Origin of the sequence: Burkholderia pseudomultivorans (assembly GCF_001718415.1) — a bacterium.
GTDB classification, from domain to species: domain Bacteria; phylum Pseudomonadota; class Gammaproteobacteria; order Burkholderiales; family Burkholderiaceae; genus Burkholderia; species Burkholderia pseudomultivorans_A.
In genome coordinates this window covers 1430962-1488023 of the sequence record NZ_CP013377.1, presented here as the reverse complement: position 1 = coordinate 1488023, position 57062 = coordinate 1430962, and the positions used below count along the sequence as shown (strand labels likewise).

At 68.7% G+C, this 57062-nt stretch carries 49 protein-coding genes and 1 riboswitch (2 of these 50 only partly in view); of the genes, 25 read left to right on the top strand and 24 right to left on the bottom strand.

The genetic code is table 11. From position 1 onward, the window contains the following. On the top strand, positions 1 to 1071 hold the 3' portion of the coding sequence (locus WS57_RS38245; RefSeq protein WP_081337585.1) for an amino acid ABC transporter permease/ATP-binding protein. The gene continues 705 nt to the left of window position 1, outside the view; only the last 1071 of its 1776 coding nucleotides appear in the window; its start codon lies off the left edge, out of view; its stop codon occupies positions 1069 to 1071. Positions 1072 to 1114: 43 nt separating this feature from the next. Continuing rightward, the gene (locus tag WS57_RS06315) at positions 1115 to 2050 is read left to right on the top strand and encodes an ABC transporter substrate-binding protein (protein ID WP_069243905.1); all 936 of its coding nucleotides are present in this window, start codon (positions 1115 to 1117) and stop codon (positions 2048 to 2050) included. Between the two features lie 42 nt (positions 2051 to 2092). Here the strand turns inward: WS57_RS06315 and WS57_RS06310 are convergent, their stop codons facing one another. After that, on the bottom strand, positions 2093 to 3187 hold the full coding sequence (locus tag WS57_RS06310; protein WP_069243904.1) for an LLM class flavin-dependent oxidoreductase: 1095 nt from the start codon (positions 3185 to 3187) through the stop codon (positions 2093 to 2095). Positions 3188 to 3243: 56 nt separating this feature from the next. Beyond that, complete coding sequence (locus WS57_RS06305; protein WP_059517494.1) at positions 3244 to 4212, bottom strand: ABC transporter substrate-binding protein; 969 nt, start codon at positions 4210 to 4212, stop codon at positions 3244 to 3246. 269 nt (positions 4213 to 4481) lie between these two features. Between WS57_RS06305 and WS57_RS06300 the strand changes: the two genes are divergently transcribed. The 3 genes from WS57_RS06300 to WS57_RS06290 all read left to right on the top strand — a co-directional run bounded on the left by WS57_RS06300 (position 4482) and on the right by WS57_RS06290 (position 7778). Next, positions 4482 to 5408, top strand: a complete 927-nt coding sequence (locus WS57_RS06300) for a serine aminopeptidase domain-containing protein (protein ID WP_059517124.1) — start codon at positions 4482 to 4484, stop codon at positions 5406 to 5408. Beyond that, on the top strand, positions 5405 to 5836 hold the full coding sequence (locus WS57_RS06295) for a MarR family winged helix-turn-helix transcriptional regulator (RefSeq protein WP_040129162.1): 432 nt from the start codon (positions 5405 to 5407) through the stop codon (positions 5834 to 5836). The genes WS57_RS06300 and WS57_RS06295 overlap by 4 nt, the downstream gene beginning before the upstream one ends. Positions 5837 to 6332: 496 nt before the next feature. Then, complete coding sequence (locus WS57_RS06290; RefSeq protein WP_059517126.1) at positions 6333 to 7778, top strand: sialidase family protein; 1446 nt, start codon at positions 6333 to 6335, stop codon at positions 7776 to 7778. Positions 7779 to 7848: 70 nt separating this feature from the next. On the opposite strand, the gene adhP is transcribed toward WS57_RS06290, so the two are convergent. Continuing rightward, a complete protein-coding gene (gene adhP / locus WS57_RS06285) occupies positions 7849 to 8877 on the bottom strand; it encodes an alcohol dehydrogenase AdhP (RefSeq protein WP_009695325.1) in 1029 nt (342 codons plus the stop codon). A gap of 348 nt (positions 8878 to 9225) precedes the next feature. Between adhP and WS57_RS06280 the strand changes: the two genes are divergently transcribed. From WS57_RS06280 to otsA, 3 genes are all read left to right on the top strand, one after another. Next, positions 9226 to 11310: a TonB-dependent receptor gene (locus WS57_RS06280; RefSeq protein ID WP_236871908.1), complete on the top strand. Its 2085-nt coding sequence runs from the start codon at positions 9226 to 9228 to the stop codon at positions 11308 to 11310. 379 nt (positions 11311 to 11689) lie between these two features. Further along, the gene (locus WS57_RS06275; RefSeq protein ID WP_196482437.1) at positions 11690 to 13312 is read left to right on the top strand and encodes a methyl-accepting chemotaxis protein; all 1623 of its coding nucleotides are present in this window, start codon (positions 11690 to 11692) and stop codon (positions 13310 to 13312) included. Positions 13313 to 13724: 412 nt separating this feature from the next. Further along, entirely contained in the window at positions 13725 to 15122 is a 1398-nt protein-coding gene (gene otsA / locus WS57_RS06270) for an alpha,alpha-trehalose-phosphate synthase (UDP-forming) (protein WP_040129158.1), read from the top strand. A 24-nt stretch (positions 15123 to 15146) separates the two neighbouring features. Here otsA and ftsH read toward each other — a convergent pair whose 3' ends face one another. Beyond that, positions 15147 to 17114, bottom strand: coding sequence for an ATP-dependent zinc metalloprotease FtsH (gene ftsH / locus WS57_RS06265; protein ID WP_069243902.1), 1968 nt, complete (start codon positions 17112 to 17114; stop codon positions 15147 to 15149). A 452-nt stretch (positions 17115 to 17566) separates the two neighbouring features. On the opposite strand from ftsH, the gene WS57_RS06260 reads away from it, so the two are divergent. Then, on the top strand, positions 17567 to 19222 hold the full coding sequence (locus tag WS57_RS06260; RefSeq protein WP_069243901.1) for an acid phosphatase: 1656 nt from the start codon (positions 17567 to 17569) through the stop codon (positions 19220 to 19222). Between the two features lie 107 nt (positions 19223 to 19329). On the opposite strand, the gene WS57_RS06255 is transcribed toward WS57_RS06260, so the two are convergent. Both WS57_RS06255 and WS57_RS06250 read right to left on the bottom strand, forming a co-directional pair. Continuing rightward, complete coding sequence (locus WS57_RS06255; RefSeq protein WP_069243900.1) at positions 19330 to 20826, bottom strand: FAD-dependent oxidoreductase; 1497 nt, start codon at positions 20824 to 20826, stop codon at positions 19330 to 19332. 246 nt (positions 20827 to 21072) lie between these two features. Beyond that, the gene (locus WS57_RS06250; protein ID WP_040131725.1) at positions 21073 to 21282 is read right to left on the bottom strand and encodes a hypothetical protein; all 210 of its coding nucleotides are present in this window, start codon (positions 21280 to 21282) and stop codon (positions 21073 to 21075) included. Between the two features lie 443 nt (positions 21283 to 21725). Between WS57_RS06250 and WS57_RS06245 the strand changes: the two genes are divergently transcribed. From WS57_RS06245 to WS57_RS06230, 4 genes are read left to right on the top strand one after another with little or no spacing between them, the layout of a single operon-like run. Continuing rightward, complete coding sequence (locus WS57_RS06245) at positions 21726 to 22142, top strand: nuclear transport factor 2 family protein (protein ID WP_040131724.1); 417 nt, start codon at positions 21726 to 21728, stop codon at positions 22140 to 22142. A gap of 3 nt (positions 22143 to 22145) precedes the next feature. Next, complete coding sequence (locus WS57_RS06240) at positions 22146 to 23003, top strand: SDR family NAD(P)-dependent oxidoreductase (protein WP_069243899.1); 858 nt, start codon at positions 22146 to 22148, stop codon at positions 23001 to 23003. 58 nt (positions 23004 to 23061) lie between these two features. Then, positions 23062 to 23898 carry an SDR family NAD(P)-dependent oxidoreductase gene (locus WS57_RS06235; RefSeq protein ID WP_069243898.1) on the top strand — a complete coding sequence of 279 codons (837 nt, stop codon included), beginning with the start codon at positions 23062 to 23064 and terminating at the stop codon, positions 23896 to 23898. A 40-nt stretch (positions 23899 to 23938) separates the two neighbouring features. Then, positions 23939 to 24847, top strand: a complete 909-nt coding sequence (locus tag WS57_RS06230) for an NAD-dependent epimerase/dehydratase family protein (RefSeq protein WP_059517144.1) — start codon at positions 23939 to 23941, stop codon at positions 24845 to 24847. Between the two features lie 102 nt (positions 24848 to 24949). Here WS57_RS06230 and WS57_RS06225 read toward each other — a convergent pair whose 3' ends face one another. From WS57_RS06225 to WS57_RS06205, 5 genes are all read right to left on the bottom strand, one after another. Further along, positions 24950 to 26815 (bottom strand): phosphoenolpyruvate carboxykinase (GTP), encoded by a 1866-nt coding sequence (locus tag WS57_RS06225; protein WP_069244346.1) that lies wholly within the window; start codon positions 26813 to 26815, stop codon positions 24950 to 24952. Between the two features lie 529 nt (positions 26816 to 27344). Further along, positions 27345 to 28121: a glucose 1-dehydrogenase gene (locus WS57_RS06220; protein WP_059517146.1), complete on the bottom strand. Its 777-nt coding sequence runs from the start codon at positions 28119 to 28121 to the stop codon at positions 27345 to 27347. An 88-nt stretch (positions 28122 to 28209) separates the two neighbouring features. Next, positions 28210 to 28965: an SDR family NAD(P)-dependent oxidoreductase gene (locus WS57_RS06215; RefSeq protein ID WP_059480332.1), complete on the bottom strand. Its 756-nt coding sequence runs from the start codon at positions 28963 to 28965 to the stop codon at positions 28210 to 28212. 9 nt (positions 28966 to 28974) lie between these two features. Next, positions 28975 to 29841 (bottom strand): SDR family NAD(P)-dependent oxidoreductase, encoded by an 867-nt coding sequence (locus WS57_RS06210; protein WP_069243897.1) that lies wholly within the window; start codon positions 29839 to 29841, stop codon positions 28975 to 28977. A gap of 41 nt (positions 29842 to 29882) precedes the next feature. Beyond that, positions 29883 to 30383, bottom strand: a complete 501-nt coding sequence (locus WS57_RS06205) for a nuclear transport factor 2 family protein (RefSeq protein ID WP_069243896.1) — start codon at positions 30381 to 30383, stop codon at positions 29883 to 29885. Between the two features lie 184 nt (positions 30384 to 30567). On the opposite strand from WS57_RS06205, the gene WS57_RS06200 reads away from it, so the two are divergent. Continuing rightward, positions 30568 to 31062 (top strand): nuclear transport factor 2 family protein, encoded by a 495-nt coding sequence (locus tag WS57_RS06200; protein ID WP_059517150.1) that lies wholly within the window; start codon positions 30568 to 30570, stop codon positions 31060 to 31062. 53 nt (positions 31063 to 31115) lie between these two features. Next, positions 31116 to 31832, top strand: a complete 717-nt coding sequence (locus tag WS57_RS06195) for an EthD domain-containing protein (RefSeq protein WP_069243895.1) — start codon at positions 31116 to 31118, stop codon at positions 31830 to 31832. Positions 31833 to 31929: 97 nt separating this feature from the next. Here WS57_RS06195 and WS57_RS06190 read toward each other — a convergent pair whose 3' ends face one another. After that, positions 31930 to 33384 (bottom strand): DEAD/DEAH box helicase, encoded by a 1455-nt coding sequence (locus WS57_RS06190; protein ID WP_069243894.1) that lies wholly within the window; start codon positions 33382 to 33384, stop codon positions 31930 to 31932. A 194-nt stretch (positions 33385 to 33578) separates the two neighbouring features. Here WS57_RS06190 and WS57_RS06185 point away from each other — a divergent pair, with 194 nt between their 5' ends. From WS57_RS06185 to WS57_RS06175, 3 genes are all read left to right on the top strand, one after another. Then, positions 33579 to 34217, top strand: a complete 639-nt coding sequence (locus tag WS57_RS06185; RefSeq protein WP_059605693.1) for a helix-turn-helix transcriptional regulator — start codon at positions 33579 to 33581, stop codon at positions 34215 to 34217. A 51-nt stretch (positions 34218 to 34268) separates the two neighbouring features. Continuing rightward, positions 34269 to 35249 carry a threo-3-hydroxy-L-aspartate ammonia-lyase gene (locus WS57_RS06180; RefSeq protein WP_059605692.1) on the top strand — a complete coding sequence of 327 codons (981 nt, stop codon included), beginning with the start codon at positions 34269 to 34271 and terminating at the stop codon, positions 35247 to 35249. 121 nt (positions 35250 to 35370) lie between these two features. Further along, the gene (locus WS57_RS06175; RefSeq protein WP_009692804.1) at positions 35371 to 35619 is read left to right on the top strand and encodes a hypothetical protein; all 249 of its coding nucleotides are present in this window, start codon (positions 35371 to 35373) and stop codon (positions 35617 to 35619) included. A 64-nt stretch (positions 35620 to 35683) separates the two neighbouring features. Here the strand turns inward: WS57_RS06175 and WS57_RS06170 are convergent, their stop codons facing one another. The 5 genes from WS57_RS06170 to WS57_RS06150 all read right to left on the bottom strand — a co-directional run bounded on the left by WS57_RS06170 (position 35684) and on the right by WS57_RS06150 (position 39449). Next, a complete protein-coding gene (locus WS57_RS06170; RefSeq protein ID WP_059517162.1) occupies positions 35684 to 36508 on the bottom strand; it encodes an SDR family NAD(P)-dependent oxidoreductase in 825 nt (274 codons plus the stop codon). A 1-nt stretch (position 36509) separates the two neighbouring features. Beyond that, positions 36510 to 37385 (bottom strand): SDR family NAD(P)-dependent oxidoreductase, encoded by an 876-nt coding sequence (locus tag WS57_RS06165; RefSeq protein ID WP_069244345.1) that lies wholly within the window; start codon positions 37383 to 37385, stop codon positions 36510 to 36512. Between the two features lie 30 nt (positions 37386 to 37415). Beyond that, the gene (locus WS57_RS06160; RefSeq protein ID WP_059605689.1) at positions 37416 to 38408 is read right to left on the bottom strand and encodes an NADP-dependent oxidoreductase; all 993 of its coding nucleotides are present in this window, start codon (positions 38406 to 38408) and stop codon (positions 37416 to 37418) included. 74 nt (positions 38409 to 38482) lie between these two features. Further along, positions 38483 to 39115, bottom strand: coding sequence for a Dabb family protein (locus tag WS57_RS06155; RefSeq protein ID WP_059517171.1), 633 nt, complete (start codon positions 39113 to 39115; stop codon positions 38483 to 38485). Further along, positions 39105 to 39449 carry a hypothetical protein gene (locus WS57_RS06150; RefSeq protein ID WP_069243893.1) on the bottom strand — a complete coding sequence of 115 codons (345 nt, stop codon included), beginning with the start codon at positions 39447 to 39449 and terminating at the stop codon, positions 39105 to 39107. Before WS57_RS06150 ends, WS57_RS06155 begins: the two co-directional genes overlap by 11 nt. Before the next feature lie 172 nt (positions 39450 to 39621). Here WS57_RS06150 and WS57_RS06145 point away from each other — a divergent pair, with 172 nt between their 5' ends. Together WS57_RS06145 and WS57_RS06140 are read left to right on the top strand one after the other, a co-directional pair. Further along, a complete protein-coding gene (locus WS57_RS06145; protein WP_081337584.1) occupies positions 39622 to 40725 on the top strand; it encodes a helix-turn-helix domain-containing protein in 1104 nt (367 codons plus the stop codon). After that, positions 40716 to 41354 carry a class I SAM-dependent methyltransferase gene (locus tag WS57_RS06140; protein WP_009694279.1) on the top strand — a complete coding sequence of 213 codons (639 nt, stop codon included), beginning with the start codon at positions 40716 to 40718 and terminating at the stop codon, positions 41352 to 41354. The genes WS57_RS06145 and WS57_RS06140 overlap by 10 nt, the downstream gene beginning before the upstream one ends. Positions 41355 to 41405: 51 nt before the next feature. On the opposite strand, the gene WS57_RS06135 is transcribed toward WS57_RS06140, so the two are convergent. After that, positions 41406 to 42761: a hypothetical protein gene (locus WS57_RS06135; protein WP_069243892.1), complete on the bottom strand. Its 1356-nt coding sequence runs from the start codon at positions 42759 to 42761 to the stop codon at positions 41406 to 41408. Positions 42762 to 43113: 352 nt separating this feature from the next. On the opposite strand from WS57_RS06135, the gene acnB reads away from it, so the two are divergent. After that, positions 43114 to 45699, top strand: a complete 2586-nt coding sequence (gene acnB / locus WS57_RS06130; RefSeq protein ID WP_009694282.1) for a bifunctional aconitate hydratase 2/2-methylisocitrate dehydratase — start codon at positions 43114 to 43116, stop codon at positions 45697 to 45699. 256 nt (positions 45700 to 45955) lie between these two features. After that, positions 45956 to 46153, top strand: a riboswitch (cobalamin riboswitch). Positions 46154 to 46423: 270 nt separating this feature from the next. Further along, positions 46424 to 48352 carry a TonB-dependent receptor domain-containing protein gene (locus WS57_RS06125; RefSeq protein WP_069243891.1) on the top strand — a complete coding sequence of 643 codons (1929 nt, stop codon included), beginning with the start codon at positions 46424 to 46426 and terminating at the stop codon, positions 48350 to 48352. Between the two features lie 76 nt (positions 48353 to 48428). Here the strand turns inward: WS57_RS06125 and WS57_RS37820 are convergent, their stop codons facing one another. Continuing rightward, positions 48429 to 49820, bottom strand: a complete 1392-nt coding sequence (locus WS57_RS37820) for a collagen-like triple helix repeat-containing protein (protein WP_208610300.1) — start codon at positions 49818 to 49820, stop codon at positions 48429 to 48431. A 193-nt stretch (positions 49821 to 50013) separates the two neighbouring features. On the opposite strand from WS57_RS37820, the gene WS57_RS06115 reads away from it, so the two are divergent. Continuing rightward, positions 50014 to 50550: a hypothetical protein gene (locus WS57_RS06115; RefSeq protein WP_155741211.1), complete on the top strand. Its 537-nt coding sequence runs from the start codon at positions 50014 to 50016 to the stop codon at positions 50548 to 50550. A gap of 45 nt (positions 50551 to 50595) precedes the next feature. Here WS57_RS06115 and WS57_RS06110 read toward each other — a convergent pair whose 3' ends face one another. The 5 genes from WS57_RS06110 to WS57_RS06090 all read right to left on the bottom strand — a co-directional run bounded on the left by WS57_RS06110 (position 50596) and on the right by WS57_RS06090 (position 54701). Continuing rightward, on the bottom strand, positions 50596 to 51123 hold the full coding sequence (locus WS57_RS06110; RefSeq protein WP_059517179.1) for a transferase hexapeptide repeat family protein: 528 nt from the start codon (positions 51121 to 51123) through the stop codon (positions 50596 to 50598). A gap of 45 nt (positions 51124 to 51168) precedes the next feature. After that, entirely contained in the window at positions 51169 to 52140 is a 972-nt protein-coding gene (locus WS57_RS06105) for an electron transfer flavoprotein subunit alpha/FixB family protein (RefSeq protein WP_069243890.1), read from the bottom strand. Positions 52141 to 52237: 97 nt separating this feature from the next. Then, positions 52238 to 52987 (bottom strand): electron transfer flavoprotein subunit beta/FixA family protein, encoded by a 750-nt coding sequence (locus tag WS57_RS06100; protein ID WP_069243889.1) that lies wholly within the window; start codon positions 52985 to 52987, stop codon positions 52238 to 52240. Positions 52988 to 53030: 43 nt separating this feature from the next. Then, positions 53031 to 53819: an SDR family NAD(P)-dependent oxidoreductase gene (locus WS57_RS06095; RefSeq protein ID WP_059517186.1), complete on the bottom strand. Its 789-nt coding sequence runs from the start codon at positions 53817 to 53819 to the stop codon at positions 53031 to 53033. A 45-nt stretch (positions 53820 to 53864) separates the two neighbouring features. Beyond that, positions 53865 to 54701 carry an alpha/beta fold hydrolase gene (locus tag WS57_RS06090; RefSeq protein ID WP_059517188.1) on the bottom strand — a complete coding sequence of 279 codons (837 nt, stop codon included), beginning with the start codon at positions 54699 to 54701 and terminating at the stop codon, positions 53865 to 53867. A gap of 151 nt (positions 54702 to 54852) precedes the next feature. Here WS57_RS06090 and WS57_RS06085 point away from each other — a divergent pair, with 151 nt between their 5' ends. Both WS57_RS06085 and WS57_RS06080 read left to right on the top strand, forming a co-directional pair. Next, positions 54853 to 55626, top strand: coding sequence for an SDR family oxidoreductase (locus WS57_RS06085; protein WP_069243888.1), 774 nt, complete (start codon positions 54853 to 54855; stop codon positions 55624 to 55626). Between the two features lie 119 nt (positions 55627 to 55745). Next, positions 55746 to 57062, top strand: partial view of a DUF1302 domain-containing protein gene (locus WS57_RS06080; protein ID WP_009693015.1) — the 5' portion only. It continues 249 nt past the right edge of the window; the window shows 1317 of its 1566 coding nt (coding positions 1-1317); its start codon is at positions 55746 to 55748; the stop codon falls past the right edge of the window.

The window sequence follows — 57062 nt, the reverse complement described above, 5'->3', positions numbered from 1 at the left end:
AAAGGCACGTCGATGGTGTACGTGCTCGCGATGCCCGAGCTGTTCTATACCGTGCAGGTGATCTATCGCCGCAATCTCGAAGTGATTCCGCTGCTGATGGTCGCGACGGTCTGGTATCTGATCATCCTGACCGCGCTGTCGGCGATCCAGGTGCAGATCGAGCGGCACTATGCACGCGGCGCGCTGCGCAATCCGCCGCCGTCGGCGCTGACCTTCGCGCTTGCGCGCGCCGGCGCGCTGTGGCGCCGCCTGACGGCGCGCAAGCCGGTAGCGGACGCACGCACCGACGGCGATGCCGTTGCACCGCACCTCGGCGGCGAAGTGGTCGTGCATCACGTCTCGAAGCAGTTCGGCATGCAGCGCGTGCTCGACAACGTGTCGTTCGTCGCGCCGCGCGGCAGCGTGACCGCGATCGTCGGGCCGTCGGGTTCCGGCAAGTCGACGCTGCTGCGCACGATCAACCATCTCGAACGCGTCGACGACGGCTTCATCGACATCGACGGCGAGCTGATCGGCTACCGGCGCGACGGCGACGTGCTGCACGAACTGAAGGAGCGCGACGTGCTGAAGCGCCGCACCGCGGTCGGGATGGTGTTCCAGACCTTCAACCTGTTTCCGCACCTGACCGTGCTCGAAAACCTCGTCGAGGCGCCGGTCGCGGCGGGCGGCGCGACACGCGAGGCCGCCGAGCGGACCGCGCGCACGCTGCTCGCGCGTGTCGGTCTTGCCGACAAGGCCGATGCCTATCCGCGCCAGCTGTCCGGCGGCCAGCAACAGCGCGTCGCGATCGCGCGGGCGCTCGCATTGCGACCGAAGGTACTGCTGTTCGACGAGCCGACCTCCGCGCTCGACCCCGAGCTGGTCAACGAAGTGCTCGACGTGATCAAGGAACTCGCGCGCTCCGGCACGACGCTCTTGATCGTCACGCACGAGATTGGCTTCGCGCGCGAAGTGGCTGACCACGTGCTGTTCATGGAGCGCGGGCGCATCGTCGAAGCGGGGCCGCCGGCCGTCGTGCTCGACGCGCCGACCCATCCGCGCACGCGCGCGTTCCTGTCGCGGGTGCTGTGATGCGGCCCGCCTTCCCCCTGCCCGTGATCCAGGACACCACACGATGATCGACCGACGACAGTTCGTGAGCGCCGCGCTGGTCGCGGCATCCGGCGACCTGTGGTCGCGCGCGGCAAGCGCGGCCGCGGCAACGGCGGATCTCGATCCGCGTCAGGCGGGCCGCATCCGCGCGCCGCGCGACGATGCCGCGATCCGTGCGGCAAGCGGCTATCGTTGGGTGCGCGACGGCGCGTTCACGGTCGCGATCTCGCCGCACGCGCCGCCCGTGTCGACCTATGCAACCGACGCCCGCACCGTGGTCGGCGCGGATCCCGACTATGCGCAGCTCGTCGCCGACGCGCTTGGCCGGACGCTCGTGCTGGTGCCGGTCGCCTGGGCCGACTGGCCGCTCGGGCTGACGTCGGCCAAGTACGACGCGGTGATCTCGAACGTCGGCGTCACCGAGCAGCGCAAGCAGAAATACGATTTCACGACCTATCGGCTCGGGCTGCACGGTTTCTATGTGCGCACCGGCAGCCCGATCGCGAGGATCGCGGAACCGAAGGACGTCGCGGGACTGCGCATCATCACGGGCGCGGGAACGAGCCAGGAGCACATCCTGCTCGAATGGAGCCGCCGCAATGTCGCCCAGGGACTCAAGCCCGCCGAGCTGCTGTATTTCGACGACGATGCGGCCGCGCGCGTCGCGCTGCTGTCGGGTCGCGCGGACGCGGAGCTGAACCCGAATGCGTCGCTCGCGTACGAGGCCGCGCGCAGCGGCAAGATCCGGCGCGTCGGCGTCGTCAATGCCGGCTGGCCGGCGAATGCCGATGTCGCGATCGCGACGCGCCGCGGCAGCGGGCTCGCGCCTGCGCTGACGCTCGCGACCAACACGCTGATCGCCAGCGGCCGCTACGGGCAGGCACTCGCGCGCTGGGGATTGCAGAGCGAGGCCGTCGCGCGCGCCGAGACCAATCCGCCGGGCCTGCCGTCGTTCTGACGCGTCTCGTGCGGGGCCGCGTTGCCGTCGCCGCGCGCGGCGCTACGCGATCGTCGCGGCGCGCTGCCGGTCGAGCGCCGCGACATGCGCGTGGATCGCCGGAATCAGCGCGCGCCCGTAATCGAGCGCATCGTCGAGCGGATCGAAGCCGCGGATCAGGAACGTCGTCACGCCGAGCCGGTAGTACTCGCCGAGCGCCCGCGCGACCTGCTCCGGCGTGCCGACCAGCGCCGTCGAATTCCAGCGCGCGCCGGTCAGGTTGGCGACGCCCATCCACAGCCGTTCGTCGAGCACGTCGCCCTGCGCGGCCGCGGCCATCAGCCGCTGCGAGCCGGCATTCTGCGGTGCGTGGCCCGCGATCGGCTGACCGCTCGCGAGCCGCGTCGCACGCACGCGCTCGCGGATCGCCTCGGCCTTCTCCCATGCGGCGGCCTCGGTGTCCGCGACGATCGGGCGGAACGAGACGCTGATGCGCGGCGCGCGTCCGTAAGGCGCGGCCGCGGCCTGCACGCGCGCGATCTGCTCGCGCACCGATGCGAGCGGCTCGCCCCAGGTCATGTAGACATCCGCATGCTGCCCGGCCACCGCGAGCGCGGCCGACGACGAGCCGCCGAAGTAGATCGGCACGTGCGGCCGCTGCACGCCCTTCACGAGCGGCGACGCGCCGCGCAGCCGGTAGAACGGGCCGTCGTGGTCGACCGGCGCATCGGCGAGCCAGATCCGTTTCAGCACGTCGAGGTATTCGCCGGTACGTCGGTAGCGCGCGTCGTGCGGCACGAAATCGCCGTCGCGGCGCAGGTCCGCGTCGTCGCCGCCCGACACCACGTTCAGCGCGAGCCGGCCGCCGCTGAATACGTCGAGCGTCGCGATCTGCCGCGCGGCGGCCGACGGCACGATCACGCCGGGCCGGTGCGCGAGCAGCAGGCGGATGCGTTCGGTCGCGGCCGCCGCAAACGATGCGACGATGAAGCCGTCCGCCGCGTTGCTGAAATGGCCGATCAGGATCTGGTCGAAGCCCGCGGCCTCGTGCGCCCGCGCGAAGCGGCGCACGTAGTCGGGCTGGACGGCGGCGCCGCCGGGCACGTCGACCTCCGCGCCGGGTGTCGCGGTGATCATGCCGATGATGTCGACTGGCATGTCGGTGTCCTCGTGGGTCTGAGTCGGAATCGGGAAAGCGGTGCGCGCCGGCGCGGCTACTGCGCGGCGGCGGCTTTTCGCGCGCTCGGCGCGAACGCGCCCGCATACGAGCGGTCGAGCAGTTTCGACGTATCGTAGGCGGCCGGGATCACGCCGGCCTTGTGCAGGAAGTCGGCCGTGTTCTGCGCGTCCTTCGCGGCCGTCTCGTCGACCGGGCCCACGCGCTGGTGCGCGTTGTCGAGCCAGCGATACGCGACGTCCGGTTCGAGCTTCGCGCGCCTGGCCCACAGGTCCGCGTATTCGCGCGGATGGCTGTCGACCCATTGCCGCGCGGCAACCACACGCCGCAGGAAATCGGTGATCTCCGTTCGCTTGCCGGATGCGGCCTGCTCGTTCGCGGCGACGAAGCTCAGCGCGGGCATCAAGCCCTGCGCGGTCACGACCGGGCGCGCGCCCTGTCGCAGCGCAAGCGTGCTGACGAACGGCTCCCACAGCGACACCGCATCGACCGAGCCGTTCGCGAGCGCGTTGGTCGCGTCGATCGGCATCAGGTACGCGTACTTGACCGAGTCCGCGCGCAGCCCCGCATGTTCGAGCGCGCGCAGCACGAGCTGCTGGCTCCACGCGCCGCGCCATACGGCGATGGTCTTGCCCTGCAGGTCGGCCACGGTCCGCACCGGCGAATTCTTCGGCACGAGGATCGCGACGCCGTCGAGGCTTTGCCGCGACACCGCGACGACCTTCACCGGCGCGCCGCGCGCGGCCAGCGTGAGCAGCGCGGAATCGCCGAGAAAGCCGAGATCGATCGCATTGCCGTTCAGGCTTTCGGCGACGGGCGCGGCGGCCTGGAAATGCTTCCACTCGATCGTGTAAGGCAGGTCCTTGAGCACGCCCGACGCCTCCATCGACGCCTGGATGTTGAAGTAGTTCTGTTCACCGACGCGCAGCGTGACGGTGTCTTTCGCGATGCCCGGCTGCGCGGCGAGCGCCAGCAGGAGCGCCGTGACGATTCGGCTGAGCAAGATGATCTCCCGGAAGGTTGGCGGGCGGCCGCGCGGCGGCGGCACCCGTTGTCCGCCGGGCGCGACGGCCGGCGAACGGAATGGAACCGGTGACGATACGTCGATCCGCTTCATCAGACAAACGCAATATTCTGATATGCAAAGATGCAAAACTTTTATGAAGCCGGCGCCATGGCCGCGCCTGCTTTCGAGCGATTCCTCGACAGATATTTCGCGCACGAAATACATTCGCGACTATATTTCGCATACGAAACAACTGCCTGGAGCGCACGATGTCCGTTACCGCCGAACCCGTCGGCTTTACCGCCGCCGACGGCTATCCGCTGCGCGGCACGCTGTGGTTGCCAGCCGCCGCGCCGCGCGCGCTGGTGCTGATCCATCCGGCCACGGCGGTGCCGGAAAGGCTCTACGCCGGCTTCGCGCGCTTCCTCGGCGAGCGCGGCTTCGCGGCGCTGACCTACAACTATCGCGGCATCGGCGCGTCGCGGCCCGCCCGCCTGCGCACGTTGCGGGCGCGCATGCGCGACTGGGTCGATCTCGACGTCGAAGCCGCGACCGCGTGGGCGCGCCACGCGTTCGACGGGCTGCCGCTGCTCGCGGTCGGGCATAGCGTCGGCGGCCACGCGATCGGCCTGTCCGCCGGCTCCGCGCAGCTGCGCGCGGCCGTGATGGTCGCGTCGCACGCGGGCAGCACGCGGTTGATCGCGCACGCGGCGGAACGCCTGAAGGTGCGGCTGATCCTGCGCGTGCTCGGCCCGCTCGCGTCCGCGCTGCTCGGCTACGTGCCCGGCAAGCGGCTCGGGCTCGGCGAGGATCTGCCGGCCGGCGTGTTCCGCGAATGGAGCGGCTGGACCACGCTGCCGCGCTACTTCTTCGACGATCCGACGCTCGGCGCGGCCGAGCGCTTCGCGCGGCAGCGGCTGCCGATCCTCGCGCTCGGCTTCGACGACGATCCGTGGGCGAACCCCGCCGCGATCGACCTGCTGGTAAGCTACCTGACCCACGCGGCGGTCGAGCACCGCCAGGTCGATCCGCGCGCGGCGGGCAGCGGGCCGATCGGGCACATGGGCTTCTTCCGCAGCCGCCCCGGCGCGGTCCTGTGGCCCGGCGTCGCCGACTGGCTCGCGCAGGCGCTCGAAGCGCCGCCGCGCGACGCGGACCGCCCGTCCCTTTCCATTGCAGCCGGGAACCGAGCTTGAGCGAACATCGACGACTGTTTTTCCTGTTGAACGTCGGCCAGCGCCGCGTGCAGCGCTGGGTCGACCGCAAGGCGGAAGCCGACGCGCAGGCGAGCGCCGCGCAGGCCGGCGTGCTGTTCTACCTCGCGAAGCAGGACGGCGCGCTGACCGGCGAGGTCGGCGCGGCGCTGCAGCTGGCGCCGTCCGCGATGACGGGGCTGGCCGACCGGATGGCGAAAGCCGGCCTGATTGCGCGCCACGCCGATGCCGACGACGGCCGCGCGACGCGCCTGTACCTGACCGACGCAGGCCACGCGGCGCTCAAGCGTGCGCGCGTGGTGCTGCGCGAACTGAACGCGAAGCTGTGCGACGGGTTTTCCGACGCGGAACTCGACGTCGTCGCGCGCTGGCTGCATGCGTTGCAGGAACGCTTTCCGGGCGAACGCTGAAGCGCGTATCGCCAGCGGCATTCGCGCGCGCATCCGCTCGTCGTTCATCGCCGATCGAAAGCGATGGCGATTCTCGTTCTCGCTTCGGCCGCCTTCGTCGCGGCAAATTTTTCCCCGACATGCCCCGCCTCCGGCAACGCTTGCCGGCTACGCTCTGTTACAAAAAATCGCATCGCGCAGCGCATGCGGATCGCCTACATTGCAATCCACTCGACGCACGCGTCGTATGCCGGGCCGGCTTTTCCGTCGGGTCGACAGCGCGGACAGACCCGACAAGCAACGAGAATGAAAAGGAGTCTTGACCGAAGTGCTGGCGGTATCCAGCACACGCGGATCGCGATGGCTGAGGCGGCATGCTGAGCGACTCGCACCGGCGCTTTGCACTGCGGTGATGCGGTACGCCGACGCTCCGACGACCGGGCCCGCAGCATCGCGCACGGGCTCGCGCCGCCTGCCTGCCGCGCCATGCGATCCGCACGTCAACGAGGAGCAGTCCATGCGACGCACTATCGTGTCCCACCCGCTTGTCACCCGCCTGTCAGCCGCCATCGCGATGGCCGCAGCCGCCACCGCGCACGCCGAACCCGTGACGGTGTCCGGACCGAGCCCGTTTGCCGCCTGCACGATCGGCGGACCAGGCACGAACTACGTGAACGCCGAGGTCGAACCGTGGCTCGCGGTCAATCCGGCGAATCCGAACAACATGATCGGCGTATGGCAGCAGGATCGCTGGTCGAACGGTGGCGCGCACGGGCTGGTCGCCGGCTATTCGTTCGATGCGGGCGCAACCTGGGCACGCACGCCGCAGCCGTTCAGCGCATGCGCGCCCGGCGGCCTCGCGTACGAGCGCGCATCCGATCCGTGGGTATCGTTCGGGCCGGACGGCACCGCGTACTCGGTCTCGATTTCGTTCAACCAGTCGAACAACAGCAACGCGGTCGCGGCATCGGTATCGACCGACGGCGGGCAGACCTGGAGCAGCCCCGCGTTGCTGATCGCGAACAACGAGCCGACCACGCAGTTCTTCAACGACAAGGAATCGGTGACGGCCAACCCGGTCAAGGCCGGCACCGCGTATGCGGTCTGGGATCGTCTCGAGCTGCCGAACGGCAATCCGTACGCGAACCTGCATACGAAGGCGTATCGCGGGCCGACGCTGTTCTCGAAGACGGTCGACGGCGGCAAGACCTGGAGCACCGCGAAGGTGATCGTCAACGTGCCGTCGCGTCAGCAGACGATCGGCAACCAGATCGTCGTCGATCCGAAGAGCGGCACGCTCTACGACTTCTTCGACCTGATCCAGCCGCCGTTCAGCAAGGCGGCCGGCAAGGTCGCGTTCATCAAATCGACCGACGACGGCGCGAGCTGGACGAAGCCGCAGGTGATCGCCGGGCTGCAGACCGTCGGCGTGACCGATCCGAACACCGGCGAACCGATACGCACCGGCGACATCATTCCGGAGCCGGCGATCGACCCTGCGTCGGGGCAGCTGTACGTCGTCTGGCAGGACAGCCGCTTCAACGGCGGCCAGTACGACGAGATCGCGGTGTCGACGTCGAAGGACGGCGGCGCAAGCTGGAGCGCACCGATGCAGGTGAACACGCCGACCGGGCGCCCGGCATTCAATCCGTCGGTACGCGTCGACAATACGGGCGCCGTGATGGTCACCTACTACGACTTCCGCGACCTGCTCGCCGGCAATACGACGACGCTGCCGACCGGGTTCTGGCGCAAGATCTCGCATGACGGCGGCGCGACGTTCGCCGACGAACGTCGCGTCGGCGGCCCGTTCGACATGAAGCTCGCGCCGTACGCGGAGGGCTACTTCATCGGCGACTACCAGGGGCTCGACGTGTTGCCGTCGTCGTCGTTCCATCCGTTCTTCGTGCAGACCAACGCGGGCAACCTGACGAACCGCACCGACGTGTTCTTCGCGCCGTGATGCGCGCCTGAGCGCACGGCCGCCGCGACGATCTCGACGGATCGCCCGCGGCGGCCGCGACCGGTGCGCGTCAGTGCATCTCGGTCAGCACGACGCGCCCGTCGACCTTCCCTTCGCGCAGCTTCGCGAATACGTCGTTGATGTTGCCGAGCCGGTCGCGATGGATATGCGCGCGCACGAGGCCGTCGGCCGCGAAGTCGAGCGACTCCTGCAGATCGCGCCGCGTGCCGACGATCGAGCCGCGCACGGTGATGCCGTTCAGCACGGTCGAGAAGATCGGCAGCGGAAAATCGCCGGGCGGCAGGCCGTTGAGCGCCACCGTGCCGCCGCGCCGGACCATCCCGAGCGCCTGCGCGAACGCGCTGCGCGACACGGCCGTGACGAGCACGCCGTGCGCGCCGCCGATCTCCTTTCGGATCACCTGCGCCGGATCGTCGACCGACGCGTCGATCGTCAGCTGCGCGCCGAGCTGCCGTGCGAGCGCGAGCTTGTCCGGCGCGATATCGATCGCCGCGACGTGCAGGCCCATCGCCCGTGCGTACTGCACGGCGACATGCCCGAGCCCGCCGATGCCCGAGATTGCGAGCCACTGGCCGGGCCGCGTATCGGTCACGCGAATGCCCTTGTAGACCGTGACGCCCGCGCAGAGGATCGGCGCGATTTCGTCGAACCCGACCTGCGCCGGCAGATGGCCGACATAGTCGGGATCGGCCAGCACGTATTCCGCGTAGCTGCCATTCACCGAATAGCCGGTGTTCCGCTGCTCGTGGCACAGCGTTTCCCAGCCCGTGTGGCAGTACTCGCAATGGCCGCAGGCCGTATAGAGCCACGGCACGCCGACGCGGTCGCCCTCGCGCACGTGCGTGACGCCCGCGCCGACCGCCGCGACGATGCCGACGCCTTCGTGCCCGGGAATGAACGGCAGCGCCGGCTTGACGGGCCAGTCGCCGTCGGCCGCGTGCAGATCGGTGTGACAGACCCCGGACGCCTTGATGTTGACGAGAATCTGGCCGGGGCCGGGCGTGGGCACCGGCACTTCGTCGATCCGCAACGGCTCGCCGAAGGCATGCACCACGGCCGCTTTCATGGTTTGCGTCATGCGTCGCTCCTGTCTGGTCGATGAGCGAACCAGTATCCGTGCGGCGACGCCGATGACATTGATGAAAGTCAATCGAAGGGAAATGCCGCGCGGCCGCCCTCTGTTTCCGCCGGGATTGTGGTTGCCCGACAGAAACCGTACGGCGCGCCGACATCAAGCTTGGAATTTGTAATGATATAACATATCATTTCGCGTGCTCCGCCGCCTGACCTGCTGCATCCAGGGCGTCCGGACATTGCCGGGCCATGCTTCAACGGGTCGTTGCGCGCACAAGACGCAACAATATATCGTATCCAGACACGATCCGCATGGCCCGTTTCCGATTCGACTCCAACCGATTCACCAACCATGCGCGACCTCCCTCGTCTTTCGCTTCCTCCGCTCTCGCCGCTTTCGCTGATGCTGTGCGCCGCCGTCGCGCACGCCCAGGCCGATGGGGCCGCCGCACCGGCATCGCCGTCGACGCCGCCCGCGCCGCTCGCGCCGATCTTCGTGACCGCGAACCCGCTCGGCGACAACGAACTGATCGCGCCCACCGCGCAGCTGTCCGGCGACGCGCTCACGCGCCGCCAGGCCGATTCACTCGGCGAGACGCTGAACGGGCTGCCGGGCGTCTCGACCACCACGTACGGGCCGATGGTCGGCCGCCCGATCATCCGCGGGATGGACGGCGACCGGATCCGGCTGCTGCAGAACGGCGTCGCGGCCTACGACGCGTCGTCGCTGTCGTACGACCACGCGGTGCCGCAGGATCCGCTGTCGATCGAGCGCGTCGAGATCGTGCGCGGGCCGGCTGCGCTGCTGTATGGCGGCAATGCGGTCGGCGGCGTCGTCAACACGATCGACAACCGGATTCCGCGCGAGGCGATCGAAGGCGTGACGGGCGCGCTCGATGCGCGCTACGGCGGCGCGAACACCGTGCACGCGGGCGCCGCGCAGGTCGAGGGCGGCAACGGCCGCTTCGCGTTCCACGTCGACGCGTTCGACCGCGAAACCGGCAAGCTGCGGATTCCCGGCTACGCGCGCAGCAGCCAGCAGCGCGCGCTCGACGACCCCGATACGCCGCAGCCCTACGGCAGCGTGCCGAACAGTGACGGCCGCGTGCACGGCGGCGCGGTCGGCGCGTCGTACACCTGGGCCGACGGCTTCGCGGGCCTGTCGTACAGCGGCTACGAATCGAACTACGGCTCCGTCGCGGAAGACGACGTGCGGCTGCGGATGCGTCAGGAACGCCTCGCGTTCGCATCCGAGGTGCGCAACCTGAGCGGGCCGTTCACGAAGCTGAAATTCGACTTCGCGTACACCGACTACCGGCACAAGGAAGTCGACAACGGCGAAACCGCGACGACGTTCCGCAACCGCGGCTACGAGGCGCGCATCGAGGCGCGGCATCGCAAGATCGGCCCACTCGAAGGTGCGATCGGTGTCCAGTTCGGCCAGAACACCTTCTCCGCGCTCGGCGACGAAACGCTCGTGCCGTCGACGCGCACCAACAGCGTCGCGCTGTTCGGCCTCGAGGAATGGCAGGTCGCGCCGGCGTTGAAGCTGAGCTTCGGCGGCCGCTTCGAGCACGTGAAGGTCGATCCCGATCCGGCCGGCGTCGAGAAATTCGCGGGTGCGCAGTCGCGCGACTTCAATGCGGGCAGTGTGTCGGCCGGCGCGCTGTTCTCGTTGACGCCGACATGGTCGATCGCCGCGAACGTCGCCTATACCGAGCGTGCGCCGACCTTCTACGAGCTCTACTCGAACGGCCCGCACGATGCGACGGGCCAGTTCCTGATCGGCAACCCGAACGCGTCGAAGGAAAAGGCGGTATCGACGGACCTGTCGCTGCGCTACGCGAGCGGCCCGAATCGCGGCAGCGTCGGCGTGTTCTACAACCGCTTCTCGAACTACCTGACCGAGTACAACACCGGCCGCGTCGTCGACGACGACGGCGAACCCGTCGCGCGCGGCACCGACGGCTCGCTCGACGAGGCCGTCTATCGCGGCGTGCGCGCCGAGTTCTACGGCGTCGAACTGGACGGCAAGTATCGCGTGTTCGCGCAGCGCGGCCATACGGTCGACCTCGAACTGACCGCCGACTACACGCATGCGCGCAACGTCGACACGGGCCAGCCGCTGCCGCGCATCGCGCCGCTGCGCGCGACGCTCGCGGCCGACTACGGCTACGGGCCGTTCGGCGCGCGTGCGCAGCTCACGCACGCGTGGTCGCAGCATCGCGTGCCCGACAACGACTTCCCGACCGACGGCTATACGTCGCTCGGCGTGATGCTGACCTACAAGTTCCGCGTCGGCCCGACGCACTGGCTCGCGTACCTGCGCGGCGACAACCTGACGAACCAGGACATCCGCTATGCGACCTCGGTCGTGCGCGGCTTCGCACCGGAAGGCGGCCGCAGCGTGATGGCCGGACTGCGGACGACGTTCTGACCGAAGGGCGTCCCGCGGCCGCTGCCGCGGGTGCGGGACGCATCCCCGTTGTTTTCAATCGCATCATTCCCTCAATTAACCGAATCAAAATGATCGACCGGTTAATTCATTGCGCGCCGATTCTGATCTTCGGCATAAAACCCGCTGCGCCATTCGAATATGAACACTCGAATCACGGGTGAACGAAAACCGCTTCGAAACAGCGCGAAACCGCGCGTCCGCCGGGGTTTTCGCGTAATAGAAATATAAAAATCAGGGTTTCCGACGAGTCAAGAACGACGGGAAATACCCGTTAAAGACGGCACGAGCGCGCCCGCTCGAACCATAAATTCCCATCGTCCACCACTCGCGCAAGAGGCCCACCGTGAAAATCGCCAGAATGACCATCAAAGCAAAACTGCTTGGCGGCTTCGGCCTGCTCGCCGCGATCGTCATGATCGTGTCGGGCATGGCGCTCAAGGCACTGTCCGATACGAACGACGAGTTTTCCCGGTACATGAACGGCGTCAACGCGCGCGCACGCCTGGCCGCGCAGATCCGCACGGCGGTCGACCGGCGCGCGATCGCCGCGCGCGACCTCGTGCTCGTGACCAAGCCGTCCGACGTCGAACTCGAACTGGCCGAAGTGCAGCAGGCGCACCGCGACGTGCAGGACCATCTCGCGAAACTCAAGGACCTGATCGCGAATGCGAACGATACGACCGAGCGTGCACGCGAACTGGTCGGCGAAATCGCGCGCGTCGAATCGAGCTACGGACCCGTGGCGCTGCATATCGTCGGGCTCGCGCAGGCCGGCAAGAAGGACGAGGCGATCACCGAGATCGACGAGCACTGCCGCCCGCTGCTCACGCAGCTCGTGCGCGCAACCGATGCGTATGCGAGCTATACGCACGAACGCGAGCTCGCGATCGCGCAGTCGTTCGCGGACCGCTACGCGAGCGGGCGCAACCTGCTCGCGGGCATTTGCGCGGCTGCGCTCGCGCTCGCGATGGGCGGCGGCCTGTGGTTGACGCGCCGCATCACGACGCCGATCGTCGCCGCGGTCGAGGTTGCGCGCACGGTCGCGAACGGCGATCTCGGCAGCAATATCCGCGTGACCGGCAACGACGAGACGCGCGACCTGCTCGATGCGCTGCGCACGATGAACGAGCGGCTGATCGACATCGTCGGGCGCGTGCGCGATTCGTCGAACAGCATCGCGCATGCGGTCGGCGAGATCGCATCGGGCAATCTCGACCTGAGCCAGCGCACCGAGGAACAGGCCTCGTCGCTGCAGGAAACGGCCGCGACGATGGAGGAATTCACGTCGACCGTGCGGCTCAATGCGGAGAATGCGCAGCAGGCGAGCACGCTGGCCGCCAACGCGTCGGAGGTCGCACAACGCGGCAGCAGCGTGGTCGGACGCGTCGTCGACACGATGACGGAGATCGGCCAAAGCTCGTCGAAGATCGCGGACATCACCGGCATCATCGAGGGCATCGCGTTCCAGACCAACATCCTCGCGCTGAACGCGGCGGTCGAAGCGGCGCGCGCGGGCGAACAGGGCCGCGGCTTCGCGGTCGTCGCGAGCGAAGTGCGCAGCCTCGCGCAACGCTCGTCGACCGCGGCGAAAGAGATCAAGGAACTGATTTCCGCATCGGTGCAGACGATCCAGGACGGCTCAGCACTCGCCGGCGAAGCCGGCAAGACGATGGCCGACGTCACGCAGGCCGTCGCGCGCGTGACGGACATCATGGGCGAGATCGCGGCCGCATCGGCCGAACAGAGCCGCGGCATCGACCAGGTGAACCTGACCATCACGCAGATGGACCAGACGACGCAGCAGAACGCCGCGCTCGTCGAGCAGGCCGCGGCCGCGTCGAAATCGCTCGAGGCGCAGGGGCAGGAGTTGTCCGGAACCGTGTCGGCGTTCCGGATGCCGGCCGGTACGACCGTGTCGGCACCGTCCGGCGCGCAGGCTCGTGCGGCCGGCACGCCGCACTGGCACGCCGCGACCGCGTAACGCCGGCCGCGACGCAGGCGCGACGCCGGTAACGGCATCGGCGCCCACGATGCCATCACGCATCATGCTGCGCGCGTCGCCGCGCAGCATGCCTCGTCCGGCCGCGGCGCACCGCCGGACGCACGCACCGACGCCCGTGCCGGCGGCGGCCGAAGCGCATGCGCAAGATTCGATCCCGCCCGCGCCGCGCGTGCCGCGCGAAACATCGTCCGCGCCCCGCTCGCCTGCGCGGACTTTTAAAACAGGCGAATGGCGAGTATCCTAAAAAAGCACTCCCCGTTCGGACGGCGAATCGCGTGCCCTGACTCCCGTCCGATCGTATTGCGGCCCATCGCGCGCAGCGCGCCTTTGGCGGCATCTGCTGCGCGCCCGGCCGCACGAACCTTTCCCCCAACCATTGTCAGGAGAGCTGGTGAGCCGTCTCGTCGTCGTATCCAATCGCATCGCAGATCCCCGCAAAGCCGCGGCGGGCGGCCTTGCCGTCGCCGTGAAGGACAGCCTGCAGGAAACCGGCGGCGTCTGGTTCGGCTGGAGCGGCAGGCTACGCGGCGACGACCAGCCCGCGGGCAGCGACGAGGTGCAGATCCAGAACGTCGGCGGCATCCAGCTCGCGACGATCGATCTCGATCCGCAGGATTACGACGCGTACTACCTCGGTTATTCGAACAACGTGCTGTGGCCGGTGTTTCACTATCGGCTCGATCTCGCGCAGTTCGACCGGCGATTCGCGGACGGCTACCGGCGCGTGAACCAGTTGTTCGCGCGCAAGCTGCGCTCGCTGCTGCGGCCCGACGATGTCGTGTGGGTGCACGACTACCAGCTGATTCCGCTGGCCGCCGAACTACGCGCGATGGGCTGCGCGAACCCGATCGGCTTTTTCCTGCACATCCCGATGCCGCCGCCGCCGATCATGGCGGCGATTCCGGAACACGAATGGCTGATGCGCTCGCTGTTCGCGTACGACCTCGTCGGCTTCCAGACCGAATCGGACCTGCTGCACTTCGAGCATTACGTCGAAGCGGAAGCCGGCGCCGCGCGGCTGCCGGACGGCCGCCTGCAGGCATTCGGCCGCACGCTGTCGGCCGGCGCGTTTCCGATCGGCATCAACGTCGACGAATTCGCGGCGCTGGCCGACGATCGCGACGGCATCGACATGTTCGAGCGGATGCGCGACGAGTATTCGCGCCGCCAGCTGCTGGTCGGCGTCGACCGGCTCGACTATACGAAGGGCCTGCCGCAGCGCGTGCATGCGTTCCGTCAGTTGCTCGAACAGTATCCGGAAAACCGCGACCGCGCGACGCTGATCCAGATCGCCGCGCCGAGCCGCGAGGATCTCGGCGCCTACGACGATCTGCGCCGCGAGATGGACAGCCTGTGCGGCGCGATCAACGGCGACTACGGCGAGCTCGAATGGATGCCGATGCGCTACATCCACCGCACCGTCGCGCGCAAGCGCCTGCCGGGCCTCTATCGCGCGAGCCGCGTCGCGCTCGTCACGCCGTTGCGCGACGGGATGAATCTCGTCGCGAAGGAATTTCTCGCCGCGCAGGACGAGGCCGATCCGGGCGTGCTCGTGCTGTCGCGCTTCGCGGGTGCGGCCGAGCAGTTGAAGGAAGCGTTGCTCGTCAATCCGTACGATACGCAGGGCACCGCGCAGGCGATCCAGCGCGCGCTCGCGATGCCGCTCGACGAACGCCGGCAGCGTCACTCGGCGTTGATGACGACGCTGCGCAAGACCGACGTGCACTGGTGGCGCACGCGTTTTCTCGAAGCGCTCGCGGAAGCGGCCGAAGTCGCCGACGCAATCTGACCGGCTGCGCGCGGCCGCGCACTTTCAACGATCGCGCTGGCGCGGCGGCCCGCAGGCGACGAAGTCGCGCTCCACCGCCGACGCATGCTCCGCCCCGCCCGTCCCGCCCCGCGTATCGGCCTCCGCATGGCCGACTTCGGGCTCCTCAGGTTCGCTGCGCCCGTCGATCAAGGCCTGCAACGCCTCGCGTTCGAGCACCTCGCACTGCAGCAGCCGCTGCGCGATCCGTTCGAGCGCGTCGCGCCGCTCGTCGAGCGTCGCCGCGACCCGCGCATGCGCGTCGGCCAGCAGCGTGCGCACCTCGTCGTCGATCAGCCGTGCGGTATGTTCGCTGCAGCGGCCGTCGCCGGGGAGGCGCGGGTCCTGCAGGCCCGGATGCGCGCCGTCGTCGAAGGTCGCGAGCCCGAGCCGCTCGCTCATCCCGTACTGCATGACCATGTGCCGCGCCATCGCGGTCGCGCGTTCGAGATCGTTCTGCGCGCCCGTCGATACGTCGCCGAACACGAGTTCTTCCGCGACCCGCCCGCCGAGCAGCACGTCGACGCGATCGAGCAGTTCGCTCCTGCGCAGCACGTAGCGGTCCTCGGTCGGCACCTGCTGCGTATAGCCGAGCGCCGCGACGCCGCGCGGGATGATCGACACCTTCTTCACCGGATCGCAATGTGCGCGGCTTTGCGCGACGAGCGCATGGCCCGCCTCGTGATACGCGATCGTCACCTTCTCCTGCTCGTTCATCACGCGGCTCTTGCGCTCCATCCCCGTCATCGCGCGATCGATCGCCTCGTCGAAGTCCGCCATCCCGATCGCCGTCTTGCCGAGTTCGGCCGCATGCAGCGCGGCCTCGTTGACGACGTTCGCGAGATCGGCCCCGACGAAGCCCGGCGTGCGCGACGCGAGCTCGCCGAGATCGACGTCGGCCGCGAGCTTCACGCGCTTCACGTGCACGTCGAGAATCTGCCGGCGGCCATTCAGGTCGGGCCGGTCGATCGCGATGTGGCGGTCGAAGCGGCCGGGGCGCAGCAGCGCGGGATCGAGGATCTCGGGCCGGTTCGTCGCGGCCATGATGATCACGCCGGAGTTGGCCTGGAAGCCGTCCATCTCGACGAGCAGCTGGTTCAGCGTCTGCTCGCGCTCGTCGTTGCCCGACATCGGACCGACGCCGCGCACCTTGCCGAGCGCATCGAGCTCGTCGACGAACACGATGCACGGCGCCTTCTGCTGCGCCTGCTCGAACAGGTCGCGCACGCGCGCCGCGCCGACGCCGACGAACATCTCGACGAACGCCGAGCCGCTGATCGAGAAGAACGGCACCGCCGCCTCGCCGGCCACCGCGCGCGCGAGCAGCGTCTTGCCGGTGCCGGGCGCGCCGACCACCAGCACGCCTTTCGGAATCTTGCCGCCGAGCCGCTGATAGCGCTCCGGATTGCGCAGGAACGCGACGATCTGCTGCAACTCGGCTTTCGCCTCGTCGATGCCGGCGATATCGTCGAACGTGATGCCGGTTTCCTGCTGCACGTACACGCGCGCGCGGCTCTTGCCCATCCCGCCGAAATCCTGCAGCCCGCCGCGCTTGCGCAGCAGCATCGTCCACACGAACACGAACGCGGCGAGCGGCAGCAGCCACGACGCAAGCGAGGCCAGCCAGCTCGTGTCAGGCGTGCCGTGATAGCGGATGCCGGCGGCCGTCAGCGCATCGATCAGATGGTCGTCGGTCACGCGGTCGGTCGTGAAGCGCCACGGCGTGCCGGCCGCCTTGACCGCCTCGGCCTCCGACGCCGGCAGCATCGCGCCCGCCTGCGGCATGCGCAGCGTGCCCGAGATCGAACTCTGGCCGACCTCGAGATCGTCGACGAGCCGCGCGGCGACGAGCCGGTGGAAATCGCTGTACGCGATCGACGTCGACGCCGGATGCAGCATCAGCAACTGCGCCACGAACAGCACGAAGAAACCCGCCGCGATCAGCAATCCCGGGTAATCGAATTTCCTGTCCATGGCATCGGGCCGACCGCCGGCTCAGGCTGTCGCGCACTCAGGCGCGAACCCGCGCGCACCCGCCGCGCGGCGTCGGCATGCGCGGGGAAGCGGAACTCGCACGATTCATCGTCGCCCCTCGTTTCGTCGCATCAATCACGCCGCGACGGCGCCTTCGGCAGCGCCGCCGGGCGGCTTTCGCCGGGTCGGCGCACCGCACGCGCCGACCGTCAATCCAAGTCTAGTCTGCACGCGCGCGTCGCGCATCGGCCCGCGCCCGGATGTGCGCGAGCCGACGAATGCCTTTCGCGGCCGGTCGCCGGCGCGTTATAGTCGCCTCCATGACAATTTGGTGACAGTTTCGCCGCTGCGGCCGGCCACCGTGGCGGCGGTTGCGATCCGGCCCGCGGCGCGGCAGCCTGTCCGGCGCCGCGCGATATCGAACGACCACGCCCATTCGAGGAGCCCAAGACGTGAACGACACCCCCGATCGCCCCGACGACCTGCCCGCCGATCCCGACCGCCGCCGCGTGCTCGGCGGCCTTGCCGCGTTCGGCGCGGGCATCGCGCTCGGCGGCTGCGAAACCGGTGCGCCGCGCTCCGCAGCCGAGCTGCGCGTCGACGAAGCGCTGCGCCATCACGTGCGCAACATCGTCGTGATCTACGCGGAAAACCGCAGCTTCGCGAACCTGTACGGCGACTTCCCCGGCGTGCTTCATCCGCTGAGCGACGTGCGTCCGGAACAGGCGCAGCAGCTCGACCGGGACGGCAAGACGCCGCTGCCGGTGCTGCCGAAGATCTGGGGCGGCCTCGTGCCGCAGGCGCAGGAAGTGGACGGCAAGCGCTACATGATCGCCGAGCGCGACATCGACAAACTGCCGAACGCGCCGTTCCGGATCGCCGACGCGCAGGGCAAGCCGCTGCCCAACGGCGTGATCACGCGCGACCTGTGGCACCGCTTCTACCAGAACCAGATGCAGATCGCCGCGGGCCGCAACAACCAGTTCGCCGCATGGGCCGATTCGGGCGGCCTCGTGATGGGGCATTACCGCAATTCGGCCGACACGCTGCGACTGTGGAATCTCGCGCGGCAATACACGCTGTGCGACAACTTCTTCATGGCCGCCTTCGGCGGCTCATGGCTCAACCACATGTTCCTGATCTCCGCGCAGGCGCCGCGCTATCCGGACGCGCACAAGCATCCGCACGCGGCGAAGCTGCTGTCGGTGGTCGAAGGCGACGACCCGACCGGCACGCGGCTGAAGCTCGCCGCCGATTCGCCGGCATCCGCGCTCGACGGTCCGCCGAAATTCGCGGGCGACGGCCCGCTCACGCCGGACGGCTACGGCGTCAACACGATGGCGCCGCCGTACCAGCCGAGCTACGTGCCGCCGCCCGCGCAGGGCAATCCCGCGTTCGCGGACCCGAACGACCATCGCGTGCTGCCGCCGCAGGCGTATGCGACGATCGGCGACCGGCTGTCGGAAAAGCACATCGACTGGGCGTGGTACAGCGGCGCGTGGCAGTACGCGCTCGAACATCGCGACACCGGCACCGTGCCCGATTTCCAGTACCACCATCAACCGTTCAACTATTTCGCGAATTTTGCGCCGGGCACCGACGCGCGCCGCCTGCATCTGCGCGACGCGGGGCTCGGCGACGATCCGGCGACCAACCGCTTCATCGCCGACATCGACGCGGGACGCCTGCCGCCCGTCGCGTTCTACAAGCCGCAGGGCAACCTGAACATGCATGCGGGCTATGCGGACATCGAATCGGGCGACCGCCACATCGCGACCGTGATCGACCATATCCGGCGCGGCCCGCAGTGGGAGCACACGGTGATCGTGATGACGCACGACGAGAACGGCGGCTGGTGGGACCATGTCGCGCCGCCGGTCGGCGACCGCTGGGGGCCGGGCTCGCGGATTCCGGCACTCGTGATCGCGCCGTTCGCGAAGCAGGGCTACGTCGATCACACGCTGTACGACACGAACTCGATCCTGCGCTTCATCAGCCGCGTGCACGGGCTCGCGCCGCTCGACGGTGTCGTCCATCGCGATCGCGCGTTCGCGTCGCGCGGGGCGACGCCGCCGGGCGACCTGACGAACGCGCTGGATCTGGGCTGACGCCCGCCCCACGCGCGCCGCGCCGAAACGACCGCGCCCCGGGCGCCCCGCGCGGCCCGGGGCGTCGTCGCCAATCGTGACGCGCGGTGAAGCGCGTTGAAGCGCGGCTACGCGGCGCTGCGCAACGCGTCGCGCGCCGCCTGCGCGGCGTGACGGCCGGCCTGCCGGCCGAAGAAGGTCGCATCGGCCAGCGACAGTCCCGAACTGTAGCCGGCGCCCCAGCGCGGCAGCCCGCACGCGGTGCGGCCGGCAGCGTAGAGGCCCGGCACCGGCGCACGCGTCGCGTCGACGACCTGCCCGGTCGGCAGCGTATCGAGCCCGCCGAGCGTGAAATGCGGATAGAACGCATAGTCGATCCGGCAGTCGAGCGCGACGAACGGCGGCTCGATCAGCGGCTTCAGCCACTTCCCCGCCTTGTGGAACAGCGGATCGACGCCTTCGGCCGCATGCCGGTTGTAGACTTCCACGGTCGCCGTCAGCGTGCCGGCCGGCATCTGCAGGTCGCGCTCGACTTCGTCCCACGTCTCGCCCGCAGCCGCGATTCCGATCCGCGCGATGGCCGGCGGCGCCTGGTACGTCGCCTGATCGACGAGCAGGTAGATGCGGTCGCCGGCCTGGTGGAACGCGTAATGGCCGGTCCGGCCGTGGTAGCCGTCCTCGTTGATGAAGCGCTGTCCGCGCGCGTTCACGAAAATGCCGCGGATCAGCGACTCGGGCGCATAGAACGGCAGGCTCACGAAGCCCTGGTCCATGTGGATCGCGGCGCCGCCCGCACTCTGGCCGAGCAGGATGCCGGAACCGTCGTCGCCGGGGCTGCCGATCGGTTCGTCCGAGCGCAGGAATTGCGGCGCATGCTGCCGCACCATGTCGCGATTCATCGCGAAGCCGCCGGCGCACAGGATCACCGCGCGCCGCGCGCGTACGCAGGCCGTCTCGCCATACGCGCGCAGCACGACACCGCACACCGCGCCACCGTCGTCGACGATCAGCGCGAGCGCACGCGTGTCGTAGCGCGTCGCGACGCCGAGCGCCTGCACGCGCTCGGCCAGCACGCGCATCAGCATCTGCCCGCCGCCCCAGCCCGGCCATTGCGGCGTGTGGCCGCGCGGACACGGCTTGGCGGCCTCGCTGAACGGCCAGGCCTCCTCGCTGCCGGACCAGATCAGGCAGTCGTCGGTTTCGGGCTCGACGATCCGCTCGGCGATGAAGGTGTTCTTGTACGTGAGCCCCTGCGCGACGAGCCAGTCGTGATGCGCGAGGCTCTGGTCCGCATAGAGCCGCACCTTCGCTTCGTCGACGTCGGGGCCGCCCGCCAGCATCAGGTAGCGGTACAAATCCGCGGTTTCGTCGCGAAAGCCGGCCTGCCGCTGCGCGGGCGTGCCGCCGCTGCCGCCGAGGTAGATCTCGCCGCCCGACAGCGCGCTCGTGCCGCCGTGGCTCGAGGCGCGCTCGACGATCAGCGTGTCGGCGCCGGCGCCGGCGGCTTCGATCGCCGCGCACGCACCGGCCGCGCCGAAGCCGACGATCACGACGTCGTGTTCGGCATCCCAGCGACGCACGTCGCGGGCGTTCAGGGGGCGAGTCAGGGAGTATTCGGATGACATGAAAATGAGTCGGCGTGAAGGAAATCGACGAGCCGCGCCGCCGGGATACGTCGGGCGACGCGTGGATGACGAGGCGTCGGCGCAGCGCGCGACGCCGTGAAAGCGGCTCGTGCATGCGCGAGCCGGTGATGCGGACGTGCGGCCGTCGCAGCGACGGCCACGTGTCGCGATGCGCGCGTGGCCGTGAGCCGTGCGAGCCGCACGCGCTCCCGCCATCGTCCGGCGAGGTGCGGCCGCGTCCCTGCGTTACATGCCGCGCAACGCGGCGAAACCGAAGTGCGACGGATCGATCGGCACGCAACCGCTCGGCAGGCCGTTCTGGTCGACCGACCGGCATTGCAGGATGCCGGCCGCATACGGCGGCGACGGCACCTGGTCGGCTCCGTAACGCGCCAACGCCATGGCGGCGAGCGTGGCCGCCGCGAATACGCCCAGCTTGCGATTCGTGAGTCTCATGATCGTCGTCCCCTCCGATTGGCCGCGCGTGCGGTGCGGGTCCGGCATGTCGCTGCAGCGCCGGATGACTGCACATTAGCGATCCGCTTCCCGCGGGCCATCGTCCGTTTCGACTAAGGACAAACGCTGAGTGCCTGCACGGCGTCGTGGCGCGTCGCAGCATGCCGAGCCCACGCCGATTCGTCCGATCGAATCGCGCGGCGCTGCCGCGCCCTGTTCCGTCGGTCGCGGCGAGCGTCGAACGCGGGCGGCATGCAGGCTGCAGCATTGCACCATCCCGTCGCGCGGTGGCGCTTCCCCGGTGTTTTCCCCGACCGGCAACCTGCTCCGTATGGATGATGAGCCGCGTGCGGGCCGATGCGAACCTGCGCGTCGGCATCCCGCATTCGCGGTGCATCCGTCCGATCTTTTCCGTTTTTTCCGTTCTTTCACGGGAGTACGGCATGACCGATTCACCTCCTCGCGACGCGCTGTACGAACTCGCGTGCCGCTATGCGCAGGCCGTCGATCGTCGCGACTGGCCGCGTCTCGCGACGCTGTTTACGCCCGATGCGCAGCTCGCCGGGCCCGGCTTCCGGTTCGACGATCGCGACGCGATCGTCGCCGGCATGAACGCGATCGCGCGCTACGAGACCACCCAGCATCACGTGCACAACCAGCTCGTCACGCTCGACGGCGGCGCGGCCGAGGTCGAGACCTACGGCGTCGCGTGCCACGTCTACGTGCGCGACGGCGTGAGGCGCAAGCTCGACTGGGGGCTGCGCTACCGCGACCGCTGCGTGTTCGACGGCGGCACGTGGCGTTTCGCCGCGCGCACGCTGCATGTCGACTGGTCGCAAGACCTGCCGCTGGAGGGCTGAACGATGCGCGCTTCGCTTCCCCTCGACGGCCGGACCGCGCTCGTGACGGGCGGCGCCGGCGGCATCGGCGCGGCCTGTGCGCACGCGCTGCTCGCGGACGGCGCAGCCGTCGTGCTGACCGGCCGCCGCCGCGACGCGCTCGAACGCGCACAGCGGCAGCTGACCGACGCGGTGCCGGGCGGCCGCGTCGCGATCCATGCGGGCGACGCCTGCGACGCGGACGATCTGCAGCGCGCGCTCGACGCCGCATGGGCGCTGAACGGCCGGCTCGACATCGCCGTGCCGACGGTCGGCGGCGCCGGCTTCAGGCCGCTGCTGATGCACGACGCCGACAGCTTTCGCGCCGAAATCGACCTGAACCTGCACAGTGCGTTCGTCGCGATCCGTCATGCCGCACCGCGGCTCGCCGACAGCGGCGGCGGCGCGATCGTCTGCATCTCGTCGACGGCCGCGCGGATCAACTTCCGCTGGCTCAGCGCGTACTGCGCCGCGAAAGCCGCGCTCGAAGCGCTCGTGCGCGGCGCGGCCGAGGAACTGGCCGGCGCGCGGATCCGCGTGAACGCGGTGCGTCCGGGCCTCACGCGCTCGGAAGCGACCGCGCCGATGTTCGACAACCGCGCGCTCGTCGACGCGTTTCTCGAACAGATCCCGCTCGGCACGCTCGGCGAACCCGAAGCGATCGCGCACGCGGTGCGCTATCTCGCGGGCCCCGAGTCGGGCTGGGTCACCGGCCAGAGCTTCGCGGTCGACGGCGGGCACGAACTGCGCACGAACCCGCGCGTCGACGACACGATCGCGCAGCTCTACGGCACGGCCGCGCTCGACGCGGTGAAAGCCGGCCGCGCGCCGGACGCCGCATGAGCGCGCGCCGGCTCGTCGCCGCGGCGCTTGACGTTTACCCGTTCGAAGGAGCGTATCGATGATTTCATACACCGGCAGGACCGTGCTGATCACCGGCGGCGGCGCGGGCATCGGCCGTGCGTGCGCGGAAGCGTTCGGCGCGGCCGGCGCGCGCGTCGCGGTGGCCGAGATCGACGCCGCCCGCGCGCAGGACGTCCGGCACGCGCTCGAAGCGGCAGGCGTCGAATCGCTGGTGCAGACCGTCGACGTCACGCGCCGCGACCAGGTCGACGCATTCGCGCGCGCGATCGATGCGCGCTTCGGCGGCCTCGACGTGCTCGTCAACAACGTCGGCGACTTCCTGCAGATCGCGAAGCCGTTCGACGACTGTACCGACGACGATATCGCGCGACTGTTCGACGTGAACCTGCGACAGGCATTCATCGTCACGCGCGCGATGCTGCCGCTGCTGCGCAAACGCGGCGCGGGCAGCAGCATCGTCGGCGTGTCGTCGATCGAGGGCTTTCGCGCGATTCCGAACTGCACCATCTACGCGTCGTTCAAGGCCGCGCTGACGGGCTTCACGAAAAGCCTGGCGCTCGAACTCGGGCCGGCCGGCATCCGCGTGAACCAGATCGCGCCCGAGACCACCGAGACGCCGCAGGTGCCGGTCGGCGCGATGGTCGCGGCCGAGCACCGCGACCACATCCCGCGCTGGATTCCGCTCGGACGCTTCGGCGCGGCCGGCGACATCGCAGGCGCCGCGCTGTTCCTCGCCAGCCCGCTCGCCGCCTGGATCACCGGCACGACGCTGCACGTCGACGGCGGCGCGCTCGCGGCGGCCGGCTGGTATCGCGACCCGAACGGCTTCTGGACGAACCTGCCCGTCGTCACGGGCAACGGCTTCGATTTCTGACCACGGAAGGCGGCGCGTCCGCGCGCCCAACGGAGACTTCATGAAGATCCTGATCATCGGCGGCACCGGCCTGATCGGCGGCCACGCCGCGCTGCACCTGCACGCGCAGGGCAACCACGTGACGCTCGCCGCGCGCAAGCCGCCCGCGGCCGGCAGCGCACTCGCGCAGTTCGACGTGCTGCTGCGCGACTACGTGGCCGGCGACTTCACGCGCGACGATCTCGCACCGTTCGACGCGATCGTGTTCGCGGCCGGCAACGACATCCGCCACCTGCCGCCCGGCACCGACGAAGCAGCTCACTGGGAACGCGCGAACGTCGATGCGGTGCCGCGCTTCTTTGCGCTCGCGCGCGACGCGGGCGTCGGGCGCGCGGTGCTGGTCGGCAGCTTCTATCCGCAGGTCGCGCCGGCGCTCGTCGACACGGTGCCGTACGTGCGTTCGCGCCATCTCGCGGACCAGCGCGTGCGCGCGCTCGCGACGCCGACGTTCGCGGTATGCAGCGTGAACGCGCCGTTCGTCGTCGGATCGGTGCCCGGCCTGCGCAACGAGATGTTCGCCGCGTACACCGGCTATGCGCAGGGCAAGCTCGCGGGCCTGCCCGTATACGGCCCGGCCGGCGGCAGCAACTTCATCTCGACCCGATCGTTGTCCGAAGCGATCTGGGGCGCATTGCAGCGCGGCGAAGCGGGCCACGCCTATCTGGTCGGCGACGAGAATCTCAGCTTTGCCGACTATTTCGCGGCGTTCTTCCGCGCGGCCGGCAATCCGCAGCCGGTGCCGTCGCTCGACCGGGAGCACCCGCTGCTGCCCGACATCGCGATCTATACGGGGCGCGGCAACGTGGTGTCGTACGAGCCCGATCCGGCCGAACTCGCGCTGCTGCGCTACCGGCGCGGCGACGTGCAGCGCGCGGTCGACGAAGTCGTCGCGCACTGCGGCGCAATGTAGCCGTTGCCTTCATGCGCGGCGAACCGCACGCCGATACGAAAACGTCCCGCCGCCGGCATTGCGTGCCGGCAACGGGACGTCAGCAAGCGCGACGGATCGCCGTCAGGCGTCGATGCGCTGCTCGATCTTCTTCATCGTGTCGATCAATTCGCCGGGCAGCCGCTGCTTCAGCGTATCGAACAGCGCCGCATGCAGCTTCAGCTCTTCGCGCCACTCGTTCGCGTCCATCGACGTGACCGCGTCGAACTGCGCGCGCGTGAAATCGAGCCCGTCCCAGTGCAGGTCGTCGTAGGACGGCGACACGCCGAACGCATGCTCGCTGCCGCCGCCGTTGCCTTCGAGGCGGTCGAGCATCCACTTCAGCACGCGCATGTTCTCGCCGAAGCCCGGCCACACGAACTTGCCGTTCGCATCCTTGCGGAACCAGTTCACGCAATAGATCTTCGGCAGCGTCGCGCCGGCGCCTTCGAGCTGCTTGCCGAGCTTCAGCCAGTGCGCGAAATAGTCGCTCATGTTGTAGCCGCAGAACGGCAGCATCGCGAACGGGTCGCGTCGCACGACGCCCTGCTGGCCCGCCGCCGCCGCGGTCGTCTCGGAGCCCATCGTCGCGGCCATGTACACGCCTTCGACCCAGTCGCGCGCTTCGGTGACGAGCGGCACGGTGGTCGAACGGCGGCCGCCGAAGATGAATGCATCGATCGGCACGCCGGCCGGGTTCTCCCAGTCCGCGTCGATCGACGGGCACTGCGCGGCCGGCGCGGTGAAGCGCGAATTCGGATGGGCGGCCTTGCGGCCGGTTGCCTTGCCGAGCTCGGGCGTCCACGGATTCCCCTGCCAGTCGGTCAGCTTCGCGGGCGGCGTGTCGGTGAGCCCTTCCCACCACACGTCGCCGTCTTCGGTCAGCGCGACGTTCGTGAAGATCACGTTTTCCTTCAGCGTCGAAATCGCGTTCGGGTTGGTCTTCTCGCCGGTGCCCGGCGCGACGCCGAAGAAGCCCGCTTCCGGATTGATCGCGTACAGGCGGCCGTCACGGCCCGGCTTCAGCCATGCGATGTCGTCGCCGATCGTCGTGACCTTCCAGCCGTCGAAGCCCTGCGGCGGAATCAGCATCGCGAAGTTGGTCTTGCCGCACGCGGACGGGAACGCGGCCGCGACGTGATACTTCTTGCCGGCCGGCGACGTCACGCCGAGGATCAGCATGTGTTCGGCGAGCCAGCCCTGGTCGCGGCCCATCGTCGACGCGATGCGCAGCGCGAAGCATTTCTTGCCGAGCAGCGCGTTGCCGCCATAGCCCGAACCGAAGCTCCAGATCTCGCGCGTCTCGGGGAAATGCACGATGTACTTGACCGGATTGCACGGCCACGGCACGTCCTGCTGACCGGCTTCGAGCGGATGACCGACGCTGTGCACGCACGGCACGAATTCGCCGTCCTCGCCGAGCACGTCGTACACGTCGCGGCCCATGCGCGTCATGATCCGCATGTTCACCGCGACATACGGGCTGTCGGACAGCTCGACGCCGATGTGCGCGATCGGCGAGCCGAGCGGGCCCATCGAGAACGGCACGACATACAGCGTGCGGCCGCGCATCGCGCCGCGGAACAGGCCGTCGAGCGTCTCGCGCATTTCGGCCGGCGCGATCCAGTTGTTGGTGGGGCCGACGTCGTCGGCCGATTCCGCGCAGATGAACGTGCGGTCCTCGACGCGCGCGACGTCGGACGGATCGGACTGCGCCAGATACGAATTCGGGCGCTTCGCCGGATTCAGGCGCCTGAGCGTGCCCTGGTCGACCATCGCCTGGCACAGCGCGTCGTTTTCCTCCTGCGAGCCGTCGCACCATACGATGCGGTCGGGCTCCGTGAGCGCGGCAATGCGCGCGACCCAGTCGATCAGCCCGCGATGTTTGACGAAAGCCGGGGGAGCGATCAGCGGGCCGTGCGTCGCTTCGGCCAGATTGTTTTGCGACATGAGCATGTCTCCAGATTATTGGGCGGGGATGGGGGATGCGGGGCGAGCCCGCCAGATGGGGAATGGGGGTGGAGCGCAGGTTGCGGCGACGCGCAGGACGGGACGCGCGAGCGGAGCGCGTGTCGATGCCGCGAGGCGAGAGAGAAGAAGCGATGTCTCTTTAGAGGGTGCGAACGCGAGTTTCGCCATGCAAGCAACCTGCCGTACAACTTCCATGAGGGCCAGCATACCATCGCCGATATTGCACGCGCGTTGCGTTGCAACAAGAAACAACTGTGACGTAGAACCGGCACGCGGGTTGCAGACAGGTTCTTTTTACGCGATCGGCGCACTCGCCGCCGGCCGAAGAAATCGCTGGAACGACCGTGCGCCAAGGGTTTCGCGAAAGCGGCAAATTTCTCCGCTGCAGATTCGCGCGTGCGCCGCGCGAACGTGCATCGGCCTTCTCCGTGTTTTCGCTACTCAGGCAAACCCTGAATTAGGTTGCGTACACAAACATCCCGCGCGGACGCATGCCGGGCGTCGGCGCTCAAAAAGGTGCGCCGGGCAATCCGGGGTAATACGCACCCGCGGCCATCCCGCCGTCGACCGACAGTTCCGCGCCGTTGCAGTACGACGCATCGTCGCTCGCGAGAAACAGCGTCGCCCGCGCGATTTCGTCGGGCAGGCCGATGCGCTGCAGCGGCACGTTCGCATAGTGCGGGTTGATCTCGTCGAGCGGCGCGCCGGTCGGATTCGACATCACGGTGTTCACGCCGCCCGGATGAATCGAGTTCACGCGCACGCCCCGATGGCCAAGTTCGAGCGCCGCGACCTTGGTCAGCCCGCGCACGCCCCATTTGCTCGACACGTAGGCGGCGAGCGCGTTGACGCCGCGCAGCCCGTCCACCGACGAAATATTGACGATCGACCCGCGCTGCTGCGCCATCATCTGCGGCGCGACCGTGCGGATGCCGACGAACGTGCCGACCAGATTGACCGATACGGCCCGCTCGAAATCGCGTTTCGACAACTCGGTGATCGCGCCGAACATCAGCACGGCCGCGTTGTTGACGAGCACGTCGATGCGGCCGAACTGCTCGACGGTCGCGTCGGCGACGCGCGCCCAGTTCGCTTCGTCGGCGACGTCGAGCCGCATGAAACGCGCGGCGTCGCCGAGTTCGCGCGCGAGCGCCGTGCCTTCCGCCTCGAGCACGTCGCCGATCACGACGCGTGCGCCTTCGGCGACGAACAACCTGCACGTCGCCTCGCCCATCCCGCGTGCGCCGCCGGTGACGATCGCCACCTTTCCTTCCAGCCGTCCCATTCTGTTCCCCTGTCAATGCCGGTTGCCGGTCGCCATGCGCATGCGCGCAGGTGCGGCCCGACACGCGATTGGCGAAGCGACCTCGCCTTTAGCCCCAGTACGCCTGCCCGCCGTCGAGCGGCAGCGTCGCGCCGGTCAGATATGCGGCGTCGCGGCTCGCGAGAAACACGATCGCGCGCCCGATGTCCTGCTCGCAGTCGCCGACGCGGCCGAGCGGAATCGTCCGAAAGAACGCGGCCGCCTCCTGCGGATTCGCGTCGATCCAGCCCTTCAGTCCCGGCGACAACGCATGCGGCGCGACCGCGTTCACGCGTATGCCGTCCGCCCCCCACTCGCATGCGGCCGCACGCGTGAGTGCACGTATCGCCTCCTTGGTCGCCGCATATGCGCCGTAGCCCGACGCATCCCAGCGCACCGCGGCCGACGACGCGAAATTGACGATCACGCCGTCGCCTTTCAGATGCGGATGGCACGCGCGCATCATGCGCAGCGTCGCGATCGGCCCCGATTCGAGCCCTGCAAGAAAATCCGTGTCGGTCACGTCGAGCAGGCGGCCGAGCGGCACGACCTGCGCGTTGTTGACCAGGATCTGCACGCCGCCGAAACGCTCGACGACCGCATCGACGCAGCGCGCGATCTGCGCGGCGTCCATCACGTCGCAGACGAACGGTTCCGCGACGCCGCCGCGCGCGCGGATCGCGTCGCAGGTCGTCACCAGCTTGCCGCGCGTGCGGCCGACCACCGCGACCTGCGCGCCTTCGGCCGCGAGCGCATGCGCGACGCCTTCGCCGACGCCCTGCCCCGCGCCCGTCACGAGCGCGACCTTGCCGTTCAGGATGCCCATGCGCGCCCCTTATGCGACGATCGCCGGATGCGCCTGCACGGGGCCGCCGAGCAGTTCGCGATACGACGGCGGCTGCCTGCCGTCGAGATCCGCGATCCCGTATCGCAGCGCCGCTTCCGCACCGACCAGCACCTGTCCCGACAGCGCCATGCGCTGCGGATCTTCATGGATCGCATGGATCACGCGGCCGGTGAACTCCGGGCTTTCGGCGACCAGCGAGAATTCCTTGTACAGGTCGGGATGCTCGTCCCACACGCGTGTCGTGCGCTCGGTGCGCAGCGGTCCCATCCAGATCGACACGGCCGCGACGTCGTACGGCTTCAGGTCGACCGCCATATCCTTCGCGAACTTGTCGACGCCGCTCTTCTGCGCGCCATACGCGGCGCCGTGCATGTAGCAGCTCGCGCCGAACGAGGACGTGAACGCGATCAGCCCGCTGCGGCGCTTCGCCATCAGCGGCGCCGCATGCCAGCTCGCGACGTAGGCCGAGCGCAGCCCGACGTCGAGGATCTTCACGAGGTCGAGCGACTTCTCCCAGAACGGGCCCGGCAGGATCAGCTGGTCGTGCAGATAGGTCGCGTTGTTGACGAGGATGTCGAGCCGTCCGCTGTCGCGCCCGACGCGTTCGAACAGCGCCTCGACCTGCGCGTCGTCCGCGTGATCGCAGGCCACCGCGATGCCGCGGCCGCCGAGCGCGTCGATCTCGCGCGCGGTGTCGTGGATCGTGCCCGGCAGCGGCGCATCGCCGTCCTTCTGCGAGCGCCCCGTCACGTAGACGGTCATGCCGGCCGCGCCGAGCGCGCGGGCGATGCCCTTGCCCGCGCCGCGCGACGCGCCCGTCACGACGGCCACCGGCGCGTGCTGGTTCTGTGTCATGTTCGATGTCTCCTGTGGATCGGTATGGGGCGACGCGCCGCTCAGGCGGCCGGCGGCTGCACGCCGGCGAACAGCACGCCCGGCGCGTCGCCTGCGTAGCGGGCCGACAGCGTAGACGTGACGACGCAGCGCGTGCCCGCGATCTTCCATTCGCCGTCGACCTTCCGGTATTCGTCGTCGTAGTACGCGCCGAGCTGCGTGAGCGTGCGCGCGGCCGTGTCGATCATCTGATAGTGCAGCCCCCACGTGCCGCGCGCATGCGTGTCGTCGAGCACGGTGATGTCGGGGTTCACGCCGTGGTGCATCTCGACGATGTGCGGGTGGCAGCCGAGCCGCGTGAAGATCTCGACCAGCGCGTCGCGGTTGTCGAACCTGCCGATGCGGCCATAGTCGATCTGCACGGTGCCGGGCGCGAAGCAGTCGCGCATGCCTTGCGGGTCCTTCCGGTCGCAGCAGGTGAAGTAGCGCGCCTTCAGCCGGCGGATCGCGTCGGCGTCCTCGAGTCTGCGCATGCGTGTCTCGATGCGTTCGATGGGGGTCATGCCGTCTCCTTGGATTCGATCGCGCGGATCGTCGGCCGCGTCGACGCCACGTTACCGCCGCGTACCGCGCCGGCCATCACCCGTTCGGACGACACCGACGTACGGCACGGCGTTCGTCCGAACAGACGATGTGATGCGGGCGGCTTCGTTCCTACCATCGAACGACCTCACCACGAGACCGACGATGGACGACACGACCCGCACGCTCCATGAATACGAGCAGATCCGCCAGCTCAAGTACCGATATTTCCGCGCGGTCGATACGCACGACTGGTCGCTGCTCGCGCAATGCCTGACCGAGGATTGCGAAGCGCGCCTGTACGGCGGCCGGTATGCATACGACGGGCGTGACGCATTCGTATCGAGCCTGCGCGCGCTGATCGGCAAGCCGACCTTCCTGACAATGCATCACGGCCATCATCCGGAGCTCACGCTGGTGTCCGCCGATCATGCGTGCGGCGTGTGGTTCCTCGAGGACCACGCAATCAATCTCGAGGATAACTACCTGTTGCACGGCACCGCGTTCTACGACGACCAGTACGTGAAGCGCGACGGCGTGTGGCGCATCCACGCGACGCGTCACGAGCGCCTGTTCGAGACGGTCACGTCGCCGATTCCGCCGTCGTTCTCGCTGACGGCAAACCGCTTCGCGGCCGGCGCGCAGATCGTCGCGCCCTGACCCACCCGGCGGCCATGCGGTCGTCCCCGCCATTCCTCTCTGGAGCCGGAATCATGGAAAAAGTCATTTACGTGCTGTGGCGCGACGCGCAGATCGAGCCCGATCGATGGAGCCGCACGCTGCGCGCGCAGCTCGCCGACAGGCTGCTGTCGCTCGGCGCGCACGGCGTGCAGGTCAACGTCGCCGATGCCGACGTCGCGCCGGCCGCGGGCCTGAAGCAGACCAATACGCATCCGGGCATCGACGGCATCGTCGCGGTGTGGCTCGACAGCGCGAACGCGATGTTTCGCCAGCCGTTCGACGAGGCGGTGAGGGCGAGCGTCCCGCACATGGCCGCGTATCTCGTCACCGAATCGCAGCCGATTCCGAACACGCGCTTTCCGGCGCGCGCCGGCGAACGCACCAGCGGCTTCTCGCAGCTCGCGTTCCTGAAGCGGCCGCCGCGCCTTACGCACGAAGCGTGGCTCGACGTGTGGCACTGCCATCACACGCGTGTCGCGATCGATACGCAGGACAATTTCCTGTATGTGCAGAACGTCGTTGTGCGCGCGCTCACGCATGCGGCGCCCGGCTACGATGCGATCGTCGAGGAATGCTTCCCGGCCGCCGCGATGACCGATCCGCACGCATTCTTCGATGCCGTCGGCGACGAAGCGAAGTTCCAGCGCAACGTGGCCGAGATGATGGACAGCTGCGCGCGCTTCATCGATTTCGACAAGATCGACGTGGTGCCGACGAGCCAGTACGTCGTGAAGGCGGTGCGCGGGTAGGTGTAGCGGTCGAGACCGCGCACGCGGGTGTGCGCGGTCGGCTGCGAGCCGCAAGCCGCCAGCCCGTTCAGGCGCTGATGGCTTGCGTACGCGCGGATCAGGGCTGGCGCTTGCCGCGTCCGCCAGCCGGTTTGCCGGCCGGCTTGCGTGAACCCGCGGCGGGCTTGCCGGCGGGTTTGCCGGAGGGCTTGCCGGCGGGTTTGCCGCGAGGCTTCTGCACGCTGAACGGACTGCCCTTCAATACGTCCGGGATCGCGGCCGCCGGCTTGCGCTTGTTGTCGCCATTGCCGCCGTGCGGGTGCGCCTTCTTGCCGGACGCCTTCGGCGCAGCCGGTGCGGCTTGCGGCAGCTTGGGCTTCTTCGGCTTCTTGGGTTTCTTGACGATCTGGCCCGTCGCGCTGGTTTGCGGCACGCGGTGTTCGGCTTCGAAACCCGGCTCCTCCTCGCGCGGCAGCGTTTGCCGGATCAGCGCCTCGATTGCGGCCAGTTGCGGCGCTTCGTCGGCACACACGAGCGACACCGCCACGCCGCTGGCGCCCGCGCGGCCGGTACGGCCGATGCGATGCACATAGTCCTGCGCGACGATCGGCAGATCGACGTTGATCACCAGCGGCAGGTCGTCGATATCGAGGCCGCGCGCCGCCACGTCGGTGGCGACCAGCATGCTGACCTCGCGCTGCTTGAAGCGCTCCAGCGCGCGCAGGCGCGCGGGTTGCGGCTTGTCGCCGTGGATCGTGTCGACCGCATAGCCCGCTTCGTCCAGCCTCGCCGCGAGGTAATCGACGCCGCTGCGGGTCTTGACGAACACCAGCGCGTGATCCCAGTTGTTTTCGGCAACGAGATGCATGAACAGCTCGGGCTTGTTGCGCTTGTCTACCGTCACCACCCACTGCCGGATCTTGCTGGCCGTCGCATTGGGCGGGCTGACGCTGATATTGACCGGCGCGCGCAGAATGTTGGCCGCCATCGCGCGGATATCGTCGGTAAACGTCGCCGAGAACAGCAGGGTCTGGCGTCGCGCGGGCAGCGCCGCAAACACGGCATCGAGTTCACGCGCAAACCCGAGGTCCAGCATGCGGTCGGCTTCGTCGAGCACCAGCGTCTGGACCTGGTCGAACTGCACCGCGTTCTGGCGATTCAGATCGAGCAGGCGGCCGGGCGTGGCGACCAGCACGTCGACGCCCTTGCGCAGCTTCATCATCTGCGGGTTGATGCTCACGCCGCCATACGCGGCCAGGAAGCGCAGGTCGAGCCCCTTGCCGTACGCGACGAAGCTTTGCAGCACCTGTTCGGCCAGTTCGCGCGTCGGCACGAGCACCAGCACGCGCGCGCGGTTGCTCGACACCGCCGGGCCGTGCTGCACCAGCCGCTGCAGCAGCGGCAGCGCAAAGCCGGCCGTCTTGCCGGTGCCGGTCTGCGCCGCGGCCATCACGTCCTGGCCGCCGAGCACGGCGGGAATCGCCTTGGCCTGCACCGGCGTGGGTGTCTGGTAATTGAGGTCCTGCAGGTTGCGCAGCAGCGGACCGATCAGGCCAAGCGAAGCAAAAGACATGGACGTATTCCGGGCTAAAAACCGCAATTCTAGCGTTACCGGGCGAACCGCCGTGCGCGGTTCCGATCCATCCGCACCCGTCGAAAGCGCAATCGCGAGCGGCCGGTTCCCGTGTTCGCCACAAACCAAACAAAACGTCTATAATTGGAAAATCCGTCAACTAGCATTCTCTCTCCGATCGCCCCGAACACGCGATGACCCGATCCCGTAAAAAAGCGCAGTCCGAACAGGCCTCGCTGATCGAGCAGGTGCAGCGCATCGCCGAAGGGCTCGGCGCGATGTTCGCGCCGTTCACCGAGGTCGTCGTGCACGACCTGCGCTCGCCGCAACATGCGATTCTCGCGATTCACAACAACCTGTCCGGGCGCGCGGTCGGCGATCCGGCGACGGAACTCGGCCTCGCCCGCATCGCCGACGACGATTTCCCCGCCGTGCTGGCGAACTACCCGAACCGCTTCGCGGACGGCCGCACCGCGAAAAGCACGTCGATCGGCATCAAGGATTCGTCCGGGCGCTACGTCGCCGCGCTGTGCCTGAATGCCGACACGACGCTGTTCCGCGCTTTCCAGGGCATCCTGAACCAGTTCTGCAGCGCGGACGGCGTGCCGGTCGCGGAAACGCTCGATCCGGCCGGCGCGGACACGCTGCGGCAGCGCATCGACGCGTTCGCGGCCCGCCTCGCGACGACGCCGCGCGAACTGAAGACCGAGCAGCGCCGCGAACTGATGCAGACGCTGAAGGCGGACGGCTTTCTCGACGTGCGGCGCGCGATGGAGATCGTGTCGCAGCATCTGGGCGTATCGCGCGCGACGGTGTACAACGATGCGAAATGACGTGCGTGCGCGCTGCGCATGTTGACCGACCTTTTCAGACGAGCAGACCCGATGAACTCATTGCCTCTCCCCACGTTCGACGATGTCGCCGCCGCAGCAGCGAGAATCGCAGGCCATGCCCGCCGCACGCCCGTGATGACGTCGCGGACCGTCGACGAAGCGCTCGGCGCGCAGGTGTTCTTCAAGTGCGAGAACCTGCAGCGCATGGGCGCGTTCAAGTTCCGCGGCGCGTTCAACGCGCTGTCGCGCCTCGATGCCGGGCAGCGCCGCAACGGCGTCGTCGCGTTCTCGTCGGGCAATCATGCGCAGGCGATCGCGCTGTCGGCGCGCATCCTCGGCATCCCGGCCACGATCGTGATGCCGCAGGATGCGCCGGCCGCGAAGATCGCCGCGACGCGCGGCTACGGCGGCCAGGTCGTGACCTACGATCGCTACACGGAAGATCGCGAGCAGATCGGGCGCGATCTCGCGCAACGGCACGGGCTCACGCTGATCCCGCCGTACGACCACCCCGACGTGATCGCGGGCCAGGGCACCGCGGCGCTGGAACTGTTCGACGAAGTCGGGCCGCTCGACGCGGTGTTCACGCCGCTCGGCGGCGGCGGGCTGCTGTCGGGCACCGCGCTCGCGACGCGCGCGCTGTCGCCGCACGCGCGGCTGTACGGCGTCGAGCCCGAAGCCGGCAACGACGGCCAGCAATCGTTCCGCGCCGGCTCGATCGTCCATATCGACACGCCGCGCACGATCGCCGACGGCGCGCAGACCCAGCATCTCGGCCAGCTCACGTTCCCGATCATCCGTCGCGACGTCGACGACATCCTCACCGCGACCGACGACGAGCTCGTCGACTGCATGCGCTTCTTCGCATCGCGTATGAAGATTGTCGTCGAGCCGACCGGCTGCCTGTCGTTCGCCGCCGCGCGACGGATGAAGGACGCGCTGAAAGGCAAGCGCATCGGCGTGCTGATCAGCGGCGGCAACGTCGATCTCGACAACTTCTGCGCGCTCGCGGGCGCTCAACCGCAGGCCTGAGCGCCGCGTCGGCGGCACACGGCGCGCGGCGCGCGGCGTTCGGTTCGAGCCCTTCATGGCGCGTTAAGGTTCACGGCCTAGACTGAATGCGTCGTCCCGCATCTGTCGTGAAGGAGTTGCCATGAATACGCACGCGATCGTCGCCGCCGCCCTGACGGCCGTTTCCCTTTCGGCGTTCGCTCAACCGGGCGCGACGTCGTCCGGCGCTGCGTTCGCGCCACCGCACGATGACGTCGCGCGGGCGACCCATCGCTCGCCCGGCGCACTGCCCGCCGCCGGTTTCGTGTTCGCGAAGATCGATCAGAACAATACGCCGCCCGATCGCGGCAGCGACCCGGACGGACGCACACGCTCGGGCTCGCGGCTGTAACGGCGCGCGCAAACGACCGCCCTTGCCCGTCGCCCACGCTGGTCGCCCACGCCGGTCGCTCAGGTCAAAACGCCGGCAGCGACGGATCGCGCGCGGCGAGGATGTCGTCGGTGCGCCGCTGCAGCGCGCCGTCGATCGTCTCGGGCTGCGGAATCAGCCAGTAGCGCCCTGCGCGGATCCCGTCGAACACGCGCTCGGCGAATGCGTCGGGCGTCAGCCCGTGTGCGTTCAACATCGTGCGCATCGTGTCGACGAATCCGCGCACCTCGGGCCGATCGCGCGCGTCGCCGAACGGATCGTTGAAGATGCCCGTCAGCACCGGGCCCGGCGCAAGCAGCGACACGCCGACCGGCGCGCCGAGCATTTTCAGTTCGCCGTACAGCGATTCCGTCAGCGCGACCACCGCGAATTTCGTCGCCGAATAAGGCGACATCAGCGGGCTCGGCAGGAAGCCGCCGACCGACGCCGTGTTGACGATGCGCGCCGGCGCATTGCGCGCGAGCATGCGCGGCACGAAGCTGCGCACGCCGTTCATCACGCCGTGCACGTTGATCGCGAAGCTGCGCTCGAAACGTTCCGGCGTGATTTCCCAGCTGAAGCCGGTCGCCATCACGCCCGCGTTGTTGAACAGCAGATCGACGCCGCCGAAGCGCTGCCACGCGGCTTGCGCAAGCGCATCGACGGCTTCGGGCCGGCTCACGTCGGTCGGCACGCACAGCACGTCGGCATCGAGCGTCGCGGCAAACGCGTCGAGCGCGGCCGGATCGAGGTCGGCCAGCACGACGCGCATGCCAAGGGCGGCCGCGCGCCGCGCGAGCCCGCTGCCGATGCCGCTGGCCGCGCCGGTAATCACGGCGGTGCCGCCGTCGAAGCGAAGCGAAGCGCTCATGTCAAAGTCCTGTCGGGTCGATGTGGGGATGCGCATAAGCGGGAATCGGCGGCGGCGGCAGCGGCGTGCGTCCGTCGAGCGAACGCACCGCGAGCCCGTGCGCGAGCGGGAAATGCAGGCTGTGCGCGATCAGGCCCGTGCGTTCGCGCGCCGGCGCGCTGCACAGCGCGAGCGCCGTTTCGGCGAGATACGCGACGTCCTCGGTCGGATAGCCTTCGGGGATGTATCGCGCGGTGCCCGGCGTGCGGATCGCGGTGCTGGGCGCGACCAGGTTCACCGCGATGCCGTCCGCTTCGAGTTCGGCCGCGAGGCCCTGCGTGAAGCGCGACAGCGCGGCCTTGACCGCCGCATAGACGGTCGCGCCGCCGGCCCGCGCGAAGTCGTCGAACGGCCGCAGTGGCGGCAGCGCGGTGACCGAGCCGATGTTCACGATCCAGCCCGCGCCGCGGGCGCGCATCAGCGGAATCGCCGCCTGCGACAGCACGAACGGAATGCGCAGGTAATGGTCGACGGTCGTGTCGAACATCGCTGCCGGCATCGCGTCCACGCAGGCGTAATCGGCGACGCCCGCGTTGTTGACGAGAATGTCGAGACCGCCAGCCGCCTGCGCCGCGCGCGCGACGAGCGCATCGCGTTCGGCCGCGTTCGACAGGTCGGCCGCGAGCGGAATCGCGCGGCCGCCGGCCTGCTCGATCAGCGCGACCGTTTCGGCGAGCGTGCCGGCGACGCTCGCCGCTTGCGCGAGGCTGCGCGCCGTCACGACGACGGTCGCGCCTTCGGACGCGAGCCGCTGCGCGATCGCGCGGCCGATGCCGCGGCTCGCGCCGGTCACGAGCGCGCATTTGCCGGCCAGAAGCGGGGTTCGGGGGTCGGTCATCATGTCTCCGGTGAGGGTCTGGCAGGCGGTTCAGCCTGCGATATCCGCAACTTGCAGCACGAGCTTCGCTTTCGCCTCGCCCGTTTGAACGAGATCGAGCGCGCGCGCCGCCTGTTCGAGCGGGAAACGGTCGAAACGCGGCACGCGCAGCGCGTGCCGCGCGAGGCGCCGTGCGATCTTCGCGAGCGTGTCGCCGCTCGGCATCCGGCTGTAGGTCATCGCGGTACGCAGGCCGCGCCGCGCGGCTTCGGCGGCCGTCGTCGCGAGTCGTTCGGCGTCGCCGGCCGCGAGCGTCATGATGTTGACGAGCGTGCCGCCCGGCGCCAGCAGGTCGAGCGCATCGCGCAGCGTGTCGCCGCCAACCGCGTCGAGCACGAGGTCGACGCCGCCGGGCGCCCACGCGCGCACGGCCTGCGCGATATCGGCGGCCCGGTAGTCGATGCTCGCCGCGGCACCCAGCGCCTCGACGGTGTCGCGATTGCGCGCCGAGCATGTCGCGATGACGCGTGCGCCCGCCTGCGCGGCCAGCTGGATCGCAAAGGTGCCGACCGCACCCGCGCCGCCGTGGACCAGCACGGTCTGCCCCGCGCGCAGCCCGCCGTCGTCGAACAGGCCGGCCCATGCGGCCAGCGCGGGCGTCGGCACGGTGGCCGCCGCCGCGAAGCTCGTGTCGTCCGGCAAACGCACGACCGAGTCGTGACGCACCGCGACGTATTCCGCATACGCGCCCCATCGTCCCGCGCCGACGTCGGTCTGCGCGAACACGCGCATGCCCGGCGCGAACCCGTCGACGCCTGCGCCGACCGCCTCGACGATGCCGGCCGCGTCGAAGCCGATCACGAACGGAAACGTGTACTGCATGAACGCGCCGAGATAGCCTTCGCGGCATTTCCAGTCGGCGGGATTGACGCCCGCGTACGCGACGCGGATCAGCACGTCGCCGGGGCCCGGCCGTGGCACGGGGACGTCGGCCAGCCGCAGTGCGTCGGAATCGCCGACGCGGTCGATCAGAAGGGCTCGCATCGTGGGGTCTCCAGTTGGATGATTGCCGCTGCGCGATGCGCGGCGGATGGGCGCGCGGCGGTCGTTGCCGTGCGCTACGCCGCCGTGTCGGCCAGCAGGCTCGACGCGAGCGGACAGAACGCATGCGAGATCGCATCGACGGTCCAGTCGGGGCTTTCGGCGTCGAACCGGCGGTCGACCCAGCCCCAGTGATACGGGTGCATCAGGTATTCGCCGAGCAGATCGTCGAGGCGCGCGAACTCCTGCTGCCAGACGTGCGTCCACGCGCCCGGCGGCTCGATCCGGCTCAGGCGCCAGTTGCGGATGCCGCGCATGAACGCGGGCATCTGCAACAGTTCGCGCTCGAGCGCGGCCACCTGCGCATCGCTCGCCTGCGGCCGCACGCGTAGCATCAGCGTGCGCCAGACGCCGTCTCGCAGCGCCGGCGCGCGCATGCCGCCGCCGACCGGGCGGCACGCGGCCACCTCGATCCGCACGACGCCCGGCTGCTCGGCCAGCATCGCGAAGTGCGTCGCCGCGTCGCGCGCGCCGTCGTCGCGGACCAGGTCGAGCGTGTAGTCGCCCGCGCCCCAGCAGCCGGGTAGATTGCGCGCGAGCGCCACGCGCTTCACGCCGGCCAGCGACCGCGCGGTGTCGCGCAATGCGGACGCGACCGCATCCGCGTCGTGCTCCGCCGAAACGAAAACCTGCGCCGTGTCATGCCGCATGATCGAGCTCCGTCAGCGCGGGCAGCGGCGCGTTGGCGTCCGTCATCACGTGGCGACGACGCCCGTCGCACACCGCGTCGACGGCGGCCCAGAACGCGACCGTGTCGGCATCGGCCAGCGCGCGCATGCGGTAGTAGGACGGCGCGTCGGCGACGTGCCAGGTCAGCCACAGCGTGCTCGCGTGCCCGGGCACCGCGACAGGCGGCGACACCCAGCGCCCGGCCGCCGTCAGCCCGCGCGCCGCGTGACCCGGCAGATAGCGCTCGCGCAGCAGCGCAAGCACGTCGGCAATCCGCTCGGGCGCGAGCGTGATTTCGTCTACGATCTGGATCATGCGCGTGTCGTCTCCGTGGTCGTGCGTGGCGGCGGGCAGGATCGCCCTGCCTACGTCGTTCCGGCGAGGCCGCGGGCGGCCCGGCTGGATAGCATTCTTGCGTGGCGACCGCGAGCGGGCCCCTACCGGCCCGCTCAGCGCCCCCTGTCGCGACGATCAAAACGGGAGACTCATGAGACAGCGTGCCTTGCCGACCGGCGGCCGCGCGTTGCCGGGCTTCGGTGCGCGCCTTTTGCGCGAACTGACGCGCAGCGGCGCACCGCCCGCCGTGCGTACCGCCTCCGTGGCCGCACCTGCGGACGCCGCGACATCGGGCGGCTTCGTCGCGCTGTATCGCGACGCGATCGAACGGCTCGAAGCGCAGGTCGCGCGCGGCGACGGCCATCCGCCGATGCGCAAGCAGGAAGTCGATCTGATGTGCCGCTGCCTGCTGAGCTGCGCGACGCTGGCCGATGCGATCCGCTGTGCGGCCGAGTTCTGCGAGATGCTGCAGCCGCGCGCCGGCCGGCTGACGCTGACGGAGCGCGACGCACGCGCGGCGTTCCGGATGGATTCGCTGCGCCGCACGCGCAGCCCGGCCGCCTGCCTCGTCGACCTGACCGGGCTGTTCTGCTACCTGCAGTTGTTCGGCTGGCTGATCGGGCAGCCGCTGCGGCCGGCCGACGTCTGGCTCGGCCATCCGCGCCGCGACGATGCGGTGCCGCTGCTCGGGCTGTTCAACGCGCCGGTCGAGGTCGGCCGCAAGACCTACGGCTTCGGCTTCGACGCGGCGCTGCTCGAATCCCGCGTGATCCGGCGGCCGGCCGAACTCGATGCATTCGTCGTCGATTTTCCGTTTCGTCTGATCGATGCCGCGCCGGCCGTCGTGTCATGGACGCAGCAGGTGCGCGGTTTTGTCGAGGCGGCGCTCGCGCGCGAACAGGCGCTGCCGGCGTTTGCGGAACTGGCCGCGTGGCTCGGCGTCAGCGAAGCGACGCTGCGGCGCCGGCTCGCGGCCGAAGGCTGCGGCTATCACGCACTGCGCGAGCAGTGCCTGGCCGAGGCCGCGCGGCGCTGCCTGCGCGAATCCGACTGGCCGGTCGCGCGCATTGCCGCGCATCTCGGGTTCGGCGGCGAGGAGGCATTCCGGCGCGCGTTCGTGCGCTGGACGGGCGTGGCGCCGAGCCGGTTCAGGCGCGACTACGCCGGTTTGCCGCAGTTCGCTGACACGCGACACGCCGCTCGTCGGGACCAACCGGGCGAACCGCCGGCGCCCGGGAGACGCGCATGTCCGTGAACGTGAGCGGCACCGAAGGTTATGCGGAACAAGCGCCGATACTCGTCGAGCGATGGCGCGCCATCTCGTTTGCCGAGCACCATGCGCCGATTCTGCCGCTCGTTCCGAAAGCCCCGTGCCGCGTGCTCGACATCGGCGCCGGCATCGGCACCGACGCGGCCGGGTTCGCGGCAATGGGACATGCGGTCGTCGCGGTCGAACCGGTGGACGCGCTGCGCGCGGCCGGCATCGCGTTGCACCGGTCGGCCTCGATCGAGTGGCTCGACGACAGCCTGCCCGATCTGGCGGTGCTGCGCGCGAGACACGCGAGCTTCGATTGCGTGATGCTGTCGGCGGTGTGGATGCACCTCGACGCAGACGAGCGCCGCCGGGCGATGCCGAATGTCGCCGCACTGCTCGCCGACGGCGCGATGCTGGGAATGACGTTGCGCCACGGCCCGGTTCCGGATGGCAGAAGGATGTTCGACGTGTCGGCCGAGGAAACCGTGCAGCTGGCGCGCATGCACGGGTTGCGCGTGGCGATGAACGAGCGGACCGGATCGGTTCAGCGCGGCAACCGGCACATGGCGGTGATGTGGAGTCGGCTGGTTTTCGTCAAGGACGCGACAGGAAATCACGCGCGCGATTGAAGCTGCGACCGCGCAGTTTCGCCGACACGCAGCGATGTCTGCTGCCCGCCATCACTGCGCCAGATCGCTGACGTAAATCGCCGGATCGCGGTTCTCGAACTCGTTGCCCTTGTTCCAGTAGACGGCCTTCCTGTCCGCGTCGAATCCCAGCACGCCCAGATAGCCGGGAATGGCGAGCTTTTTCCAGTGACGGCCGCTATCGGTCGAGAAAAACACCCCGTTGCCTTCGATGTGCGCTGCCTTGCCCGTCAGCTGGGCGGTCGTGTGCGTGCTCATGGTGGTCACGAGTATGACCGGCCCGCTGACGTAGAAGCTGGTCTGCTGGTTGGGCCGGATCATCGTCGAAGCGGGAAGCGGCCAGAACGGATTCGGCAGATCGCCGAGCCTGTTCCACGAGCGGCCGTCTTGCCCGAGTTCGGCCAGCTCGTGGCCGGCATCGCTGCTGCGGCTCAACTCCGCCACCACGCGGCCCGCACCGTTGTCCTTCACCTTGAACAGGTAGAGCCCCGGCGTCGTGCGGATGTCGCCGACCTCCCAGCGCCCGTCGCGACGCGTCAACTGCGCTTCGCGCGTGAACGTCTGCAGCGTGCTCGTGCCGTCCCAGTAGCTCTGGCTGACCCACGCCGTTGCCTGACGATCGTTGAACTGGATCAAATGCGCCGCGGTGTCGCCGCCGCTTCCCGGCGTCTGGGGCAGCGTGCCGGACGGCGCGTCCCAAAGCCGCTCGGTGCCTTCGACCGCATCGGCGTGTGCGCCCTGATCGGAGGAATGGAAAAACCGTCCTTGTCCCGCGGCCCAGACATCGTTGCTGCCATGGAAGTACGGATCGAGGCTCCACGCCAGCCATTCCGCGTCGGCCATGAAACCGCCCGGAACGATCCGCCAGTCTTTACCGTGCTCGTCCGCACGGAAAACAGCCGTCTGAACTGGCCGGCCGTCGTTGCCTTCCGGCAGGTGGGCGCCGGTCAGCAGCAGCAGGCTCGTCTTGTCGGCGGAAGGCAGCGGGCACGCGTAGCCGCTGACATAGGCCATCGTGTGAAACACGCCATCGTCGCCGAGCCGCGAAACCTGCGAGACCTCACGCTCGCCGGTATCCGGGGTGGAACCGGCCGGCAACAGCGCGTCGAGATTGACGGCGTCCCGAAGCCGGGCCTTGTCGTCGTCGGACTCGCGCCGGCCGACCAGCCAGACGCTCCGCCCGACCGCCACCACACCCGTGCAGGCCTGCTCCATCGCACGCTGCCCGTCGTCGAGCGTCCGGCCCAGAATCCGTTGATTCGGCTCGCTTCCGCCTAGCTCGAGGTGGGCGCGCGTCAACCCCCATGCATAGGCGATCAGCAGCAGCGCGATCGGTATGGCGATGCCTAACCTGACAATGCTGACGATCGACCAACGGCTTTTTTTCATGACGATCCGTTAAGAAGGAAATGGGCGCCTGACGCCCGCCGGAAAACGGACGGCCCGAAGGACCGTGCCGGGCGTCGACTGTCGCTCGCAACGGCGCTTGTTGTACCGATTCGGTGCGTAGGTTACCAAATGCCGAACGGGCGACCTGCCAAGCCTCCCGAATGCCCCGCCCGACACACGCCCCAACCCGACACCGCCAGCCCCGCCGCCCCGCCTCTCAACTCTTATATAAGACATAAGATATTTGACGCTACAAGGCGTTGCGATTAGAATTCCCGTCGATGCAGTGCCTGGAACAGCCCGGAGTGCCTGAACGGCCTTCTCCTGAAACGCAACATCAGCAGGTCCCCCCATGCTTGAAAACTTTCGTGCTCACGTGGCCGCCCGCGCCGCGCTCGGTATTCCTCCCCTGCCGCTGACGGCTCAGCAGACCGCCGAACTGGTCGAACTGCTGACCAACCCGCCGGCCGGCGAAGAGCAGACGCTGCTCGACCTGATCACCCACCGCGTGCCCGCTGGCGTGGACGAAGCTGCCCGCGTGAAGGCCGGCTTCCTGGCCGCCGTCGCCAAGGGCGAAACCGCCTGCCCGCTGATCTCGCGCGCCCGCGCCACCGAACTGCTCGGCACGATGCTGGGCGGCTACAACATCCAGCCGCTGATCGAGCTGCTGTCCGACGCCGAAGTCGGCGCGACCGCCGCCGACGCGCTGAAGAAAACCCTGCTGATGTTCGACCAGTTCCATGACGTGAAGGAACTCGCCGACAAGGGCAATGCGAACGCGAAGGCCGTGATGCAGAGCTGGGCCGACGCCGAATGGTTCACGAGCCGTCCGGAAGTGCCGGAAAGCCTGACCATCACCGTCTTCAAGGTCACCGGCGAAACCAATACCGACGACCTGTCGCCGGCGCCGGACGCGACCACCCGCCCGGACATCCCGCTGCACGCGCTGGCGATGCTGAAGAACGCGCGCCCCGGCATCACGCCGGAAGAAGACGGCAAGCGCGGCCCGGTCAAGTTCATCGAATCGCTGAAGGAAAAGGGCCATCTGGTCGCCTACGTGGGCGACGTGGTCGGCACCGGCTCCTCGCGCAAGTCGGCCACCAACTCGGTGCTGTGGTTCACCGGCGAAGACATCCCCTACGTCCCGAACAAGCGTTTCGGCGGCGTGTGCCTCGGCGGCAAGATCGCCCCGATCTTCTACAACACGATGGAAGATGCCGGCGCGCTGCCGATCGAACTCGACGTGTCGAAGATGGAAATGGGCGACGTGGTCGAGCTGCGCCCGTACGAAGGCAAGGCGCTGAAGAACGGCGAAGTGATCGCCGAATTCCAGGTCAAGTCCGACGTGCTGTTCGACGAAGTGCGCGCCGGCGGCCGGATTCCGCTGATCGTCGGCCGCGGCCTGACCGCAAAGGCGCGTGAAGCGCTGGGCCTGCCGCCGTCGACGCTGTTCCGCCTGCCGCACCAGCCGGCCGACAGCGGCAAGGGCTTCTCGCTCGCGCAGAAGATGGTCGGCCGCGCATGCGGCCTGCCGGAAGGCCAGGGCGTCCGTCCGGGCACGTACTGCGAACCGAAGATGACCTCGGTCGGCTCGCAGGACACCACCGGCCCGATGACGCGCGACGAACTGAAGGATCTCGCCTGCCTCGGCTTCTCGGCCGACCTCGTGATGCAGTCGTTCTGCCACACCGCCGCCTATCCGAAGCCGGTGGACGTGAAGACGCACCAGACGCTGCCGAACTTCATCAGCACGCGCGGCGGCATCGCGCTGCGTCCGGGCGACGGCGTGATCCACTCGTGGCTGAACCGCATGCTGCTGCCCGACACCGTCGGCACCGGCGGCGACTCGCACACGCGCTTCCCGATCGGCATCAGCTTCCCGGCAGGTTCGGGCCTGGTCGCGTTCGCGGCCGCCACCGGCACGATGCCGCTCGACATGCCGGAATCGGTGCTGGTCCGCTTCAAGGGCAAGATGCAGCCGGGCGTCACGCTGCGCGATCTCGTCAACGCGATTCCGCTGTACGCGATCAAGCAAGGCATGCTGACGGTCGCGAAGCAGGGCAAGAAGAACATCTTCTCCGGCCGCATTCTCGAGATCGAAGGCCTGCCCGACCTGAAGGTCGAGCAAGCGTTCGAACTGTCCGATGCGTCGGCCGAGCGCTCGGCCGCCGGTTGCACGGTCCGCCTGAACAAGGAACCGATCATCGAGTACCTCAACAGCAACATCACGCTGCTGAAGTGGATGATCGCCGAAGGCTACCAGGATCCGCGCAGCCTGCAGCGCCGCATCGCGGCGATGGAGCAGTGGCTGGACGACCCGCAGCTGCTGGCGCCGGATGCCGACGCCGAATACGCGGCCGTCATCGAGATCGACCTCGCCGACATCCATGAGCCGATCGTCGCCTGCCCGAACGATCCGGACGACGTGAAGACGCTGTCCGACGTCGCCGGCGCGAAGATCGACGAAGTGTTCATCGGCTCGTGCATGACCAACATCGGTCACTTCCGCGCCGCGTCGAAGCTGCTGGAAGGCAAGCGCGACATTCCGGTCAAGCTGTGGGTCGCGCCGCCGACCAAGATGGACCAGAAGCAGCTGACCGAGGAAGGCCATTACGGCGTGTTCGGCACGGCCGGCGCACGTACCGAAATGCCGGGCTGCTCGCTGTGCATGGGCAACCAGGCACAGGTGCGCGAAGGCGCGACGGTGATGTCGACCTCGACCCGCAACTTCCCGAACCGCCTCGGCAAGAACACCAACGTGTATCTCGGCTCGGCGGAACTGGCGGCAATCTGCTCGCGTCTGGGCAAGATTCCGACGAAGGAAGAGTACATGGCCGATATCGGCGTGATCAACGCCAATGGCGACCAGATCTACAAGTACATGAACTTCGACCAGATCCAGGACTTCAAGGAAGTCGCCGACACCGTGCAGGTGTAAGCGGGTTGTCGCGCCGCGGCGAGTCATGCTCGCCGCGGCAAACCCGCCACGGCGCCGCAGGCTGAATGCCTGCGGCGCCGTTTTTCATGGTGCCGGCGACTCTCGTCGTAACGACAAGCCCTGCCGGCGCCCATTCATCAGACCTGAACCGGCTTTTTCCACGCGCCCCGGCACGAACCGGGCAACGCAGGCCCGCAATACGTGGTTTTTTCGCGCCGGCCCCGCGCGAAGCATTGACGCGGCGAAGCGGCGGCCATTACCCTTGCGCGCTGATGGTTCCCGGAGACGGGATCAAATGGGAACGCAGTAGCGGCAGCGATGCCGTCGATCTGCGGCTGCCCCCGCAACTGTGAGCGGCGAGTCCATGCCCACCGAGCCACTGGGACACCCGGGAAGGCCGGCACCGGACGACGACCCGCAAGCCAGGAGACCAGCCATCGACCGAGGTCCAAGCAGCCGCAACGGGCGGGGTGTCCCGATGCGCAAGCGCCGCCGTCGGCGGTCGCCCGTTGCAAGGACGGCCCGACCTCAGGATTCCGTCAGATGTCCATCGTTCCCGATTCCGCTTTCGCGCCGAAAGCGTCGTGCCGGCACGCGGCACGCGTGCGCGCCTGCTCCCGTGTCGTCGCGCCCGATCCGGCCGCGCACGCCGAACCCGACCACGACACCGCCCGCCGCCCGTTCACGCGCGCGGCCCGCGCAGCACGATAACAAGACCCGCTTCATGAAACTCCGACATCTCCTCGCCACGTCCGCCGCCACCGCGCTGCTGTCGCCGCTCGCGCACGCCGCCGGCGACACCGCCCCGCCGCAGCCGGCGCAGCCCGCAGACAACGCCGACCTGCCGACGATCTCCATCACCGACACGCGCCACCTGCCCGAATCGTTCGACCAGCGCTATGCGACGACGCAGGTGCTCACGCGCGACGACCTCGACCGGCTGTCGCCAAGCGATCCGAGCATCACGCAGGCGGTCGCGACGCTGCCGGGCGTGACCGTGTCGCAGAACGGCGGCCCCGGCGCGTCGTCGTCCGTCAGTATTCGCGGCTCGTCGGCGAGCCAGGTCGCGGTGTTCGTCGACGGCATCCGGATCGGCTCGTCGACCACCGGCATCGCGCCCTGGGCGGATCTGCCGACCGAGGCGTTCGAGCGCGTCGAAGTCATCTCGGGGCCGGCGGCCGCCTCGTTCGGCGCGAACGCGATGGGCGGCGTCGTGCAGCTGTTCACGCGGCGCGCGGCGAACCAGCCGAACCAGACCACGGTGTCGTTCGGCGGCGGCTCGAACAAGACCTTCGACACGCAGGTCCGCACGTCGGGCACGGTGCCGTCGAGCGGGCCGCTCGCCGCGCTCGGCGGGCTCACCTACTCGCTCGGCCTGCACGATTACGCGACGGCCGGCATCGATGCGACGCGGCCGTTCGCGTACGGCCACGAGGAAGGCCGCAACCCGTATCACGCGCAGGATATCGACGCACGCCTCGGCTATGCGCGCGACAACTGGTCGATCTCGACGTTCGCGCTGTACCACCGCTCCGACCTGTCCTACGACAACGCGGGCGGCGCCGATCGCGAGCTCGACCACCAGTTGACGGCCGGCCTGTCGTTTCATCTCGACATCACGCCGGACACGCAGTTCGACCAGTCCGTCGGTTACTCGAACGATCGCCAGTTCCTGTACGCGAGCGACCCGGCGATCGCGACCGATCAGATCAATTCGCAGCGCATCAGCACGTCGACGTCGCTGACGCACCAGGAACGCGGCTTCAGCCTGTTCGGCCAGCCGCTGTCGGGCGAGACCAAGCTCGCATACGATTTCACGCGTGAACAGGCGTTCCTGCCGGTCGATATCCCGAGCGGCGTGCCCACGCGCAACGATTCCGCGTTCTCGCTGCACCAGTCGGTGACGCTCGGCACGGTCACGATGTTCCTCGCGGGCCGTCACGAGATCGTCGCCGGGCGGTCGGTGAACACGGGCAACGCGGCGCTGTCGTGGGCGATCACGCCGGTCTACACCGCACGCCTGTCGTATGGCAACGCGTTCCGGCTGCCGACCTTCAACGATCTCTACTATCCCGGATACGGGAATCCGGATCTCAGCCCCGAGCGCAGCAACTCGGTCGAGGCCGCGCTCGATGCGACGACGTCGCTCGGCACGTTTACGGCCGCGATCTACGACACGCGCGTCCATAACCTGATCGCGTACGATCCCGCGACGTTCCAGCCGGTCAACATCGGGCGCGCGCACATTCGCGGGCTCGACCTGTCGTACAAGGGAACGATCGGCCGTTCGACGCCGGTCAGCATCGCAATCGGCCTGCTGAATCCGCAGGACACGACCAATCAGACGTGGCTGAATCGCCGTCCGCGACAAACGGTCAGCATCAGCATCGATCACACGTGGGACGAACTGCACCTGCACGCGTTGAGCACCGGCGCGTCGCTGCGCTACGGTGGCACAACGTTCGACGATCCGGCCAACACGACCTATCTGCCGTCGTACCTGACGGCGGACCTGCGCGCGTCGTACCGGATCAATTCGCATCTGTCGGTGTCGGCGCTGCTGTCCAACCTGTTCGACCGTCGCTATATGACGGCCTACGGTTACAACACGGTCGGCCGGGCTGCGTTCGGCAAGGTCACTTACACGTTCTGATGGTTTCTGCTCGTGCCGGCGAGGCCGGGCCACCGGCGCCGACGCTCGCCGGCACCGATGCGCTCGCGTCGTTCGCCTACTTTCCGGCCGCACCACCCAGCAGGCCGCCGAGCAGCGACGTAATCGGTGCGAGCGGGCCGCTTGCGCCACCGAGCGCAGCGCTGCCGCCGGCGCTGATGCCGGTGCCCGTACCGGTCGCCGGCGTCGCGGCCGGCGGCGGACCGTTGTGCACGACCGCCGGGATCCCGCCGACGACGCTGGTGATCAGACCGGAAATCGGCACGGCGCCGTTCGCGCCATTCGGATTGACGAGGCCGCCCGCGTTGGTCACCGTGTCGCCGACGGCCCGGACGAGCTGCCCGACGTCGCTGACCAGCGGCCCGGCAACGGTTCCCGCTCCCGCCGCCGATGCCTTCCATCCGGCCGACGTGATCGCTCCGCCGATCTGGCCGAGCAGCCCCGCGACCGGCTGACCGAGCCCGGTCGCCGTGCCGACCTGCTGCGTGAGTTGGCCGGCGGTCGTCACGAGCGGCGTGATGGCCGAACTGACCGTCTGCGTCGCCTGCTGTACCGGGCCGGTCGACAGCGCGGCGCCGATCGTGGTGCCGGCCGATCCGAGCTGGTTCGCGACGGTGTCGAGCAGACTGCCGACCGGCGCGGTGATCGGCGCCAGCGGCGACAGCGGTCCGGCGCCAAGCGCCTTCACCGTTTCGCTCAGGCCGGAGACGGGAGCGCCGGCCGTGCCGACGACGCTGCCGAGGCCGGCCACGGTGGTGCCGACCGGGTTCGGCGTGAAGCCGATCTGGCCGAGCCCGCCGCTCACGACGTTCGAGGTTTCGTTGACGATCGAGCCGACGCCGCGGACCGTGTCGCCGGGGCCGGCCGTCACGCCCTTGCTGACGCCCGGCAGGCTCACGCCGCCGATGGTCGTGCCGGCGTCCATCACGACCGCGCCGACCGAGCTGACGATGCCCCGCGTGCCGGGGGCGCCGCTGGTGCCCCAACCGCTGGTGCTGCCGCTTGTTGTGCCGCTTGTTGTGCCGCTTGTTGTGCCGCTTGTTGTGCCGCTCGTTGTACCGCTGGTCGTCCCGCTGGTCGTCCCGCTCGTCGTACCGCTCGTCGTACCGCTCGTCGTACCGCTCGTCGTGCCGCTGGTCGTGCCGCTGGTCGTACCGCTGGTCGTACCGCTGGTCGTACCGCTCGTCGTACCGCTCGTTGTGCCGCTGGTCGTGCCGCTCGTCGTACCGCTCGTCGTACCGCTCGTCGTACCGCTCGTCGCGCCACTCGTCGTACCGCTGGTCGTCCCGCTCGTACCGCCACCGCTCGTACCACTCCCACTCGTACTCGGCACAACGTTGTTGCCGGCCCGCGGCGGCGAAGTCACATCGCCACCGCCGCACGCGGCAAGCGTGCAGGCGGCGGCAAATGCCGCGAGCACGAAATTCCCCTTGGTGAATTGTTTTTGCATGGCAGTCCTTGTTTGCTTATAGCCGTGACGACTGCAACAAGCAGCTACCATGCCAACGCCGTTCGCCCGACGCCGCCATAACGACCGCATCCGCCCGTGCACGCCGCCCCGCGCCACTCGCCCTGCAAACCAGCTTCCACCGATCCTTGCGTTCCGGTAACGTCGACGTAACAAGATCCGTACGTTACGTAGCATGGAGCGCACGGGAATCCAATCCACGGCCGCGCCTCCCCACGGCGGAAAACACCGCGGCAACCGTTTCCGCATCAGGAAAACAGGCGAACGCCGCCCGTCGATCGGGACGGGAACCGGAGGACCAAAATTGAAAAATGCCGACGCGATCGCGCTCATCGTCGATCCCGAATGCGGCGACAGGCTTTCCGACATCGCCGCAACGGTACGCCACGCATGGATCGTGACAAGCCCGGCGAACGACGCGGCAGCCGGGCGAATCCGGCAGCGTTCGCCGTCACCGGACGAACCCGATCGCACGGGCGGCGTGACGACGTTTCAGCGATACGGCGCCGACCGGGAAAGCTGGTGCGTCGGAATCCTGGATACGCTGGACGGCCACCACAACGCATTCGCGCAGCTGCCCGGCTATTCGGTGCTGCAGGTCTACGGCGTTCCGTTTTCGGAAAGGCTGCGTCCGGCACTCGCGTCGTCGGGATTCTCGACGTTCACGCCGACCGACGACGGCTTTCGCGCCTGCAAGCGCCCATCCGCATGAAGGCCCCGCAAGCCGCATCGGTGCAGAAAGCACCGCCGGCCCCGCTCACCCGTCGACGAGCCTGAGCGTGCGCAGACAATCCGCCGCAAGCTGCTGATAGATCCGCGTGCCGTTCGCCTTCGCATCGATCTCCGCGTCGCTCAGCCGTCGCACTACGCGCCCCGGCACGCCCGCCAGCAACACACCGGGCGGCACGTCGAGCCCTGCCTTCACGAATGCGCACGCGGCCACGATCGTCGTCGCGCCGATCGTGGCGCCATCCATCACGACCGCGTTCATCCCGATCATCGTGTCCGGTTCGAGCGTCGCGCCGTGCACGATCGCGCCGTGACCGACATGGCTGTTCACGCCGAGCCGGCATGTCTCGCCGATGCCGACATGCAGCACGCAGCCGTCCTGCACGTTGCTGCCGGCCTCGACCACGATCGCACCGAAATCGCCGCGCAGGCTCGCGTGCGGACCGATATAGCAGCGCGCGCCGATCGTCACGTTGCCGATCACGACCGCGCCCGGGTGCACGTAAGCGGAAGCATCGACACGCGGGCGCATTCCGTTGAATTCGAACAAGGGCATGGGTCGGGACGTGGGCTCAGTAGACGTAATCGGCGAGGCAACCGCTCACAGCGCCGCGCAAGCTTCGGGCACGACGGTAAACAGGTCGCCGACGAGGCCGTAATCGGCCACGCTGAAGATCGGTGCTTCGGGATCCTTGTTGATTGCGACGATGACCTTCGAATCCTTCATGCCGGCCAGGTGCTGGATCGCGCCCGAGATGCCGACCGCGATGTACAGCTGCGGCGCGACGATCTTGCCGGTCTGGCCGACCTGATAGTCGTTCGGCACGTAGCCCGCATCCACTGCCGCGCGGGAAGCGCCGAGTGCGGCTTGCAACTTGTCCGCGAGCGGCTCCAGCACCTTCGTGTAGTTCTCGCCGCTGCCCAGGCCACGGCCGCCCGACACGATGATGCTCGCGCTGGTGAGTTCCGGACGGTCCAGCTTCGTCACTTCACGGCTGACGAACTGCGACACGCCTGCGTCTGCCGCCGCTTCGATCTTCTCGACCGATGCGCTGCCGCCTTCCGCTGCGACCGGATCGAAACCCGTCGCCCGCACCGTGACGACCTTGACCGGGTCGCCCGACTGCACCGTCGCGATCGCGTTGCCCGCGTAGATCGGGCGCTCGAACGTGTCGATCGCCGTCACGGCCGTGATGTCCGAGATCTGCGCGACGTCGAGCTTCGCCGCGATACGCGGCGCGATGTTCTTGCCGTACGCCGTGGCCGGCGCGAGGATGTGCGAATACTGCATTGCAACCGTCATCACCGTCGCTTCGACATTCTCCGCGAGACCGTCGGCAAGCTGCGGCGCATCGGCCAGCAGCACCTTCGTCACGCCCGCGATTTTCGCAGCCGCGTCGGCCGCCGCCCGGACGTTGTGTCCGGCGACCAGCACATGAATATCGCCGCCGCCGAATCCGCTGATCGTCTGCGCGGCGGCCACGGTATTCAGCGTCGCCGCCTTGATCGGCGCATGGCCGCCGGGCGATGCCGCGTCGGCCGCATCGTGTTCGGCGATCACCAGAATCGTCATTGTGTTCCGCTCCGTCGTCTTTCCAGGCAAGGATCCGAAGTCCGCGTGCTTCATTCAGTGTCTGCAACGCGCCGAAGCCCGCGCGCATGCCGCCGGCTTACAGCACCCCGGCTTCGGTCTTCAGCTTGCCGACCAGCGTCGCCACGTCCGGCACCTTCACGCCGGCCGCGCGCTTCGGCGGCTCGTTCACGGCGAGCACCTTCAGTCGCGGTGTCACGTCCACGCCGAGATCGTCCGGCTTCACTATTTCCAGCGGCTTCTTCTTCGCCTTCATGATGTTCGGCAGCGTCACGTAGCGCGGCTCGTTCAGGCGCAGATCCGTAGTGACGACTGCGGGCAGTTGAAGCGACAGCGTTTCCGCGCCGCCGTCCACTTCGCGCGCAACCGTCGCGTTGCCATTCGCCACCACGACCTTCGATGCGAACGTCGCCTGCGGCAAGCCAGCCAATGCAGCCAGCATCTGCCCGGTCTGGTTCGAATCGTCGTCGATCGCCTGCTTGCCGAGGATCGCCAGCGAAGGCCGTTCCTTGTCGAGCAGCGCCTTCAGCACCTTCGCGACGCCGAGCGGTTCGACCGCCGCGTTCGTCTCGACGAGGATCGCGCGGTCCGCGCCGATCGCCAGCGCGGTGCGCAGCGTTTCCTGCGCCTGTGCAACGCCGACCGACACCGCGACCACCTCGGTCGCGATGCCGGCCTCCTTCAAGCGCACCGCTTCTTCAACGGCGATCTCGTCGAACGGGTTCATCGACATCTTCACGTTCGCGATGTCGACGCCGCTCCGGTCGGACTTCACGCCGACCTTCACGTTCGCGTCGACCACGCGCTTCACTGCCACGAGCACTTTCAACTGCCGTCTCCTGTCGCCTGTTCGATGATGCAGCCGCCGCCCGTCAGCGCGCGGTAAACCCGCCGTCGATCACGAGCTCCGCGCCCGTCACGTAGCGGCCCGCCGGCGACACGAGATACAGGATGCCGGCCGCGATGTCGCGCGGGCTGCCGATCTTCGCCATCGGCACGTTGGTCTGCATGTATTCGAAGGCGCGGTCGGGATCCTGGCCCATCTGGCGGAACGCCTCCTCGAGCATCGGCGTGCGGATGTAGCCGGGATGCACCGAGTTCGCGCGGATGTTCTTCGCCGCATACAGCATCGCGTCGACCTTCGCCATCATCCGCACCGCCGCCTTCGACGCGTGGTAAGCCGGCACGTCGGGACCGCCGACGATCCCGTACATCGACGACAGGTTCACGATCGACCCGCCGCCGGCCGCCTCGATATGCGGAATCGCCGCACGCGTGCACAGGAACACGCCGTTGACGTTCACGTCCTGCACGCGCTGCCACTGCGCGAGCGTGAGTTCGTGCGTCGGCACGTTATGCCCTTCGATGCCCGCGTTGTTCACCAGCACGTCGATGCGCCCGAAGCGCGCGGCGATCTCGCCGAACACGCGCGACACGTCGTCCTCGCGCGTGACGTCCAGCGACCAGAACGCGGCCTGCCCGCCCTGCGCGCGGATTTCGTCGACGAGCGCCTCGGCCGGCTGCGACAGCACGTCGAGAATCGCGACGCTCGCGCCGGCCGCGGCCAGCGTGCGCGCCGTCTCGGCGCCGATGCCGCGCGCCGCGCCGGTAATCACGGCCACCTTGCCGTGCAGGTCGAACAGTTCTTCGATCAGTTTCATCTTGTCTCCGTATAGGTCGGGCCCCGTCGTCGAGGGCATCCGGCGTTATCGCGCATTTTGCGTCGCGAGAAAATCGAGGCATTCCCGATTGAAGTAAGCGGCATGTTCCACCATCACCCAGTGGCCGCACCGGTTCATCAGTACGACCCGCGCGTCGCGACAGCGCTCGACGAACTTCATCGCGCCGCCGACCGGGTTGAAGCGATCGTCCGTGCCCCAGAAGCCGAGCACCGGGCAGCGCAGCTCGCCGAGCGCATCGGTCAGGTTCGGCACGCTCATCGTCGACAGCACTTCGGTCGGCTGCTCGACGCAGACCTTCATCCGCTCGGCAACGAGCGCGTCGGTGACGATCGCCGGATCGTGCACCAGCAGCGTCAGCAGCTCGCGCATCGTGTCGTCGTTCATCTCGCGATGGGTGAACAGCTTCACCATCCGCTGGATCCCTTCCATCCGGAAATAGGTGTCGCGATCCTCGACGCCGCCCGGCGCCATCATGATCAGCGCATCGACCGCGTCAGGATGGTCGAGCGCGTATTTCAGCGCGATCGCGCCGCCGAGCGAGTTGCCGAGCAGCACCGCCGGCCCGATGCCGAGCGCCGTCAGCTGCGCATGCAGCGCGCCGACGAAGAAATCGAGCGTATACGCGACATCCGACGGTTTCGACGACTGCCCGTAGCCCGGCAGGTCGACGACGATCGCGCGATGGCCCGCCGCCGCGAACGCCGGGTAGTTGTGCTTGAAGTTGCTGAAGCCGCTGGCGCCCGGCCCGCTGCCGTGGATGAACACCACCGGCCGGCCAGCGCCCGCCTCGAAATGATGCAGGCGCAGGCCGCCCGGTACGTCGGTGAAGATGCCGTCCGGCGGCGTCATGGGGGTCGTCATCGCGGGTTGTCTCCTTCGTGGGTCGTGACATGCATGCCGCGATGATTGCGCGCGCCGCGCCGACCGGCATCATCCTTTCAGACTACGAAACCGCGCGCGCTTGTTCCTATCATCGGCCCCACTGAAACGGCAATGGCGACGGAGGCGGACGGTGAGCGGATTCGACTACAGCGGCAAGACGGTGCTCGTGACGGGCGGCACCAAGGGCATCGGGCGGCGCATCGCCGAACGCTTTCTCGCGGCGGGCGCGCGGGTGTTCGTCTGCGGGCGCAGCGCGCCCGACACGCCGCCGGCGGCCGGCGGGCGCACCGCGACCTTCGTCGCGGCCGACCTGCGCGACATCGAACAGGTCGACGCGCTGCTCGCGACGATACGCGACACGGCCGGCGGCCTCGACGTGCTGGTCAATAACGCGGGCGGCTCGCCGTTCGCGCTCGCGGCCGACGCGTCGCCGCGCTTCACCGAATCGATCGTCCGGCTGAACCTGATCGCGCCGCTGCAGCTCGCGCAGCGCGTGAACGCGATCATGCAGCCGCAGCCCGCAGGCGGCGTGATGCTGTTCATCGCGAGCGTCAGCGCGTCGCGGCCTTCGCCCGGCACGGCCGCCTACGGCGCCGCGAAAGCGGGGCTCGTCAACGCGGTGACGTCGCTTGCCGTCGAATGGGCGCCGCGCGTGCGCGTCTGCGCGATCAGCCCGAGCCTCGTGCAGACCGATGCGGCCACCGAAGGCCACTACGGCGACCACGACGCGCTCGACGCAATCCGCGCGACGATTCCGGCCGGCCGGCTCGCGACGCCCGACGACGTCGCGTCCGCGTGCCTGTTCCTCGCATCGCCCGAGGCGTCCTACGCATCGGGCGCGAACCTGCGGCTCGACGGCGGCGGCGAGCGGCCCGCGTTTCTCGCGGCCGCGCAGGCGCGATGAGCAGGTCTCCTAGGGAAGTCATCTAGTTCATTTTGACGATTCCCTGCTACCGCGACGTCCCTACTCTGCCTCTCACGACAACCACAGTCGACCGTCGTCGATACCCCAGAGGAGACACCATGCATCAACGGATTTCGCGCCGTACCGACAAGCGGGCCGCCGCCACGCTGTCGACGCTGACCGCCGCGCTGCTGTCGTGCGCCGTACCCGACGCACACGCCGGCAGCACGATCGAGCTCGGCGCCGATACGACGCTCGACTACACGTTCACGCTCAGCTACGGGCTCGGCATGCGCACGCGCGCACCGAGCGGCAACCTGCTGACGCCCGCGAACATCAACGGCGACGACGGCGACCGCAACTTCGCGAAGAACAAGCTGATCGAAAACCAGGTCAGCCTGCTCGGCGAAGTCAACCTGAAGCATGACGACTGGGGCGTGTTCGTTCGCGCGGACACCTTCTACGACCAGGCCTATCACCGCCCGAACTACAACGACGCGCCCGGCACCGTGAACCACGCCGGGCAGTACAACAACTTCACGAGCGACGCGCGCTACTGGTCGGGCGGTCACACGACGCTGCTCGCCGCCTACGCGTACAACACGTTCAAGATCGGCACGACGAGCCTGAACGTGAAGGTCGGCGACCAGGTCGTCGCATGGGGCGAAAGCCTGTTCTTCCCGAACATCGCCGGCGCGCAGGGCCCGTCCGACGCGACCAAGTCGTACATGGCGGGCGCCGAGGTGAAGGACATCCTGCTGCCGGTGCCGCAGATCTCGACGCAATGGCAGATCACGCCGAACTTCAGCGTGCTCGGCTACTACCAGTTCTCGTTCCAGCAGAACCGGCTGACCGCGCCCGGCACCTACTGGAGCTATTCCGACGTCACCGGCCCCGGCGCGCAATACATCATCGGCCCGGGAGGGATGATCATTCCGCGCGGCCCCGACGACAAGCCGAGCGCACGCAACCAGTGGGGCATCGGCGCGCGCTTTCGCGTGCTCGGCGACACCGAGCTGGGCCTGTACTACCTGCACTACAACGACATGAACCCGAGCGTCGTCACGACGTACTTCCCGACGCTCCAGTATCAGCAGACGTATTTCAACAACATCAAGCTGACCGGCGCGAGCTTCTCGACGCAGCTCGGCCCGGTGAACGTCGCGGGCGAAGTGTCGTACCGGCAAGGCGCGGCGGTGCTGGTCAATACGCCGACCGGCCCGCAATCGACGCGCGCGAACGTGCTGCAGACCAACCTGTCCGGGATCTACTCGATCGGGCCGAGCTTCCTCGCGAACTCGCAGTCGCTGATCGGCGAACTCACGTACGTGCATGCGGGCAGCATCTCGGAACTCGACGGTTCCACCACGCTCGCGAACTCGCGCAACGCGCTGGCGATGGAGATCGCCTGGACGCTCAGCTACAAGAACGTGTTC

What these genes read in the sequence shown, in the direction of transcription:
- adhP (WP_009695325.1), bottom strand. Translation starts at nt 8,877, where the DNA reads ATGACGCAAACCATGAAAGCGGCCGTGGTGCATGCCTTCGGCGAGCCG.
- WS57_RS06200 (WP_059517150.1), top strand. Translation starts at nt 30,568, where the DNA reads ATGGACGACACGACCCGCACGCTCCATGAATACGAGCAGATCCGCCAG.
- WS57_RS06205 (WP_069243896.1), bottom strand. Translation starts at nt 30,383, where the DNA reads ATGACCCCCATCGAACGCATCGAGACACGCATGCGCAGACTCGAGGAC.
- acnB (WP_009694282.1), top strand. Translation starts at nt 43,114, where the DNA reads ATGCTTGAAAACTTTCGTGCTCACGTGGCCGCCCGCGCCGCGCTCGGT.
- WS57_RS06155 (WP_059517171.1), bottom strand. Translation starts at nt 39,115, where the DNA reads ATGCGGCATGACACGGCGCAGGTTTTCGTTTCGGCGGAGCACGACGCG.
- WS57_RS06175 (WP_009692804.1), top strand. Translation starts at nt 35,371, where the DNA reads ATGAATACGCACGCGATCGTCGCCGCCGCCCTGACGGCCGTTTCCCTT.
- WS57_RS06140 (WP_009694279.1), top strand. Translation starts at nt 40,716, where the DNA reads ATGTCCGTGAACGTGAGCGGCACCGAAGGTTATGCGGAACAAGCGCCG.
- WS57_RS06275 (WP_196482437.1), top strand. Translation starts at nt 11,690, where the DNA reads ATGACCATCAAAGCAAAACTGCTTGGCGGCTTCGGCCTGCTCGCCGCG.
- WS57_RS06135 (WP_069243892.1), bottom strand. Translation starts at nt 42,761, where the DNA reads ATGAAAAAAAGCCGTTGGTCGATCGTCAGCATTGTCAGGTTAGGCATC.
- WS57_RS06220 (WP_059517146.1), bottom strand. Translation starts at nt 28,121, where the DNA reads ATGGGACGGCTGGAAGGAAAGGTGGCGATCGTCACCGGCGGCGCACGC.
- WS57_RS06255 (WP_069243900.1), bottom strand. Translation starts at nt 20,826, where the DNA reads ATGTCATCCGAATACTCCCTGACTCGCCCCCTGAACGCCCGCGACGTG.
- ftsH (WP_069243902.1), bottom strand. Translation starts at nt 17,114, where the DNA reads ATGGACAGGAAATTCGATTACCCGGGATTGCTGATCGCGGCGGGTTTC.
- WS57_RS06215 (WP_059480332.1), bottom strand. Translation starts at nt 28,965, where the DNA reads ATGGGCATCCTGAACGGCAAGGTCGCGCTCGTGACGGGCGCGGGGCAG.
- WS57_RS06230 (WP_059517144.1), top strand. Translation starts at nt 23,939, where the DNA reads ATGAAGATCCTGATCATCGGCGGCACCGGCCTGATCGGCGGCCACGCC.
- WS57_RS06240 (WP_069243899.1), top strand. Translation starts at nt 22,146, where the DNA reads ATGCGCGCTTCGCTTCCCCTCGACGGCCGGACCGCGCTCGTGACGGGC.
- WS57_RS06095 (WP_059517186.1), bottom strand. Translation starts at nt 53,819, where the DNA reads ATGAAACTGATCGAAGAACTGTTCGACCTGCACGGCAAGGTGGCCGTG.
- WS57_RS06290 (WP_059517126.1), top strand. Translation starts at nt 6,333, where the DNA reads ATGCGACGCACTATCGTGTCCCACCCGCTTGTCACCCGCCTGTCAGCC.
- WS57_RS06090 (WP_059517188.1), bottom strand. Translation starts at nt 54,701, where the DNA reads ATGACGACCCCCATGACGCCGCCGGACGGCATCTTCACCGACGTACCG.
- WS57_RS37820 (WP_208610300.1), bottom strand. Translation starts at nt 49,820, where the DNA reads ATGCAAAAACAATTCACCAAGGGGAATTTCGTGCTCGCGGCATTTGCC.
- WS57_RS06185 (WP_059605693.1), top strand. Translation starts at nt 33,579, where the DNA reads ATGACCCGATCCCGTAAAAAAGCGCAGTCCGAACAGGCCTCGCTGATC.
- WS57_RS06195 (WP_069243895.1), top strand. Translation starts at nt 31,116, where the DNA reads ATGGAAAAAGTCATTTACGTGCTGTGGCGCGACGCGCAGATCGAGCCC.
- WS57_RS06145 (WP_081337584.1), top strand. Translation starts at nt 39,622, where the DNA reads ATGAGACAGCGTGCCTTGCCGACCGGCGGCCGCGCGTTGCCGGGCTTC.
- WS57_RS06300 (WP_059517124.1), top strand. Translation starts at nt 4,482, where the DNA reads ATGTCCGTTACCGCCGAACCCGTCGGCTTTACCGCCGCCGACGGCTAT.
- WS57_RS06170 (WP_059517162.1), bottom strand. Translation starts at nt 36,508, where the DNA reads ATGAGCGCTTCGCTTCGCTTCGACGGCGGCACCGCCGTGATTACCGGC.
- WS57_RS06115 (WP_155741211.1), top strand. Translation starts at nt 50,014, where the DNA reads ATGGAGCGCACGGGAATCCAATCCACGGCCGCGCCTCCCCACGGCGGA.
- WS57_RS06225 (WP_069244346.1), bottom strand. Translation starts at nt 26,815, where the DNA reads ATGTCGCAAAACAATCTGGCCGAAGCGACGCACGGCCCGCTGATCGCT.
- WS57_RS06165 (WP_069244345.1), bottom strand. Translation starts at nt 37,385, where the DNA reads ATGACCGACCCCCGAACCCCGCTTCTGGCCGGCAAATGCGCGCTCGTG.
- WS57_RS06280 (WP_236871908.1), top strand. Translation starts at nt 9,226, where the DNA reads ATGCGCGACCTCCCTCGTCTTTCGCTTCCTCCGCTCTCGCCGCTTTCG.
- WS57_RS06110 (WP_059517179.1), bottom strand. Translation starts at nt 51,123, where the DNA reads ATGCCCTTGTTCGAATTCAACGGAATGCGCCCGCGTGTCGATGCTTCC.
- WS57_RS06210 (WP_069243897.1), bottom strand. Translation starts at nt 29,841, where the DNA reads ATGACACAGAACCAGCACGCGCCGGTGGCCGTCGTGACGGGCGCGTCG.
- WS57_RS06250 (WP_040131725.1), bottom strand. Translation starts at nt 21,282, where the DNA reads ATGAGACTCACGAATCGCAAGCTGGGCGTATTCGCGGCGGCCACGCTC.
- WS57_RS06105 (WP_069243890.1), bottom strand. Translation starts at nt 52,140, where the DNA reads ATGACGATTCTGGTGATCGCCGAACACGATGCGGCCGACGCGGCATCG.
- WS57_RS06245 (WP_040131724.1), top strand. Translation starts at nt 21,726, where the DNA reads ATGACCGATTCACCTCCTCGCGACGCGCTGTACGAACTCGCGTGCCGC.
- WS57_RS06235 (WP_069243898.1), top strand. Translation starts at nt 23,062, where the DNA reads ATGATTTCATACACCGGCAGGACCGTGCTGATCACCGGCGGCGGCGCG.
- WS57_RS06150 (WP_069243893.1), bottom strand. Translation starts at nt 39,449, where the DNA reads ATGATCCAGATCGTAGACGAAATCACGCTCGCGCCCGAGCGGATTGCC.
- WS57_RS06310 (WP_069243904.1), bottom strand. Translation starts at nt 3,187, where the DNA reads ATGCCAGTCGACATCATCGGCATGATCACCGCGACACCCGGCGCGGAG.
- WS57_RS06125 (WP_069243891.1), top strand. Translation starts at nt 46,424, where the DNA reads ATGAAACTCCGACATCTCCTCGCCACGTCCGCCGCCACCGCGCTGCTG.
- WS57_RS06315 (WP_069243905.1), top strand. Translation starts at nt 1,115, where the DNA reads ATGATCGACCGACGACAGTTCGTGAGCGCCGCGCTGGTCGCGGCATCC.
- WS57_RS06190 (WP_069243894.1), bottom strand. Translation starts at nt 33,384, where the DNA reads ATGTCTTTTGCTTCGCTTGGCCTGATCGGTCCGCTGCTGCGCAACCTG.
- WS57_RS06160 (WP_059605689.1), bottom strand. Translation starts at nt 38,408, where the DNA reads ATGCGAGCCCTTCTGATCGACCGCGTCGGCGATTCCGACGCACTGCGG.
- WS57_RS06180 (WP_059605692.1), top strand. Translation starts at nt 34,269, where the DNA reads ATGAACTCATTGCCTCTCCCCACGTTCGACGATGTCGCCGCCGCAGCA.